The organism is Pseudomonas sp. C 49-2, assembly GCF_003970195.1.
Classification (GTDB): Bacteria; Pseudomonadota; Gammaproteobacteria; order Pseudomonadales; family Pseudomonadaceae; genus Aquipseudomonas; species Aquipseudomonas canadensis.
Window position 1 is genome coordinate 287,989 of sequence record NZ_RXYG01000002.1, and the last position, 57,671, is coordinate 345,659.

The following is a 57,671-nucleotide window of genomic DNA, read 5'->3' on the forward strand; positions in this document are numbered from 1 at the left end:
GACGGCAGCCTGCCGGCCTGGGTCGGCATCGAGTTGATGGCGCAAAGCGTCGCCGCCTACGCCGGTTGCCGCGCGCGCCAGAAAGGTGAAGCGGTGGAACTGGGCTTCCTGCTCGGCACACGCAAGTTCGAGTGCAATGTGGAACACTTCCCGGTCGGCGCCGAGCTGGCGATCCACGGCCTGCGCTCTTTGGAAGACGACAATGGCATGGGTGTGTTCGAATGCCACCTGACCGGCGACGGGATCCAGGCCAGCGCCCGCTTGAATGTATTTCGACCGCCCCAGGCGGCCAACTATTTAGATGAATCGAAGGACGTAACGCCATGACTGAATCCGTACTGGTCACCGGCTCCAGCCGTGGCATCGGCCGCGCCATCGCACTGCGCCTGGCTCAGGCCGGGCATGACATCGTGCTGCATTGCCGCAGTGGCCGTAGCGACGCCGATGCAGTGCAGGCCGAGGTTGAAGCCCTGGGCCGCAAGGCGCGGGTGCTGCAATTCGATGTGGCGGATCGTGCTGCGTGCAAGGAAATCCTCGAAGCTGACGTTGAGCAACACGGCGCCTATTACGGCGTGGTGCTCAACGCCGGCCTGACCCGAGACGGCGCCTTCCCGGCCTTGTCGGACGACGACTGGGACGTGGTGATGCGCACCAACCTCGACGGTTTCTACAACGTGTTGCACCCGGTGATGATGCCGATGATTCGTCGTCGCGCGGCCGGCCGCATCGTATGCATCACCTCGGTTTCCGGGCTGATCGGCAACCGCGGCCAGGTCAATTACAGCGCCTCGAAAGCCGGCCTGATTGGCGCGGCCAAGGCCCTGGCAATCGAGCTGGGCAAGCGCAAGATCACCGTCAATTGCGTCGCTCCGGGCTTGATCGACACCGCCATGCTGGATGAAAACGTGCCGGTGGAAGAATTGATGAAGATGATCCCGGCGCAACGCATGGGCACGCCGGAAGAAGTGGCCGGCGCGGTGAATTTCCTGATGTCGGCCGAGGCAGGCTACATCACGCGCCAGGTCCTGGCCGTGAATGGAGGCCTGTGCTGATGAAACGCGTCGTCGTCACCGGCATGGCCGGCATGACCTCCCTGGGCAGCGATTGGGAAACCATCGCCGCCAACTTCCGCGCCAACCGCAGCGGCATCCGGCGCATGGATGAGTGGGACCGCTTTACCGAACTGAACACGCGCCTGGCCGGGCCGATCGACGATTTTGTCGTGCCCGCACACTGGACGCGCAAACAACTGCGCAGCATGGGCCGGGTGTCGCGCCTTGCGGTGTGGGCGGCAGAGCAGGCGTTGCAGGACGCGGGCTTGCTCGGCGATGAGTCAATCAAGGACGGGCGCATGGGCGTGGCCTGTGGCTCGTCCACCGGCAGCACCGACGAGATCAAGGCGTTCGGCAATATGCTGCTGAACTCGGTCGCGGAGGGGCTGAATGCCAACTCCTACGTGCGCATGATGCCCCACACCACGGCGGCGAATATCAGCATCTTCTTTGGCCTGACCGGGCGGCTGATCCCCACGTCCAGCGCTTGCACCAGCGGCAGCCAAGGCATCGGCTATGCCTATGAAGCAATCAAGTTCGGCCGCCTGCCGTTGATGCTCGCCGGCGGCGCCGAGGAGCTGTGCCCCACTGAGGCCATGGTATTCGATGCGCTCTACGCCACCAGCCTCAAGAACGATGCGCCTCAGACCAGTCCACGTCCCTATGACAGTGGTCGTGACGGTCTGGTGATTGGTGAAGGCGGCGGCATGCTGGTGTTGGAGGAACTGGAACACGCGTTGGCACGCGGTGCGCATATCCACGCCGAGCTGGTGGGCTTCGGCAGCAACGCCGACGGCCAGCACACTACCCGCCCCGAGCAGAAAACCATGCGCCGCGCGATGGAACTGGCCCTGGAAGATGCCGGGCTTGAGCCATCTGCAATCGGCTACGTGAACGGTCACGGCACCGCCACCGACCAGGGCGATATCGCCGAAACACTGGCGACCAGCAGCCTGTTCGGCAGCCGCATGCCCATCAGCTCACAAAAGAGCTTCCTCGGCCACACCTTGGGCGCGTGCGGCGCGCTGGAGTCGTGGTTCAGCATCGAGATGATGAACCGCGACCAATACGTGCACACCTTCAACCTGGATTCGGTCGACCCGCAATGCGGCGAGCTGGATTACCTGCAAGGTGAATTCCGCGAGATGCACCACGACTACGTGATGAACAACAACTTTGCCTTTGGCGGCGTCAACACCTCGCTGATCTTCCGCCGCTGGTCCTGACTTTCAAATCGATTGGAGAATACGGAATGTCTTCCTTGCTACGCGTCACCCTGATCACCCTGGCCCTGTTGGTCACCGCCGGTTGCACCAGCAAACCGATCCTCAACACCCAGCACAACCTGCCGGCCGACACCCAGGTCAGCGAAGAAAAAATGAAAACGGTGATCGTCAACGCCCTGCAAAAACGCGAGTGGACGGTACAACGCCTGAGCCCGCAACTGGTACAGGCCGAGATCAACGTGCGTAACCAGTATTACGCAGCCATCGACATCCGCTACACCCGCAACAGCTACGCCATCACCTACCGCGACAGCCGCGACCTGGGCTACAAGGACGGCAAGATCCATCGCAACTACAACCGTTGGGTGAACAATCTGGACAGCGACATCATGGCGGGGTTGCGCAGCAATGGCGTGAATGAGGCGGGGACGGCGGCGCAGTTGTTTGAACAGACGGGGACGTCGAAGTAAGACCAGCGTCAGGCACACCCCCTCTGTGGTGAGCGGGCTTGTCCCGCGCTGGAGTGCGTAGCGCTCCCAAGATCTTTGGGGCCGCTGCGCAGCCCAGCGCGGGGCAAGCCCGCTCACCACAACAAGCGCGCTCACCACAAAGCGTTATTGGGCAACCTTGCGCGTCAACAGCTCCACAAACGCCTCTGCCATCGGCGTCTGCGCGCCCTTGCGTTGCACCAGCCACACCGCCGTCATCGCCTCCTGATCCAGCAGCGTGCGATACACCACGCCATCGATCCGAATGCGCTGGTAGGACGCCGGCAGCACCGACACGCCCAAGCCCGCCGCCACTAGGCCGATGATGGTCATCGCCTCCCCGGCCTCCTGGGCAAAGTGCGGGCTGAAGCCGGCATCACGCGCCAGGTTGAGCAACTGGGCATAGAGGCCGCTGCCGTAAGTGCGCGGGAAAAACACAAACGGTTCCTGTGCCAATTGCGCCAGGTGCAAGCCGCGCTCACTGCCCTCCACCAACGGATGACCGGCGTTCAGCACGGCTACCAGCGGCTCACGCATCAGCTCGACCACACCCAGCGAATCCGGCAATGGCAGCGGCCGCATCAGGCCCACTTGGATCGACTCATCCACCAGCGACTCGGCCACTTCGGTGCTGCTCATCTCCTGCAGGTTCAGATGCACCGCCGGGAACGCCTGACGAAACGCAAAGATCGCCTGGGGAATGCTGGAATTGAACGGCGCCGACGAGGTGAAGCCAATCTTCAGTTCGCCCAGCTCACCCAACTGCGCCCGACGCGCTACGTCCGCCGCCTTGTCGACCTGTGCCAACACCAATCGCGCCTCTTGCAGGAACAACCGCCCCGCTTCACTCAGTTCGACCCGACGATTGGTACGCTCAAACAACCGCGCCCCCACTTCCTGCTCCAGCGCCTGGATCTGCTGGCTCAGCGGCGGTTGCGAGATGCCCAGCACCTGCGCGGCCCGGCCGAAATGCAGTTCTTCGGCGACGGCGATGAAGTACCGCAAGTGACGCAATTCCATGGGAGCCTCATTAGGTCGTTAAAGCTATCAAACAGGTCGAACAATATATTGGAAAGAATCATTAGGGAGCTATATTCTTTTTTGCATTGCCTGTCCTGGCACGCTCTTCCTCCCCGAGGTCCCCGTGAAAGCTGCTGTTGCTCCACTCGCTCAAGACGTACCGCCCACCGCCCTGGATGAGGTGGTAGCCCAGCTCAATGACGCGTACATCGAAAAAGGCACGCCGATGTTTATGCGCACGGTGCTGGCGCTGTTCTCCGGCGGGTTCGCCACCTTTGCGTTGTTGTATTGCGTGCAGCCGATGATGCCGGCGCTGTCCCATGAGTTTTCCATCAATGCGGCGCAAAGCAGCCTGATCCTGTCGGTGGCCACGGCGATGCTGGCGTGCGGTTTGTTGGTCACCGGACCGATTTCCGACCGCCTGGGGCGCAAGCCGGTGATGGTCTCCGCGCTGTTCTGCGCCGCGCTGGCGACCATCGCCAGCGGCCTTATGCCGACCTGGGAAGGCATCCTGCTGATGCGTGCATTGGTGGGCCTGTCGCTCAGCGGCCTGGCCGCCGTAGCCATGACCTACCTGAGCGAAGAAATCCACCCGCAGCACATCGGCCTGGCCATGGGCTTGTACATCGGCGGCAACGCGATTGGCGGCATGAGCGGGCGGCTGATCATCGGCGTGTTGATCGACTTCGTCAGTTGGCACACCGCCATGCTGATTATCGGCGCCCTGGCGCTGATCGCCGCCACGGTGTTCTGGAAAATCCTCCCAGAATCGCGCAACTTCCGCGCCACGAGCCTCAAGCCGCGCAGCCTGGTGGATGGCTTCGTCATGCACTTCAAGGACGCAGGCCTGCCCTGGCTGTTCCTCGAAGCGTTCCTGCTGATGGGCGCGTTCGTGACGATGTTCAACTACATCGGCTATCGCCTGCTGGCCGATCCCTACGACCTCAGCCAAGCGGTGGTCGGCCTGCTGTCGCTGGTGTACCTCTCGGGCATCTACAGCTCGGCGAAAATCGGCTCCCTGGCTGACCGCCTCGGCCGCCGTCGCGTGCTGTGGGGCACCATCGTGCTGATGCTGGCCGGCATGGCCCTGACCCTGTTCACCCCCCTGTGGCTGGTGGTGCCGGGCATGCTGATCTTCACCTTCGGCTTCTTCGGCGCCCACTCGGTGGCCAGCAGCTGGATCGGCCGCCGCGCGGTAAAAGCCAAGGGGCAAGCGTCGTCGCTGTACCTGTTCTGCTACTACGTAGGGTCGAGTATTGCCGGGACGGCGGGCGGGTTCTTCTGGCACTTTGCCGGGTGGAATGGGATCGGGGCGTTTATCGTGGCGCTGCTGATCGGCGCGTTGCTGGTGGCGTTGAAGCTGGCGAAGTTACCGCCGTTGGTGCAAGCGAAGGCCTGAGTTTCTCTGGCTTTTAATGTGGGAGGGCGCAAGCCCCCTCCCACATTTGTTTTGCGTGTTATTCGTGATACTGCGCCGACAACTCATGCACCGCGCGCAGGAACGCGCCGGCATGCTCCGGGTTCACTTCCGGGGTGATGCCATGGCCGAGGTTGAACACATGCCCAGTGCCTTTGCCATAGCTGGCGAGGATGCGGCCAACTTCGGTGCGGATGGCTTCCGGCTTGGCGTACAGCACGGTCGGGTCCATGTTGCCTTGCAGCGCGACGCGGTTGCCCACGCGCTGGCGAGCTTCGCCAATGTCGCAGGTCCAGTCCAGGCCCAGGGCGTCGGCACCGGCGTCGGCAATGCTTTCCAGCCACAGGCCGCCACCCTTGGTGAACATGATTACCGGCACTTTGCGGCCTTCGTGTTCGCGGATCAGGCCGCTGACGATTTTGCGCATGTAGGCCAGGGAGAACTCCTGGTACGCCGCCGCCGACAGGTTGCCGCCCCAGGTGTCGAAGATCTGCACGGCTTGCGCGCCGGCCATGATCTGGCCGTTGAGGTAGGACGTGACCGACTGCGCCAGCTTATCCAGCAGCAGGTGCATGGCCTGTGGGTTGTCGTAGAGCATGGCCTTGGTCTTGCGGAAGTCTTTCGACGAGCCGCCTTCGACCATGTAGGTGGCCAGGGTCCATGGGCTGCCGGAGAAGCCGATCAGCGGCACGCGGCCGTTAAGCTCGCGGCGGATGGTGCTGACGGCGTCCATCACGTAGCCGAGGTCTTTGTGCGGGTCGGGGATCGGCAAGGCTTCGATATCGGCCAGGGTGCTGACGACTTTCTTGAAACGCGGGCCTTCGCCGGTCTCGAAGTACAGGCCTTGGCCCATGGCGTCAGGGATGGTGAGGATATCGGAGAAGAGGATAGCCGCGTCCAGTTGTGGGTAGCGGTCCAGCGGCTGCATCGTGACTTCGCAGGCGAACTCCGGGTTCATGCACAGGCTCATGAAGTCGCCGGCGTTGGCGCGACTGGCGCGGTATTCCGGCAGGTAGCGACCGGCTTGGCGCATCATCCACACAGGGGTGACGTCCACAGGTTGCTTGAGCAGGGCACGAAGGAAACGGTCGTTCTTGAGGGCAGTCATGTCGGCATCCGCAAAAAAAGTGCGGGCATTTTCTCAGAGCCAGACGCAAAAGGCACGGAATGCGCCGTGCCTTTTGTCTATCGGGTCAATTTGTCGCGGACATGAAAGCGCTACAAATCAAATGTGGGAGGGGGCTTGCCCCCGATTGCAGTGTGTCAGTCCCAGTATCTTTGACTGATACACCGCTATCGGGGGCAAGCCCCCTCCCACAGTTTGATCCCATTCCAATCCAGGATCAGGATCGGGATCAGACTTGCAGGTAATCCAGGATGCCTTCGGCGGCATTGCGGCCTTCGAAGATCGCGGTTACCACCAGGTCGGAACCGCGCACCATGTCGCCACCGGCGAAGATCTTCGGGTTGCTGGTCTGATGCTTGTACTGGCCTTGTTCCGGGGCCACGACGCGGCCCTGGCTGTCGGTCTGGATCTGGAACTGTTCGAACCACGGCGCCGGGCTTGGGCGGAAGCCGAAGGCGATGACCACGGCGTCAGCCGGGATGATCTCTTCGGAACCCGGGATCGGCTCGGGGCTGCGACGACCACGGGCGTCCGGTTCGCCGAGACGGGTCTCGACCACCTTCACGCCTTCGACGCGGTCTTCACCGACAATCGCAATCGGCTGGCGGTTGTAGAGGAATTTCACACCTTCTTCCTTGGCGTTCTTCACCTCTTTGCGCGAGCCGGGCATGTTGGCTTCGTCACGACGATAGGCACAAGTCACCGATTTGGCGCCCTGGCGGATCGAGGTGCGGTTGCAGTCCATCGCGGTGTCACCACCGCCCAGCACCACGACCTTCTTGCCTTTCATGTCGACGAAATCTTCCGGCGACTTTTCAAAGCCCAGGTTGCGATTCACGTTGGCGATCAGGAAATCCAACGCGTCGTAAACGCCCGGTAGATCCTCACCGGCAAAACCGCCCTTCATGTAGGTGTAGGTGCCCATGCCCATGAACACGGCATCGTATTCTTCGAGCAGTTGCTCCATGGTCACGTCTTTGCCGATCTCGGTGTTCAGGCGGAACTCGATGCCCATGCCGGTGAACACTTCACGACGGTTGCTCAGGACGGTCTTTTCCAGCTTGAACTCGGGGATACCGAAGGTCAGCAGGCCGCCGATTTCCGGGTTCTTGTCGAACACCACCGGGGTCACGCCGCCGCGCACCAATACGTCGGCGCAGCCCAGGCCGGCAGGACCGGCGCCGATGATGGCGACGCGCTTGCCAGTCGGCTTGACCTTGGACATGTCGGGACGCCAGCCCATGGCGAACGCGGTGTCAGTGATGTACTTCTCCACCGAACCGATGGTCACCGCGCCAAAGCCGTCGTTAAGGGTGCAGGCACCCTCGCACAGACGGTCTTGCGGGCACACCCGGCCGCACACTTCCGGCAGGGTGTTGGTCTGGTGCGACAGTTCGGCGGCGGCGAGGATGTTGCCCTCGGCTACCAGCTTCAGCCAGTTGGGAATGAAGTTGTGCACCGGGCACTTCCATTCGCAATACGGGTTACCGCACCCCAGGCAACGGTGGGCCTGGTCGGCCGAGTGCTGGGGTTTGAAGGGTTCGTAGATTTCCACGAACTCTTTCTTGCGTTGACGCAACAGTTTCTTCTTCGGATCTTTGCGCCCGACATCGATGAACTGGAAGTCGTTATTCAGACGTTCAGCCATGTTAAAACCTCATCAAACTCTTCAGGCGCATATCACTGCGGGTTGGCACGGATGCTGGAAAGCAACGATTTCAGGTTGGCAGCCTTGGGCTTGACCAGCCAGAAACGACGCAGGTAATCATCGAGGTTTTCGGCGAGGTTACGACCCCATTCGCTGCCGGTCTCCTCGACGTACTCGTCCAGCACGTGCTGCAAGTGGTTCCGGTAGGACTCCATGGCTTCGCCGCTGATCCGCTGGATCTCGACCAACTCATGGTTGACCTTGTCGACAAAGGTGTTGTCCTGGTCGAGCACGTAGGCGAAACCGCCGGTCATGCCCGAACCGAAGTTGTAACCGGTCTTGCCCAGTACCGCGACAAAGCCCCCGGTCATGTACTCACAGCAGTGATCGCCAGTGCCTTCCACCACGGTGTGGGCACCGGAGTTGCGCACGGCGAAACGCTCACCGGCAGTACCGGCGGCGAACAGCTTGCCACCGGTGGCGCCGTACAAGCAGGTGTTGCCGATGATGGCACTGTCCTGGGTCTTGTAGACGCTGCCTTTAGGCGGAACGATCACCAGCTTGCCGCCGGTCATGCCCTTGCCCACGTAGTCGTTGGCGTCGCCTTCCAGGTACATGTGCAGGCCACCAGCGTTCCACACGCCGAAGCTCTGGCCCGCAGTGCCCTTGAAGCGGAAGGTGATTGGCGCTTTCGCCATGCCTTGGTTGCCGTGCTTGCGCGCGATTTCGCCGGAGATGCGGGCGCCAATCGAACGGTCGCAGTTGCAGATATCCAGGGCGAATTCGCCACCGCTGGCATCGTTGATCGACGAACCGGCGATTTTCACCATCTTCTCGGCCAGCAGGCCTTTGTCGAAGGGCGGGTTGCGCTCGACGCCGCAGAACTGCGGTTTGTCGGCCGGAATGTGATCGCTGCCCAACAGCGGCGTCAGGTCCAAGTGATGTTGCTTGGCGGTCTGTCCTTCGAGGATTTCCAACAGGTCGGTGCGACCGATCAGCTCTTCAAGAGAACGCACGCCCAGCTTGGCCAGCCACTCACGGGTTTCTTCGGCGACGTAGGTGAAGAAGTTCACCACCATGTCGACGGTGCCGATGTAGTGATCTTTGCGCAGCTTCTCGTTCTGAGTGGCGACGCCGGTGGCGCAGTTGTTCAGGTGGCAGATGCGCAGGTATTTGCAGCCCAGGGCGATCATTGGCGCGGTGCCGAAGCCGAAACTTTCGGCGCCGAGGATCGCGGCCTTGATCACATCGAGGCCGGTTTTCAGGCCGCCGTCGGTCTGCACCCGTACTTTGCCGCGCAGGTCGTTGCCACGCAGGGTCTGGTGGGTCTCGGCCAGGCCGAGCTCCCACGGTGCGCCCGCGTACTTGATGGAGGTCAGCGGCGAAGCGCCGGTGCCACCGTCATAGCCGGAGATGGTGATCAGGTCGGCATAGGCCTTGGCCACACCGGCGGCGATGGTGCCCACGCCGGCTTCTGCTACCAGTTTCACCGAGACCAGCGCCTGCGGGTTGACTTGTTTCAGGTCGAAAATCAGCTGCGACAAGTCTTCAATCGAGTAGATGTCGTGGTGCGGCGGTGGCGAAATCAGCGTGACGCCCGGCACTGCGTAACGCAGCTTGGCGATCAAACCATTGACCTTACCACCTGGCAGTTGGCCGCCCTCACCGGGCTTGGCGCCCTGGGCCACCTTGATCTGCAGCACTTCGGCGTTGACCAGGTATTCCGGGGTTACACCGAAACGGCCCGTCGCCACCTGCTTGATTTTCGAGCTCTTGATGGTGCCGTAGCGCGCCGGGTCTTCACCGCCTTCGCCGGAGTTGGAACGCGCACCCAGGCGGTTCATGGCTTCGGCCAGGGCTTCGTGAGCCTCAGGCGACAAGGCGCCCAGGGAAATACCGGCGGAGTCGAAGCGCTTGAGGATCGACTCCAGCGGCTCGATTTCGCTGATGTCCAACGCCGTGTCCAGGGTCTTCACCTTGAACAGGTCGCGGATCATCGACACCGGGCGGTTGTCCACCAGCGAGGTGTATTCCTTGAACTTGGCGTAGTCGCCCTGCTGCACGGCGGCTTGCAGGGTGCTGACCACGTCCGGGTTGTACGCGTGGTATTCGCCACCGTGCACGAACTTGAGCAGGCCGCCTTGCTGGATTGGCTTGCGCGCACTCCAGGCTTCGGCTGCCAGGGCTTTCTGCTCGGCTTCGATGTCGACGAAACGCGCGCCCTTGATACGGCTTGGCACGCCACGGAAGCTCAGGTCGCACACCTCTTCGGACAGACCGATGGCTTCGAACAACTGTGCGCCGCGGTACGAGGTGACGGTGGAAATACCCATCTTCGACAGGATCTTCAACAGACCCTTGGTGATGCCTTTACGGTAGTTCTTGAACACCTCATAGAGGTCGCCCAGCACTTCACCGGTGCGGATCAGGTCGCCCAGCACTTCGTATGCGAGGAACGGGTACACCGCCGAGGCGCCGAAACCGATCAGCACCGCAAAGTGATGCGGGTCGCGGGCGGTGGCGGTTTCCACGAGGATGTTGGAGTCGCAGCGCAGGCCTTTTTCGGTCAGGCGGTGATGCACTGCGCCGGTGGCCAGCGAAGCGTGGATCGGCAGCTTGCCAGGCGCGATGTGACGGTCGGTCAGCACGATCTGGGTGCGACCGGCGCGCACGGCTTCTTCGGCCTGGTCGGCGACGTTGCGCACAGCGGCTTCAAGGCCGAGGCTCTCGTCGTAGTTCAGGTCGATGATCTGGCGGTCGAAGCCTGGGCGATCCAGGGTCATCAACGAGCGCCACTTGGCCGGGGAAATGACCGGCGAGCTGAGGATCACGCGGGAGGCGTGCTCAGGCGATTCCTGGAAGATGTTGCGCTCGGCACCGAGGCACACTTCCAGGGACATCACGATGGCTTCGCGCAGCGGGTCGATCGGTGGGTTGGTCACCTGGGCGAACTGCTGGCGGAAGTAGTCGTACGGCGTGCGCACGCGCTGGGACAGCACGGCCATCGGCGTGTCATCGCCCATGGAACCGACCGCCTCGTAGCCTTGCTCGCCGAGCGGACGCAGCACCTGGTCGCGCTCTTCGAACGTGACCTGGTACATCTTCATGTATTGCTTGAGCTGGTCGACGTCGTAGAACGCCGAACCGTGGTCGTTGTCTTCCATGGTCGCCTGGATGCGCAGGGCGTTCTTGCGCAGCCATTGCTTGTACGGGTGACGTGACTTCAAGCGGTTGTCGATGGCGTCGGTGTCGAGGATCTGCCCGGTTTCGGTGTCGACGGCGAGGATCTGGCCAGGACCGACACGACCTTTGGCAATCACGTCTTCGGGCTTGTAGTTCCACACGCCGATTTCCGACGCGAGGGTGATGAAGCCATTGGTGGTGGTGACCCAACGCGCCGGGCGCAGACCGTTACGGTCGAGCAGGCATACAGCGTAGCGACCGTCAGTCATGACCACGCCGGCCGGGCCGTCCCACGGCTCCATGTGCATCGAGTTGTACTCGTAGAACGCACGCAGATCCGGGTCCATGGTTTCGACGTTCTGCCACGCTGGCGGAATGATCATGCGCACGCCACGGAACAGGTCGATGCCGCCGGTGACCATCAGTTCGAGCATGTTGTCCATGCTGGAAGAGTCGGAACCCACACGGTTGACCAGCGGGCCGAGCTCTTCCAGGTCCATCAAGTCGTTGGCGAACTTGGTGCGACGGGCCACGGCCCAGTTGCGGTTGCCAGTGATGGTGTTGATCTCGCCGTTGTGGGCGAGGAAGCGGAATGGCTGGGCCAGCGGCCATTTCGGCAGGGTGTTGGTGGAGAAGCGCTGGTGGAACACGCAGATTGCGGTTTGCAGGCGCTCATCGCTCAGGTCTGGATAGAAGGCGGTGAGGTCCGCCGGCATCATCAGGCCTTTATAAATGATGGTCTTGTGGGAAAAGCTGCAGATGTAGTGGTCGGTGTCGGCAGCATTGGAAACCGACGAACGACGACGCGAGGTGAACAGCTTGATCGCCATGTCCTGGTCGCTCAGGCCCTCGCCTGCGATGAACACTTGCTCGATCTGCGGCAGGCGCTCGTTGGCCAGGCGGCCAAGTACGCTGGTGTCGATCGGCACTTTGCGCCAGCCGACAAGTTGCAGGCCGGCGGCCAGGATCTCGCGGTTCATGTTCTCGCGAGCGGCTTCGGCTTTGACCGGGTCCTGGTTAAAAAACACCATGCCCACGGCGTACTGCTTGGGCAGGTCGACCGCAAATTGCTCTTTTGCGACAGCGCGCAGGAACTGGTCGGGCTTTTGAATCAGCAAGCCGCAACCGTCACCGGTCTTGCCGTCGGCGTTGATCCCACCGCGGTGGGTCATGCAGGTCAGGGCCTCGATGGCCGTTTGCAAAAGGGTATGACTGGGTTCGCCCTGCATATGGGCTATCAGGCCGAAACCGCAGTTATCCTTGAATTCATCGGGTTGGTACAGACCTGCTTTCATAGACACTTTCTCACCAGGCTGCCTCTTATATCGAGGCAAATTTCTTTTCAATTCAACCGGTTACCTTCCACGCCGAACGTACGCCGGCTTAGCGGGGGCAAAAGGGAGGTCATTGTACACACCGACACAGACGCTCACAAATTTAGCGACGAAATGTCGCAAATCTATGTCGCATTTATGAAAGGTTTAAAGCGATATGCTGTGCTAGTCAAAACTTTTTTAATTCTGACCGCTACGACTCAAAAGCTACTGTGACGCAGACACCACAAAGCGCGCGGTCTCTAGAGACTGCACGCACTTGCGGTTATTTTTTGAGGTGCCGGGAGGGCGGCCTGGGTAAGGCCGCCGGATCTTCAGCGAGTTGTTGCGAGTTCTTGTTGAACGCTGGCAACAGTGCGAGGCCAAGGTTTACCAGCCTGGACCTTCGCTGGCAAGGTTTTGATCGCAGAATCGGCGGCTGCACGGCTGGAGAAGTTGCCGTAGGTGATCACGTAGAGAGGCTTGCCGTTGAGCACTTTCTTGAAATAACGGTACTCGCCGCCCTGCTCTTTCACGAACGCCTGGGCGTTGGCTTCGGAGCTGGTGCCGAGAATCTGCACCACGAAGTTGCCGGTCGGCTGGCTGGCGTACCAGCTGCTGCCAGCGGCGCCGGCTTTGGCAACGGTGGCGGCCGGCTTTTCAGCAGGCTTGGCAGCCGGAGCCGGGGCTGGCTTGGCGACTGGCGCAGGCGCGACCGGCTTGGTCACAGGCGCAGGCGCAGGTTTGGCGGTGGCAACGGTCGGCGCCGGGGTCGGGGTCGGCTTGGCAACCGCAGCCGGCTGACCGGCTGGCACGCCCGCAGGCGGCGCAGTGGTGGTCACGGTTGGTGGAGTGGCGCTGGAGCCTTCCACCGGCACGCCGTCGTCGCCTTCGGAGATGCCACCGGCTTCTTCGGCAAGCGGACCACGCATCACCGGTTGGCCGACCATCGGCAGATTGGTCGGTTGGCCGGAGTTGGCGAATTCGACGTTTGGCGTGGGTTTGCCCAGTGGCAACTGCGCCTGTTCGGTTGGCGCGCCGGCAGTCGTCGGTGCCTTGCTGCGGCCTGGGATCAACCAGGCGGCGGCAACAGCGACCACGACAACGGCGGAAATAGCCAATACGTGTTTCTTAGGCATAGTGAACCCCATCTTTGGACGCTTGACCGCAGTGCGGCTGGCAATCATGGCTTCGATCATGGCATCGCGGGCAACCTGGTTGATGGTGCCAGGCCAGCCGTCGGAGCTTTCGTGAATATCAGAGATCTGCTGAGCGGAGAAAAGTTCGATACCGGCCCCTGCGCCCTCAAGGCGTTGAGCCAGGTATTCGCGGGTTTCTTCCTCTTCGTACGGCTGCAGCTCGATGACGTGGAACAGCTCCTGGTCACCGCTGATCTGCTCGAGCTCGGCGATCAGCGACGACTCACCAAACAGGAACACATGAGGGCGACCTTCCGGCGTACCGGCTGCCAGCGCCAGCAGCGCTTCCAGGGCGGATTCGTCAAGCTGCTCAGCGTCATCCACCAGCAGGTAGACTTCCTGGCCGGTCAGGCCCAGTTGCACCACTTGCTTGAGGATCGCATTCGGCTCGGCAGTGGCCACGTCCAGCGCCTGGGCGACCTGGCGCAACACGCCTGCAGCATCACCGGCACCACGGGCCGATACCACCACACTCTGTACCGACTGCTTGTTGGTGCTGGCCACCAGGGCCTGGCGCAGCAAGGTCTTGCCGCTGCCCAGCGGACCGGTCACGACCAGCAGCAGTTGGCTGTAGCGCGCGAGGTGGTGCAGTTGGCCAAGCACAGGCTTGCGCTGGGCCGGGAAAAATTTGAAGCCAGGCACCCGTGGAGCAAAAGGGTCGTGGCTTAACTGGTAATGGCCGAGGAACGCCTCGTCGGCATGCAAACTAGTCATCGGGATCTTATTAACCTTTAAGCTGGGCCAGGGCGCGGTAATCCGCTCCCAGCGTGGCCTGTAAAATCTCTTTCGGATAATCGTCGGTCACCACCGCTTCACCCATATGGCGCAGCAGCACCAGTCGCAGTCGACCGTCGATCACTTTCTTGTCTATTGCCATATGTTCGAGGAAATCCGCCTCGGTCATCTCATCCGGCGGAATGACCGGCAAACCGGCGCGCTGGAACAAGCGGATGCCACGATCACGCTCCTGGGCGCTGATCCAGCCCAGGCGCTGCGACATCTCCAGTGCCATCACCGTGCCAGCCGCTACGGCCTCCCCATGCAACCACACACCATAGCCCATGTGGGTTTCGATCGCATGGCCGAAGGTGTGACCCAGGTTCAGGGTAGCCCGTACACCGGACTCCCGTTCGTCGGCATTCACCACCAGCGCCTTGGCGGCGCAGGAGCGCGAAATCGCTTCGGTGAGTGCCGCCTGGTCAAGGTTGCGCAGGGCATCCACGTGTTCTTCCAGCCAGGTCAGGAACGGCTCGTCGCAGATCAACCCGTATTTGATGACTTCCGCCAGGCCCGCCGACAGCTCGCGCGGCGGCAAGGTGTTGAGGGTCGCAGTGTCGATCAGCACGGCTTGAGGCTGGTAGAACGCGCCCACCATGTTCTTGCCCAGCGGGTGGTTGATGCCGGTCTTGCCGCCCACCGACGAATCGACCTGGGAAAGCAAGGTGGTCGGCACTTGGATAAAGTCCACGCCACGCTGGTAGCAGGCCGCTGCAAAGCCGGCCATGTCGCCGATCACACCGCCGCCCAAGGCGATCACGGTGGTGCGGCGGTCATGACGTGCGGTCAGCAGGCCATCAAAGATCAGTTGCAAGGTTTCCCAGTTCTTGTGGGCTTCGCCGTCGGGCAGGATCACGGAGATCACCGAATAAGCCGACAGACTGCGGCTCAGACGCTCAAGATACAGCGGCGCGACCGTTTCGTTGGAGATGATCGCCACTTGCCGCCCGGCAATATGCGGTGCGAGCAACTCGGGCTGGTCCAACAGACCTTCGCCAATATGGATCGGGTAGCTGCGCTCGCCTAGATCGACCTTAAGTGTCTGCATGTGTCCCCGCGTTAGAGATGGAGTGACGACCGATGACATCACGTTCTGACGTCACCTGATGGCTCTACGCCACACCCCACAGGGTGATAGCGCGCCGCCGAGAATAGCGCATTTCGAGCCTGGCTTTAACGGGGTGGCAGCCGATGCAGGCGCTCAAGAATGTCGAGAACCACCATCCGCGGTGGCCGCTCATCGGTTTCTACCACCAGATCGGCGATTTCCCGATACAGCGGATCGCGCAGCGTGAGCAGGTCCCGCAGGGTTTTCTCCGGGTTGGCTGTGCGCAGCAACGGGCGATTGCGATCGCGGGCGGTGCGGCCCACCTGCTGCTCGACCGAGGCATGCAGATAGACCACCCGACCACCGGCATGCAACGCGCGGCGGTTTTCATCACGCATCACTGCGCCGCCGCCTGTCGCCAATACCACGCCATCGCAGCCGCACAGCTCGGCGATCATCGCCTGCTCGCGGTCACGAAAGCCCAGTTCGCCTTCCTTATCGAAGATCCATGGGATATTGGCACCCGTGCGCAATTCAATTTCCTTGTCGGAATCTTTGAACGGCAGGCGCAGCTCTTTGGCCAGCAAACGGCCGATGGTGCTTTTTCCAGCCCCCATCGGTCCTACAAGAATCAAATTTCGCACAGAATCAACGACTCACAGCAATCGCCTGGTTATTCATAATACGCGGAGTCAGGAATACCAGCAGCTCGGATTTTTTCTCCGCCAGCACATCGCGCCGGAAAAGGCGGCCAAGATACGGCACATCGCCTAAAAATGGCACTTTATCTACCACTTTGCTTTGGGTATTGGAGAAAACCCCGCCGATGACGATGGTCTCACCATCCCTGACCAACACCTTGGCGTTGACCTCGTTCTTCTTGATCGGCGGCACGTCGTTGAGTTTGTTCAGGTAGTCGGGCTCATCCTTGGTGACCTTGACCTCCATGATCACGCGGTCATCCGGGGTGATTTGCGGGGTGACTTCCAGCGACAGCGAGGCCTCCTTGAATGAAACCGACGTGGCACCACTGGAGCTGGATTCCTGATAAGGAATCTCGGTGCCCTTGAGGATGCGTGCGGTTTCCTTGTCGGACGTGACCACCTTGGGTTGCGAGACGATTTCGCCGTTACCGGTTTTCTCCATGGCGGTGAGCTCCAGGTCCAGCAGCAGGTTATCGGTGATAAAGGCGATGCCCAGGCCCGAGGTACCGGTGAGTGATCCCAAGTCCACAAAGGGTGAACTGGGTGGGTTTTCCGGCGGTTCGGCGCCTTCAGGCTGAGGTTTCGGAATGCCCCCCGCGCCCCAGTTGCCCCGATTGAGCCGCCCACCCCAACGCGCGCCCAGGCTTTTGTCGTAATCGACATTGGCCTCGACAATCCGCGCCTCGATCATCACCTGGCGTACCGGAATATCCAGCTGCGCCACGATCCGGCGCAGCTCCTCCAGCCGCTCAACGGTCTGGTAGGCGATGATGTTGTTGGTGCGATCATCCACCGCCACCGAACCCCGCTCATCGGTCACACCCTCAAGGCCGGTGACCGACTGGAACAACTTGGCCAGGTCCGCCGCCTTGGCGTAATTGACTTGCAGCAGTTCCCGGCGCAACGGTGCCAATTCGGCCATCTGCTTGCGCGATTCCAGCGTGAGCAGTTCACGCGCAGCCAGCTCCTCGGCCGGCGCCACCAGCAACACACCGGCCTTCACCCGCTTGTCCAGGCCCTTGGCTTGCAGCACCAGGTCCAGCGCCTGGTCCCAGGGCACCTCCTTGAGACGCAGGGTGATCGAGCCTTGTACGTCGTCACTGGCAACCAGATTGAGGCCCGCCACATCAGCAATTTGTTGCAACGCCGTGCGCAACTCGATGCTCTGGAAGTTGAGGGTCAGCTTGTCGCCTGTGTAGGCGCTCAGTGTGGCGACGCCGGGAGGCGGCAAGTGGATCAGATCCACACGATTGGGCACAGCAGCAGCCATCGGTGCCGTGAACGCTATCCATAGCGCCACACCGAAGGACGAGAAAGTCCTTTTCATTGTTTGATTCCGTTATGAGTTGATGTTTAACAACAAGGTTCGCGGGCGCTCCAGCCATGCCCCCTGACCATCGGGAAACAGTTCGACCAGTTCTATAGCGCGCTCATGGATGGCCGTGACCCGCCCATGGTCCGGCCCCAGGTAGTCCCCGACCGCCAGGCGGTGCACCTTGGAGGCCGCACGTAGCAAGGCAAAAACCTGCACCCCACGGGACAGCGTGCCGACCATTTCAAACTGGTCCACCGCAAGGCTTTCCAGCGCGCCACGTGGCCGGGCAAGGTCCGGCGCCCGGACCAGTAGCCCTTTCAGAGGGTCGACCTGCACCGCGAGCAGTTGAAATGGATCACGCAACCCGGACGAGTCGTAGACAAAGAGCTGTCGCTGTACAAGCTCCCCACCACCCTGCGCATGCCAGTAAGTCTTGGCCAGCAGGTCGAGGCGCAACAGCCTGCCATCACGTCGCAGGGCCAGATCGTGCACCGTAGCGATTCGCGACAAGCCACCCAAGCCCGTCAGGAACATTGCCAGGTCGTGGTAAGCCCCCGCGACGCCGATTTGCACAGGCTGCTCGTGAAAGAACGGCTGAGACTGCTCATCCAACGGCGTGACGCTCTCGACCAGCAACCCGTTGGCCAACGCCAGACGCGCGATATCTTCCAATAAACCAGGCATTTCGGACTCGCCAGGCAACGCCTGCAAAAGCTCATCGACCTTCGCTTGCATCCGTTGGAGCTGCTGCGCGCGCGCTTCAAGGCTGGCGGCCAGGCAAGTCTTTTGTGCGATTTGCTGTTTCAGGGCCACTTCCCGCGCCTCGACCTGGAGCAACCGTTCCCGCGAGGGGCTCAGGTACACAAGGTCGCCCACCACAAACACCACGCCCGCCAGCGCACAGCCCAACAGGGCCTTGCCAGGTAGGGGCCATTTTGCGGCGTTGTGAGTGAGTGCGGAAAGATTGAGCCTTGGCAGGCTCAAGGTTGAGCCTCGGAGGACTCTCCCTGACGCACCATCAGCTGGAATTCATTGTTGCCGCGCGCGCCATCCGTTCGCACATGTTGCAACCGCGTGGAATGGGCACCTTCCGCCGCTTCCAGGCGGCGCATCAATTGGGCGATGTCCTGGCTGGACTCAGCGCTGCCGCTGATACTCACCGTATCGCCCTTGGCCACCACTTCATGCAGGTGCACGCCGTCGGGTACCGCCCGTGCCAGTTGGTCCAATAGTTGCGCACCTGGCGAGCGGGCATCATGCAGGTCCTGCACGACCTTCATGCGTTGCGCCAGTTGCTGGCTTTGCTCCTGCAGATCATCAATGGTCTTGATACGTGAATCCAGGCCGACGACCTCCTTGCCCAGATGGTCATTGCGGGTTACTTGACGATCGATGGCCTGGTCGATCACCTGGTCCGCCAGCCACACGGCCGCGAGCGCGGCACAGGCGAACACCAGCAAGCACGCCAGTAGATACTTGCGTCGCCGCTCTGCCAGCGCCTGACGCCAAGGCAGTAGGTTGATTCGTGTCTTCAAGCGAAACTCCTCAGGGCCAACCCGCAAGCAATTCCCATCCCCTGGGCATCCACGGCCCATTGTGCACCATCGACGCGATGGCTCGGCGTGAAGCTGGCGAAATCCTGACGGCAAGCGCGCGCCAATGCAAACGCTTCGATATCGATCACCTTCGGCACCAACCCCGCCAGGGCCAAAACTGCCTCGCGGGCTTCTACGTGCTCCTTCAAGCATGCGGCCAGCAATACCTCGACCCGATTCGGATCCAGGGCCGTTGGCCCGCGCACTTGAAAGTCGATAGCGACGTCATCCAGCGGATAGGGAATGTACTGGTCTGCCTCCATCTGGATCATCCAGGTCATCTCATCATCTGAGAGCCCAGCGTCCATCTCGATCATTCGTGTGATCACTGAGGGCCCGGACACAGCGGCGACAGCACCACGAACCGATGTCGACAACCGCGACCACGCACTGCGCAGGGCGCGCCCTATGCCGTCGAGATCAAGAAGTGTGCCGTCGACTACCGCCTGCGCCGGCAGTGCCTGTGTGACGTAGCCTTGAACGTTGTAGCCTGAAGGTGAACGGCCCAGCTCGATCAAGCGGATGGCCGTGTCATTGATGTCGACACCCAGCAAGGTGCCGGCTTTTCCCGTGAAAAATCCCTTTCCCATAAAACTCCCTAAAGCTTTGCCTGTCATACCGCCTGATTGCCGCTGGGCGCCATGCATTCGGTCGACTTGTTGAACAGGTGCGAATGACGTCCCAAGTCGAAAAATGCTTTAATGCCCAGCGTTTTTTTCCGCTTTTTATCTGCTGCTCGGGTCGATCCATCGTTTGCCATGCATGCCCCGACGCCTAACTCATTCTTTTCTCTGGAAATCCAAAAGCCTTGATTCGTCTGCTGAAGTTTTTCGGGTACTCCATTGTCGCCATCGTTTGCGGGCTGCTGCTCGTGCTCAGCGGGGCCTACCTCTACCTTAGTCCGGGTTTGCCCTCCGTAGAGGCCCTCAGAAGTATCCAGTTGCAGATTCCTTTGCGGGTCTACAGCAGCGATGAAAAACTGATCGCGGAGTTCGGCGAAATGCGCCGCACACCGATCCGTTTTGCCGATATTCCGCCCAATTTCATCAGCGCCCTGCTGTCGGCCGAAGACGATAATTTTGCCAACCACTATGGCGTCGACCCCAGCAGCCTGGTGCGTGCGGCGACACAACTGGTAAAAAGCGGACACATTCAGTCCGGCGGCAGCACCATCACCATGCAGGTGGCGAAGAACTTCTTCCTCACCAGTGAGCGCAGCTTTTCGCGTAAAGCCACCGAGATCCTCCTGGCGCTGCAGATCGAACGCCAGCTGACCAAGGACGAGATCCTTGAGCTGTACGTCAACAAGATCTACCTGGGCAACCGTGCCTACGGGATCGAGGCGGCGTCCCAGGTCTACTACGGCAAGTCCATCCGTGACGCCAGCCTGGCGCAGATGGCCATGATTGCCGGCCTGCCCAAAGCCCCTTCACGCTTCAACCCACTGGCCAACCCGGCGCGCAGCAAAGAACGTCGCGACTGGATCCTGGGCCGCATGTACAAGCTGGGCAAGATCGACCAGGCTGCTTACGAAAGCGCCATCGCCGAACCGCTGAACGCCAGCTACCACGTGCCGACGCCGGAGGTGAACGCGCCTTATATCGCCGAAATGGCGCGCGCCGAGATGGTCGGCCGCTATGGCAGCGAGGCCTATACCGAAGGTTTCCGGGTGACCACCACGGTGCCGAGCAACCTGCAGGAAATCGCCAATGACTCGGTGCACTCCGGCCTGATCACCTACGACCAGCGCCACGGCTACCGCGGCCCTGAGTCGCGCCTGCCGGGCAAGACCCTGAGCGCCTGGGCCACCGAGCTGGGCAAGCAACGCGCAATCAGTGGCCTTGAGCCGGCCATCGTCACCCAGGTGAAGAAAGATGGCGTGCAGGTGCTGACCCGCACCGGCGAAGCCCATGTGGCATGGGACAGCATGAAATGGGCACGCCCGTTCCTGAACACCAACAGCATGGGCGCGCTGCCCAAGCAGCCGTCTGACGTGGCCCAGGTGGGTGATTTGATCCGCGTGCAACGCCAGAAGGACGACAGCCTCAAGTTCAGCCAAGTGCCGCTGGCCCAAGGCGCCCTGGTGTCCCTGGACCCGCAGAACGGTGCGATCCGCGCGCTGGTCGGCGGCTTCGCCTTTGAGCAGAGCAATTACAACCGCGCCACCCAGGCCAAGCGCCAGCCGGGTTCGAGCTTCAAGCCGTTCATCTACAGCGCTGCCTTGGATAACGGCTACACCGCCGCCAGCCTGGTCAACGATGCGCCGATCGTGTTTGTCGACGAGTACCTGGACAAGGTGTGGCGCCCGAAGAACGACACCAACACCTTCCTCGGCCCGATCCGTATCCGCGAGGCGCTGTACAAGTCGCGTAACCTGGTATCGATCCGCTTGCTGCAGGCCATGGGCGTCGGCAAGACCATCGACTACATGACTCGCTTTGGCTTCAACAAGTCGGACCTGCCGCCAAACCTGTCCCTGGCCCTGGGCACCGCGACCCTCACACCGATGGAAATCGCCACCGGCTGGAGCACCTTTGCCAACGGCGGCTACAAGATCGCGCCGTACCTGATCGACAAGATTGAAAGCCGTAACGGCGACACCCTGTTCACCGCCAACCCGCCGCGAGTGCCGGGTGATGTGGTCAACGGCGTGGCGGCGACGGATGGACTGGCGGCTCCGAGCAATGGCGGCATCACCATTGAGCCGACTCCAGGCGCCGCACCTGCCGGCAACGCTGCCGCAACCGAACCGCAGGCGCCCGCCGTGGCCGAGCGCATCGTGGATGGCCGTACCACCTACATCCTCAACAGCATCCTGGAAGACGTGATCAAGAAGGGCACCGGCCGCCGCGCCCTGGCCCTGGGCCGTCCGGATATTGCGGGCAAGACCGGTACCACCAACGAATCCAAGGATGCCTGGTTCTCCGGCTACAACGCCGATTACGTGACCACCGTGTGGACCGGCTATGACCAGCCGGAAAGCCTGGGTCGCCGCGAGTTTGGTGGCACTGTCGCGCTGCCGATCTGGATGAGCTACATGGGCGCGGCACTGAAGGACAAGCCGCCGCACACCCAGCCGGAGCCTGAAGGCATCCTTAGCTTGCGTATCGACCCGGTGAGTGGCCGCGCAGCCTCGCCAAGCACGCCGAATGCGTACTTCGAACTGTTCAAGAGCGAAGACACGCCGCCGTCGGTCAACGAGCTGGGCAATGGTGTTGCGCCGGGCAGCCCGCTGCCGGCGGATGAAGCGGCGCCGATCGATCTGTTCTGAGGTTGGAACCAGGGCTTATCGTGGTGAACGGGCTTTTGTGGTGAGCGGGCTTGCCCCGCGCTGGGGCGCGAAGCGGACCTAATGCAGGTATCGCATTCATCCAGTTAAAACGCGTTGGCAGGTTTTAGGGCTGCTTCGCAGCCCAGCGCGGGGCAAGCCCGCTCACCACAACAAGCCCACTCAGCACAAAGGCCTGCTCACCACAGCAAGCCTGCCCTGCACAAAGAGATCCGCCACAAAAAAGCCCCGACTCGCGAGAGCCGGGGCTTTTTTGTGGGTGCGCTACAACGGCTTAGCCGTTGAACACATCATCCACGCTTTGCAGCGGGTAGTGCTTCGGATACGGCAGGGTAGCAACGCCGGTCTCGATAGCGGCTTTGGCCACGGCATCGGAGATCAGGGTGATCAGGCGCTTGTCCATTGGTTTCGGAATGATGTACTCACGACCGAATTCCAGCTTGATACCGCCGTAGGCGTCGCACACTTCCTGAGGGACCGGCAGCTTGGCCAGTTCACGCAGGGCGTTGGCGGCAGCCACTTTCATCTCTTCGTTGATGCGCTTGGCGCGAACGTCCAGGGCACCACGGAAGATGAACGGGAAGCCCAGTACGTTGTTGACCTGGTTCGGGTAGTCCGAACGGCCGGTCGCCATGATCACGTCGCTACGGGTGGCGTGAGCCAGTTCCGGAGAGATTTCTGGATCAGGGTTGGAGCAGGCGAACACGATCGGGTTGGCCGCCATGGATTTGAGGCCTTCAGCGCTCAGCAGGTTCGGGCCGGACAGGCCGACGAACACGTCTGCACCGTCGAGGGCGTCAGCCAGGGTGCGCTTGTCGGTCGCGTGGGCAAACATCGCCTTGTATTGGTTCAAGTCAGTACGCTCGGACTGGACCACGCCTTTGCTGTCGACCATGAAGATGTTTTCCAGCTTGGCGCCCATGCTCACCAGCAACTTCATGCAGGAGATGGCCGCAGCGCCAGCGCCCAGGCAGACGATCTGTGCGTCAGCCAGAGTTTTGCCAGCGATTTCCAAGGCGTTGATCATGCCGGCCGCAGTAACGATCGCGGTGCCGTGCTGGTCATCGTGGAATACCGGAATGTCGCACTGTTCGATCAGGGCCTTTTCGATCTCGAAGCACTCAGGCGCCTTGATGTCTTCCAGGTTGATGCCACCGAAGGTGATGGAAATGCGCTTGACCGTGTCGATGAAAGCCTGCGGGCTTTCGGAATCGACTTCGATGTCGAAAACGTCGATGCCGGCAAAGCGCTTGAACAGCACGCCTTTACCTTCCATGACTGGCTTGGAAGCCAATGGGCCGAGGTTGCCCAGGCCCAGAATCGCGGTGCCATCGGAAATCACTGCAACCAGGTTGCCTTTGCCGGTGTACTTGTACGCCAGTTCAGGGTCGCGGGCGATTTCACGTACGGGCTCGGCAACACCAGGGCTGTAGGCCAGCGACAGGTCGCGAGCGGTGGCAGTGGCTTTGGTGAGCTCTACACTCAGCTTTCCTGGACGAGGATGGGCATGATATTCGAGAGCGGCAGTTTTCAAATCAGACATATCGGCATTCCGCTTTTACTGTTGGTCGACGGACCGCCGAGGATACGCGTGTCGCAAAGTCCCTACAAGACTGGGCAGTCACAGGTGTCAAGGGCCCTGCGCTACGACTTTCGGCCAAGAGCCGCGGGATACAAGGGCTCAACTGTTCACAATCGATTAAAAAAATGTCTACAATTTTTTCCTAATCCGTCGATTTGAGCATGCCGGGGTCGGTCAATGACAGCATCCAGCGTGCCTGGCCGTTTTTCAGGCCGCCGCGCTTGGCGCGATCCTGCACCCAGCCACGGGCCTCGATTGTCTTGCCTTGCAGACCACTGAGCACAGCGGTGTCGAATTGTTTGACGAGGTCGGGCGCAATGCGTAATACCACTGCCCCCTGAACTTCGATCCAGATTCCGCCGCGATTGCGTTCGATCTTGCTCACCTGGCCACTGACCAAAGCAAAGCCAGACTGCTTGAGCTGCGCCACGTTTTGTACCGGCGATTGCCGCCAAAGGCCCAACCGCGCATCACGTGCGCTGTTTTCAGCGGCCTGCTGACAGGCGACAAGATCGGTATTGGGCGCAACTCCAATCTGAAATCCCAGGCCGTCAGCCAGCAATTGCGCCTCAAGGTTCTCGCCGTCTGCGCCGTAGAGGTGGGCCAACGTGCGGCCGTAGTGGTCCTTGCTCTCGCGCCCAGGCACCAAGCCGACGCGGCCGTCGCTCGCGTCGACCAATGTCTGTAAACGCTGGCGGGCGGCAACCGCGTAAGGCTCGTCGGGACGGCCCTTCTTACCGGTTTCCGGGGCATTGAGGCCGATCATCCGCACACTGCGGCCGTCCTTGAGGCGCACCGTGTCGCCATCCACCACGCGCTGCACCTCCACGTGGACCAGAGAGTCCGGCGAGGGACAGAACACCTGGGCCTGCGCGACTGAGAGCCAAATCCCAGGCACAAAAAAGGCGCCCACAAGGGACGCCTTTTTCAACAGCTGGCAAAAGCCCATAAGGCTTTTGAGCCTTACTCTGCTGGAGTAGCAGCAGGCTTCTTGCCGAAAGCACCAAAGCGATCTGCGAAGCGCTGTACACGGCCGCCGGTGTCCAGAGTTTTCTGCTTACCGGTGTAGAACGGGTGGCACTCGTTGCATACGTCAGTACCCAGTGGCTTGCACAGGTTCGAACGGGTCTGGAACTTGTTGCCGCAGCTGCAAGTTACGTCGATGACTTCGTATGCTGGATGGATATCGGCTTTCATGGCACTTCCTCGGGCTAGCGTGCCGCCACTCGACACTATTGTCGAATACCGCACGTAATTAGGCCGCGGATTCTACCAGACCTTTTTAATCGCGCAAGCCGCGTATCAGGCTGAAAACCGCCTTTCATCAGAAAACCGTGGCATACCCAAGCCCTCCCCTGTCTGCTAGGCTCCCGCCCCTGCGCCACCGCCTGCCTTTATATGAGACCCCCCGCGTGCCCGACGCCATTTTGCGCCTAGCCCTGCCCTCGCCCCTGCGCCGCCTGTTCGATTACCGGGCCCCGGCCGGTGTGCTGCGGGAACAGTTGCAGCCGGGTATGCGCGTGCGCGTGCCGTTTGGTCGGCGGGAAATGATCGGCATATTGGTAGAGGTCGCGGATCACAGCGAAGTGCCTGCGGAAAAACTCAAGCCCGCGCTGGCCATGCTTGACGCCACCCCGCCACTGCCGCCGGCGTTGTTCAAACTGTGCCTGTGGACCGCCCAGTACTATCAGCACAGCCTTGGCGATACGTTGAGCTGGGCGCTGCCGGTGCTGTTGCGCCAGGGCGAACTGGCTGAAGCGCGCCAGGAACGTTTCTGGTCGATGACACCCGGCGCGCGTCTCGACGACCCGCGTATCGCCCGCGCCCCGCGCCAGCGTGAAGCCCTGGCGACACTGGCCCAGCATCCCCATGGCGTGGCGCATCAGCTATTAAGCAAGCTGATGCTGAGCAAAGACAGCCTCGACCTGTTGCTCGCCAAGGGCCTGGTGCAGGTGGAAATCCGCAAGCACGCCCCCGATGCCCGCCACGAACACTGGCTGGCCCAACCGGAATTGCCGCTGAACCCCGAGCAACGCGCTGCTTATGAAGCGATTCGTGCAGGCTTCGACAGTTTCCATGCGTTCCTGCTGGCTGGCGTCACTGGCAGCGGCAAGACCGAAGTCTATCTGCAGTTGATCCGCGAGACCCTGCAAGCCGGCAAACAGGCGCTGGTACTGATCCCCGAGATCAATCTGGGCCCGCAGACCCTGGCGCGCTTCGAACAGCGCTTCAATGCGCGCATCGCCCTGGTGCACTCCGCCGTCAACGACCGTGAGCGCCTGGAATCCTGGCTGGCCGCACGGGATGGCGAGGCCGACATTATTATCGGCACCCGCTCGGCGCTGTTCACCCCGATGAAGAATCCCGGGCTGATCATCATCGACGAGGAGCACGACGGCTCCTATAAACAGCAGGAAGGCTTGCGTTACCACGCCCGCGACCTGGCACTGGTGCGTGCGCGCCAGGAAGACATTCCGATTGTGCTGGGCTCGGCCACGCCATCACTCGAGAGCTTGCACAATGCCTACACGGGGCGTTATGGCCTCCTACGCCTCAACGAGCGTGCGGGCGGCGCCAAACAGCCAAAATTCCTGCGTTTGGACGTCAAAAGCCGTCCATTGGACAGCGGTATTTCCGGGCCGATGCAACAAGCCATCGGCCAGACCCTCGCCGCTGGCCAACAGGTCTTGGTGTTTCTCAACCGCCGCGGCTTTGCACCGACACTGCTGTGCCATGACTGCGGCTGGATGTCCGAGTGCGAGCGTTGCGATGCACGCATGACCGTGCACCAGCGCTACGGCGAGCTGCGCTGCCATCACTGTGGCCATGTAGAACGTGTACCGCGCCACTGCCCGCAGTGCGGCAAAGTCGACCTGCGACCGGTGGGCGCTGGCACCGAACGGGCCGAAGAGCGTCTGGGTATTCTGTTCCCGGATTACCCGGTGCTGCGAGTCGACCGCGACAGCACCTCGCGCAAAGACGCGATGAACCAGCTGTTCGCCACCATCCAGAAAGGCCACCCGTGCATTCTGATCGGCACGCAGATGCTTGCCAAAGGACACCATTTCCCACGGGTGACCCTGGTGTCGATCCTGGATGCCGACGGCGGGCTGTTCTCCGGGGATTTCCGCGCCAGCGAGCGCATGGCGCAGTTGATCGTGCAGGTCGCTGGCCGCGCAGGGCGTGCCGAAGAGCCGGGCCGGGTGATCATCCAGACCCACTTGGCCGACCATCCGCTGCTGATCCAGCTGACCGAACAAGGCTACTTCGCCTTCGCCGAGCAGGCGCTGAGCGAACGTCGCGCCGCGGGCCTGCCGCCTTTTTCCCATTTGGCCCTGTTGCGCGCCGAAGCCCATAAACCGGGGCAGGCCGAAGGTTTCCTGGATGAGGCATGCAGCGCCGCCGAACGTTTACTCGGCGAACTGGGCCTGAACGGCATCGAATTGCTCGGCCCGGTGCCCGCCCCCATGGAGCGCCGCGCCGGGCGTTATCGTGCTCAGCTACTCTTGCAGGCAACCTCGCGCGCACCGCTGCATCGGCTATTAAGTAGCTGGTTGCTTGCCCTGGAGCAAATGCCCAGCGGTCGCCAAGTGCGATGGTCGCTGGATGTAGACCCGGTAGATTTGTATTAAGCCTGGCCATAGGTCCCGCGAAGGTTGGCAAGCCCGCCCTCGCCACGGATAATGCCCAGTTTTTCCACCTGCGCATCGCGCGCCACCGCTTGCGGTCGAAAGAGAACACCATGAAAGACACCATTCGCCAGCTGATCCAACAAGCCCTCACCCAACTCGTCAACGAAGGTGTGTTGCCTGAAGGCCTGACGCCGGCGATCCAGGTGGAAAACACCCGCGACAAAACCCACGGTGACTTCGCCAGCAACATCGCGATGATGCTGTCCAAACCCGCGGGCATGAAGCCACGCGACCTGGCAGAGAAAATCATCGCCGCGCTGCCTGCCGACGAGAGCGTCACCAAGGCTGAAATCGCCGGCCCTGGCTTCATCAACTTCTTCCAGAACACCCAGGCCCTGGCTTCGCGCCTGGATGCCGCCCTGGCCGACGCCAAGATCGGCGTGCGCAAGGCCGGCCCGCTGCAGCGCGTGGTCGTCGACCTATCGGCGCCGAACCTGGCCAAAGAGATGCACGTCGGCCACCTGCGCTCAACCATCATTGGCGACGGCGCGGCGCGGGTCCTGGAGTTCCTCGGCGACGACGTGATCCGTCAGAATCACGTGGGTGACTGGGGTACCCAGTTCGGCATGTTGATGGCCTACCTGCAGGAAAACCCGATCACCAGCAACGAGCTGTCGGACCTGGAAAACTTCTACCGCGCCGCCAAGAAGCGCTTCGACGAATCCGAAGAATTCGCCGACCGCGCCCGTGGCCTGGTGGTCAAGCTACAAGCCGGTGACGCCGAGTGCCTGGCACTGTGGAACCGTTTCCGTGACATTTCCCTGTCTCACTGCCAGGAAATCTACGAACTGCTCAACGTCAAATTGACCATGGCCGACGTGATGGGCGAAAGCGCTTACAACGACGACCTGATCAATGTGGTCAACGACCTCAAGGCCAAGGGCCTGCTGGTGGAGAGCAACGGCGCGCAGTGCGTGTTCCTCGAAGAATTCAAGACCGCCGATGGCGAGCCGCTGCCGGTGATCATCGTCAAGGCCGATGGCGGCTACCTCTACGCCACCACCGACCTGGCCGCCGTGCGGTACCGCAGCGGCGTGCTCAAGGCTGATCGCGCCCTGTATTTTGTCGATCAGCGCCAGGCCCTGCACTTCCAGCAGGTGTTCGAAGTGGCGCGCCGCGCCGGTTTCGTCACCCACCCGATGCACATGGAGCACATGGGCTTCGGCACCATGAACGGCGCCGATGGCCGCCCGTTCAAGACCCGCGACGGCGGCACGGTGAAGCTGATCGACCTGCTCACCGAAGCGCAGGAACGTGCCTACACCCTGGTGAAGGAAAAGAACCCGGAGCTGGCCGAGGCCGACCTGCGCAACATCGCTCGCGTGGTGGGCATTGGTGCGGTGAAATACGCCGACCTGTCCAAGCACCGCACCAGCGACTACAGCTTCAACTTCGAGCTGATGCTCAACTTCGAAGGCAACACCGCGCCGTACCTGCTGTACGCCTACACCCGTGTGGCTGGCGTGTTCCGCAAGCTGGGCAAGGACTTCAGCGAAGTTGAAGGCCAGATCGTGCTGGACGCCCCGCACGAACAGGAACTGGCCGCCAAATTGGCGCAGTTCGGCGAAGTGCTGAACAGCGTCGGCGAGAAAGGCACGCCGCACATCCTGTGCACCTACCTGTACGAAGTCGCCGGCCTGTTCTCTAGCTTCTACGAGAACTGCCCGATCCTGACCGCCGACGACGAAGCCCAGAAGCAAAGCCGCCTGCGCTTGGCTGCACTGGCTGGACGGACCCTCAAGCAAGGCCTAGAGCTGTTGGGCCTGGAAACTCTGGAGCGTATGTAAGTTGGCTGCCAAGAAAAAACCTGCACCCAAGCGCGGCGCCAGCCGCTACCAGGCCCCGGCGAAGAAACCAATCCCGGGCTGGTTGTGGATGGCGATCGGCCTCACCGTCGGCGCGTTTATCGTGTTCCTGATGAAGCTGGATCCCGGCAAAGGCGATGACGTCAAACGGGTCAAGCAGGAACAGCAGAAGGCCACGAAAATGGCCGAAGCCAACAAGACGGCGCCGAGCCCAACCGCGCCCGTGAAGCCGAAGTACGACTTCTACACGCTGCTGCCGGAATCGGAAGTGATCGTGCCGCCTGACGCCGTGCCGGAGAAAACCCTGCCGACGCCACAGGTGCCGACCACGCCAGTCACTCCGGCGGAAGCGGCGAAGATCGACACGGCACGTGCCCAGGCCGCGCTGGCCGGCATTACGCCGCCGCCAGCGCCGCCGGTTGCCGAAACCAAGGCCGCGCCGGTGACCAAGTTCTTCCTGCAAGCGGGCTCGTTCCCGAAACAGGCGGATGCGGATCGCGTGCGAGCGCAGATCATTCTGCTGGGCCAGTCGGTGACGGTTGAGTCAGGGACGGTGAAGGATGCGACCTGGTATCGCGTGCTGGTAGGGCCGTTCAGCAACCGAGAACAGCTGACTGTGGCGCAGAAACAACTGGCTGGTGCGGGCTTTAGCAACCTGTTGTTACAACAACGCCAGAGTCGCTGACCTTCAGCCAACTTGGATCAAATGTGGGAGGGGGCTTGCCCCCGATGCAGTGTGTCAGTCAGTACATCTGTTACTGATGCACCGCCATCGGGGGCAAGCCCCCTCCCACATTTGGTCTTGCCGCGCTCTGAAGTGTGTGTCGGACCATTGAACACCACTCGTCCGCCATAACCCCCTACGGTTGAAATCCCCCCCGCCACCCCCATATGAGTTTCCATCAGGGCATTTTCGCCCCGCTGCGTGGAGACTCTCCCCTTGACCACCATCGTTTCAGTACGTCGCCACGGCAAAGTCGTCATGGGCGGCGACGGCCAGGTTTCCCTGGGTAATACCGTGATGAAAGGCAACGCCAAGAAAGTGCGCCGCCTGTACCACGGCCAGGTTCTCGCGGGCTTTGCCGGCGCTACCGCCGACGCCTTCACCCTTTTCGAGCGCTTCGAAGGCCAACTTGAGAAACATCAGGGCCACCTGGTGCGCGCTGCGGTTGAACTCGCCAAAGAATGGCGCACCGACCGCTCCCTCAGCCGCCTGGAAGCCATGCTGGCCGTCGCCAACAAAGACGCTTCCCTGATCATCACCGGCAACGGCGATGTGGTTGAGCCTGAGCATGGCCTGATCGCCATGGGTTCCGGCGGTGGCTACGCCCAAGCGGCCGCCAGCGCACTGTTGAAGAAAACCGACCTGTCGGCTCGCGAAATCGTCGAGACCGCCCTGGGTATCGCCGGTGATATCTGCGTGTTCACCAACCACAACCAGACCATTGAGGAGCAGGACCTCGCCGAGTAAGCCGTAGGCTTATTCCGCTTGAGGCCGCCAAACACTATGTCCATGACTCCCCGCGAAATCGTCCATGAACTCAACCGCCATATCATCGGCCAGGACGATGCCAAGCGCGCCGTAGCCATTGCGCTGCGTAACCGCTGGCGCCGGATGCAACTGCCCGAAGAACTGCGCGTTGAAGTAACGCCGAAGAACATCCTGATGATCGGTCCTACCGGCGTCGGTAAAACCGAAATCGCCCGTCGCCTGGCCAAGCTGGCCAATGCACCGTTTATCAAGGTCGAAGCCACTAAGTTCACCGAAGTGGGCTACGTGGGCCGCGACGTCGAGTCGATCATCCGCGACCTGGCCGACGCCGCCCTGAAAATGCTGCGCGAACAGGAAGTGACCAAGGTCAGCCACCGCGCCGAAGACGCCGCCGAAGAACGTATCCTCGATGCCCTGCTGCCACCGGCACGCATGGGTTTCAACGAAGACGCCGCGCCGGCTTCGGACTCCAACACCCGCCAGCTGTTCCGCAAGCGCCTGCGTGAAGGCCAGTTGGACGACAAGGAAATCGAGATCGAAGTCGCTGAAGTCTCCGGCGTCGATATCTCCGCCCCGCCTGGCATGGAAGAAATGACCAGCCAGTTGCAGAACCTGTTCGCCAACATGGGCAAGGGCAAGAAGAAAAGCCGCAAGCTCAAGGTGAAGGAAGCCTTGAAACTGGTGCGCGACGAAGAAGCCGGGCGCCTGGTGAATGAGGAAGAACTCAAGGCCAAGGCCCTGGAAGCGGTCGAGCAGCACGGCATCGTGTTTATCGACGAAATCGACAAGGTGGCCAAGCGCGGCAACTCCGGCGGCGTCGATGTATCCCGCGAAGGCGTACAGCGCGACCTGCTACCGCTGATCGAAGGCTGCACCGTGAACACCAAGTTGGGCATGGTCAAGACCGACCACATCCTGTTTATCGCCTCCGGTGCGTTCCACCTGAGCAAGCCAAGCGACCTGGTGCCGGAGCTGCAAGGCCGCCTGCCGATCCGCGTGGAACTCAAGGCGCTGACCCCAGGCGACTTCGAACGCATCCTCAGCGAGCCACACGCGTCGCTCACAGAGCAATACCGTGAGCTGCTGAAAACCGAAGGCCTGGGCATCGAGTTCCAGCCGGACGGCATCAAGCGCCTGGCGGAGATCGCCTGGCAGGTCAACGAGAAGACCGAGAACATCGGAGCCCGTCGTTTGCACACCTTGCTGGAGCGTCTGCTGGAGGAGGTGTCCTTCAGTGCTGGCGATTTGGCTGGCGCGCAGAATGGCGAAGTGATCAAGATCGACGCTGAATACGTCAACAGCCACTTGGGCGAATTGGCGCAGAACGAAGACTTGTCTCGTTATATTCTGTAAGCCTCACACAGAATCGCTTCGCCTCAATGTGGGAGGGGGCTTGCCCCCCGATGGCGGTGTATCAGTCAGCACACCTGACACTGACACACCACCATCGGGGGCAAGCCCCCTCCCACATTTTGAAGCCGGTTTCTTCAGGATCATTATCAATGTCCAAATTCCCTACGGCTGTAAACCTGCACAAAACCTCCAACACCCTCGGCCTCACCTACGGGCCCGACGAGGCGTACCAACTCCCCGCCGAACTGCTGCGCACCCACTCGCCTTCCGCCGAGGTCCAGGGGCATGGCAAACCCATCCTGCAATTCGGCAAGCTCAACGTGAAGTTGATCAAGGTAGAACCCGCCGGCCAGTACGCACTGAAATTGACCTTCGACGACGGCCATGACAGCGGACTGTTCACCTGGGACTACCTCTACCAACTGGCCGTGCGTCAGGACGCGTTGTGGGCCGATTATCTGGCTGAACTCAAAGCAGCCGGCAAAACCCGCGACCCGGATCAGTCGGTCGTACGGCTGATGCTCTAGCCCAGGCCTCTTGCTCTTTAGAGGGCATTTTCTAATTTCATCTGCTTGAATGCCCTGTCGCGTGACCAACGACTGGTCCGCTTGCGAAAAAAATTAAACTCGGGTAACCAATGGAATTGGCAAGTTCCCTGCATTTGACGATGCGGTATCAACGGTCACCCGAGTCGCAGTACCAGGCTTGTGTTGTGTATCGAAACTGGGTGCGCAGCGGTCCCCGGTACTCGTCTTTCGGACAATGGAGCGTCGTAGATGAGTAATAAGAACAACGATGACTTGAAACGCCAGGCCTCGGAAAACACCCTGGGGCTCAACCCGATCATCGCGTTACGTAAAAAGGATTTACTCGCCTCGGCGAAGATGGTGCTGACCCAAGCCATCAAACAACCGCTGCACAGCGTCAAGCACGTCGCGCATTTTGGCGTCGAGTTGAAGAACGTGATGTTCGGCAAATCAGCGCTGGCGCCCGAAAGCGACGACCGTCGTTTCCAGGACCCGGCCTGGAGCCAGAACCCGCTCTACAAACGCTATCTGCAAACCTACCTGGCGTGGCGCAAGGAACTGCACGACTGGATCGGCGACAGCAACCTGTCGGAACACGACATCAGCCGCGGCCACTTCGTGATCAACCTGATGACCGAAGCCATGGCCCCCACCAACAGCGCGGCCAACCCGGCGGCGGTCAAACGCTTCTTCGAGACCGGCGGCAAGAGCCTGCTCGATGGCTTGTCCCACCTGGCCAAGGACATGGTGCACAACGGCGGTATGCCGAGCCAGGTCAACATGGGCGCCTTTGAAGTGGGCAAGACCCTGGGCACGACCGAAGGCGCGGTGGTGTTTCGCAACGATGTGCTGGAGCTGATCCAGTACAAGCCTATCACCGAACAGGTGCACGAACGCCCGCTGCTGGTGGTGCCGCCGCAGATCAACAAATTCTATGTATTCGACCTGAGCCCGGAGAAGAGCCTGGCGCGCTTCTGCCTGCGCAATAACCAGCAAACTTTTATCGTCAGCTGGCGCAACCCGACCAAGGCTCAGCGCGAGTGGGGCCTGTCGACCTATATCGAGGCGCTCAAGGAAGCGGTGGATGTGGTCACGGCAATTACCGGCAGCAAAGATGTGAATATGCTCGGCGCCTGTTCTGGCGGCATCACCTGCACCGCACTGCTCGGCCACTACGCGGCGCTGGGGGAGAAGAAGGTCAACGCCCTGACCCTGCTGGTGAGCGTGCTCGACACGACGCTGGACACCCAAGTAGCGCTGTTCGTCGACGAACAGACCCTGGAAGCGGCCAAGCGCCATTCCTACCAGGCCGGCGTGCTGGAAGGCCGCGACATGGCCAAGGTGTTCGCCTGGATGCGCCCCAATGACCTGATCTGGAACTACTGGGTCAATAACTACCTGCTGGGTAACGAACCGCCGGTGTTCGACATCCTGTTCTGGAACAACGACACCACACGTTTGCCGGCGGCCTTCCACGGCGATCTGATCGAGCTGTTCAAGAACAACCCGTTGGTGCGAGCCAACGCCCTGGAAGTGTGCGGCACGCCCATCGACCTCAAGCAGGTCACCGCCGATATCTACTCACTGGCCGGCACCAATGACCACATCACACCGTGGCAGTCGTGCTACAAGTCGGCGCAGTTGTTTGGTGGCAAGGTGGAGTTCGTGTTGTCCAGCAGCGGACATATCCAAAGCATCCTCAATCCGCCGGGCAACCCCAAGGCGCGTTACCAGACCAGCGACAGCCTGACGGCGAAACCGCTGGACTGGCAGGAGAATGCCACCAAGCACACCGATTCGTGGTGGCTGCATTGGCAGGCCTGGCAAGCGGAACGGGCGGGTAAGTTGAAGAAGGCGCCGACAAGTTTGGGCAATAAGACCTACGCAGCAGCGGAAGCTGCGCCGGGCACTTATGTACATGAACGTTAAGCAGATGTTTGGTTGAAATGCAGTCACTGTGGGAGCTGGCTTGCCTGCGATAGCGGCGGGTCAGTTGTTGATGGGCTGGCGGAAAGAATGCCATCGCAGGCAAGCCAGCTCCCACATGGATCGCATCGCCCATAAGACTTACGCACCACCTGACAGGGCTTTCCCATGCCGCAACCGTTCATCTTCCGCACCATCGACCTGGATGGCCAGGCCATCCGCACGGCGGTGCGCCCGGGCAAGCCTCACTTGACGCCGTTGCTGATCTTCAATGGCATCGGCGCCAACCTTGAGTTGGTGTTTCCGTTCGTCCAGGCGCTGGACCCGGACCTGGAAGTGATCGCGTTCGATGTGCCCGGAGTCGGCGGTTCATCCACGCCCAATCGGCCATACCGCTTTCCCGGTCTGGCCAAGCTCACTGCACGCATGCTCGATTACCTGGACTATGGCCAAGTGAACGCGGTGGGCGTGTCCTGGGGCGGCGCGCTGGCGCAGCAGTTTGCCTACGACTACCCGGAACGCTGCAAGAAGCTGATCCTGGCGGCCACGGCGGCAGGTGCGGTGATGGTGCCGGGCAAACCGAAAGTGTTGTGGCTGATGGCAAGTCCGCGCCGTTACATTCAACCGTCCCATGTGGTGCGCATTGCACCGATGATCTACGGGGGGTCGTTCCGCCGCGACTCAAAACTGGCTGCCGAACACGCGAGCAAAGTGCGTTCGGCTGGCAAGCTCGGTTATTACTGGCAGCTATTCGCCGGGCTAGGCTGGACCAGCATCCACTGGCTGCACAAGATCCGCCAACCCACCCTGGTGCTGGCGGGGGACGACGACCCACTGATCCCGCTGATCAACATGCGCATGCTGGCCTGGCGCATTCCCAACGCACAGTTGCACATCATCGATGACGGCCACCTGTTCCTGATCACCCGGGCGGAGGCCGTGGCACCGATCATCATGAAGTTTCTAGAAGAGGAGCGCATGCGCGCGGTGATCCATCCGCGACCGGCCGTGTAAGGACCACACCGCCGCGCAACTTGCCAGGAACCGGCTATGGTTCTGAATTGGCGTGCCTGTTTGATGGCTTGACGAAGGAGTGTTGGCTCATGCGAGAAAGACCCGTGACAAACCCGGCGCCAACCCCTGCCGCGTTCATCAATGCGCAAAATGCGATCACCGGCCTGCGCGGCCGAGACCTGCTGTCGACCCTGCGCAGCGTGGCCGCCCATGGCTTGCGCAACCCGGTGCATACCGTTCGGCATGCCTGGGCGTTGAGCGGTCAACTGGGTCGCGTGCTGCTCGGTGAAACCGTGCACGAACCCAACCCCAACGACGGCCGCTTCACCGACCCCACCTGGAAGCTCAACCCACTGTACCGACGCAGCCTGCAAGCCTATCTGAGCTGGCAGAAGCAGACCCGTCACTGGATCGATGACAGCAACCTGAGCGCCGATGACCGCGCCCGTGCGCATTTTGCTTTCTCGTTGATCAACGATGCGGTCTCCCCTTCCAACACCCTGCTCAACCCGCTGGCGATCAAGGAGCTGCTCAACTCCGGCGGCAACAGCGTGGTGCGCGGTGTGACCAACCTGTTCGAAGACCTGCTGCACAACAATGGCCTGCCGCGCCAGGTGAGCAAGCACGCCTTCGAAGTCGGCAAGACGGTCGCCACCACCCCCGGCTCCGTGGTGTTTCGCAATGAGCTGCTGGAGCTGATCCAGTACAAGCCCATGAGCGAAAAGCAATACGCCAAGCCGCTGCTGATCGTGCCGCCGCAAATCAACAAGTACTACATTTTCGACTTGAGCCCCGCTAATAGCTTTGTGCAGTACGCCCTGAAAAACGGCCTGCAGACCTTCATGGTCAGTTGGCGCAACCCGGATGTGCGGCATCGCGAATGGGGCTTGTCCACCTACGTCGCTGCGTTGGAGGAAGCACTCAACGTGTGCCGCGCGATCACCGGTGCCCGCGAGGTCAACCTGATGGGCGCCTGCGCAGGCGGCCTGACCATCGCCGCGCTGCAAGGCCACCTGCAAGCCAAGCGCCAGCTGCGCCGCATCTCCAGTGCCAGTTACCTGGTGAGCCTGCTGGACAGCCAGATCGACAGCCCCGCCACCCTGTTCGCCGACGAGCAGACCCTGGAAGCCGCCAAGCGCCGGTCCTATCAACAAGGCGTGCTGGACGGTCGCGACATGGCCAAGGTGTTCGCGTGGATGCGGCCCAATGACCTGATCTGGAACTACTGGATCAACAACTACCTGCTGGGCAAGGAACCGCCGGCCTTCGACATCCTGTACTGGAACAACGACAACACGCGACTGCCGGCAGCGCTGCATGGCGACCTGCTGGACTTCTTCAAACACAACCCGCTGAGCCATCCCGGTGGCCTGGAAGTGTGCGGCACGCCGATCGATTTGCAGAAGGTCACGGTAGACAGCTTCAGCGTGGCGGGCATCAACGACCACATCACGCCGTGGGATGCGGTGTATCGCTCCACCCAATTGCTGGGCGGCGAGCGGCGCTTCGTGCTGTCCAACAGCGGGCATATCCAGAGCATCCTCAACCCGCCGGACAACCCCAAGGCCAACTACGTCGAAAACCCCAAGCTGAGCAGCGACCCGCGCGCCTGGTACTACGACGCCAATCACGTCGACGGCAGTTGGTGGCCGCTGTGGCTGGCGTGGATCCAGCAGCGCTCGGGCGTGCAAAGGGAAACCCTCACTGCCCTGGGCAACCAGAACTACCCACCGATGGAAGCGGCACCCGGCACCTACGTGCGCGCGCGCTGAGCTCAACGATCACATTAAGAAGACTGGATGAAGACCCGCGACCGTATCCTTGAATGTGCCCTGCAGTTGTTCAACCAGAAGGGCGAGCCGAACGTGTCGACCATGGAGGTGGCCAATGAAATGGGGATCAGCCCCGGCAACCTCTACTACCACTTTCATGGCAAGGAGCCGCTGGTGCTCGGGTTGTTCGAGCGTTTCCAGAATGAGCTGGCGCCCCTGCTCGACCCACCAGCGGACGCGCAACTGGAAGCCGAGGATTACTGGCTGTTCCTGCACCTGATCGTCGAGCGCATGGCGCATTACCGGTTCTTGTTCCAGGACTTGTCGAACCTGGCGGGACGTTTGCCGAAGCTGGCCAAGGGCATTCGCAACTTGCTGACGGCGCTCAAGCGGACACTGGCGTCTTTGCTGGCGCGACTGAAGGCGGCGGGTCAGTTGGCCAGCAGCACCCAGGCCCTGGGGCAACTCGTGGAGCACATCACCATGACGCTGCTGTTTTCGTTGGATTACCAGCGAATTCTTGATCGTGAAGGCGAGGTGCAGGTGGTGGTCTACCAGATCATGATGCTGGTGGCGCCGCATTTGCTGCCGCCGGCGCGGCAGGCGACTGAGCGGTTTGCGCTCAAGTACGTTGATCACACCCCATAAAAAATGCCCGACCTTTGCAGGCCGGGCATTTTTTGTATCCTGAGAAAAATCAGGACTGACTGGATGACGTCGGGGTTGCCGGCGTTGCAGTCGGGGTCACAGCAGGGGTCGGTGCGGACACCGAATTGGCTGTGGAAGCGGTTGGCGCAGTAGCAGGCTTGGCGGCAGCAGCAGGCTTGGGTGCTGCTGGTTTTTTTGCTACAGCAGGCTTCTTCGCGGCGGCGGGTTTTGCCGCTGACTTGGCTGCAGCAGGTTTGGCTGCTGGTTTCGCGGCGGCAGGTTTGGCAGCGGGTTTTGCTGCAGCGGTTTTGGCGGCAGGCTTGGCGGCTGGTTTGGCAGCGGCCTTGGCTGCAGGTTTTGCGGCTGGCTTAGCGGCAGGCTTGGCAGCAGCTTTAGCAGCCACTGGTTTAGCAGCCGGTTTGGCGGCCGGTTTGGCTGCTGCGGTTTTGGCCGCTGGCTTGGCGGCTGGTTTAGCAGCAGCCTTGGCAGCGGGTTTTGCAGCCGGCTTGGCGGCAGCTTTCACCAGAGGCTTGGCCGCAGGTTTCGCAGCCGGTTTGGCCGCTGCGGTTTTAGCCGCTGGCTTGGCCGCCGGTTTTGCAGCAGCCGCTTTCGCGGGTGCCACTTTAGCGCCGGTGAGTTTTTCGATTTGCTTGGTCAAGGTATCGACCTTGCTGTGCAGCGTCTTCAACTCTGCCTTACTCGGCACACCCAGTCGCGAAATGGCACTGTTGAGGCGTTTGTCGAAAGTTTCTTCCAACTTGCCCCACGTGTCAGAAATGCTCGACTTGGCGGAGCCGGCAGTTGCCTTGGCGGCTTCAACTTTTTTACCAACCGTGGTTTTGGTCAACTTCTCGGCTTTCTCGCCGTCCTTGACCAAAGTCTCGAAGTATTTGCCGCCGTCACTGCTAACCTTCGAGTACACGCCTAAACCAGCAAGCCAGATCTTACGGGAATATTTTTCAACTTCCCCGACCCACGAGCTGCCTTCTTTCTGAGTAGTCTTTTTAACAGCCATCCCGATGTCTCCTTAGTGTTTACGCGCGACACGTTCTAGCAATGTCGTCAGCTCTTCGAGCTTAGCAGAGAGTGTCTCAACGTCATGTTTAGACGCAATGCCGATTCGATTCAAGGCACTGGCAACACGAGTGTCAAAAGCTTTTTCAACTTTATCAAGCTGAACTTCTACCAGACCTTTGACGGCGGAGACATTACTCTTTACTTGGTCAATCTGACTGTTGGCGGCTTCAAGTTGTTCAACTGCAACTTTTTTACCTTTACTTTCAACATGTTGACCGGTCTTAACCAGCTCTTTGAAGTACTCGCCGCCCTCGCTTCCGACCTTGGCATAAGCACCAAGTCCTGCCAGCCAGATCTTACGAGCGTAGGATTTAACCTCACTCAGGGTCGTGGTCTGGGCGTCGATTTTTTTCTTCAGGATAACTTTGGCCATGGTGCACCTCACGCAGAATAGGGTGGAGGAACGGCCCACAGGAGTTGAGGGCTTGGGCACAAAGTAGGCTGTAAAATTAGAATCGGCACCCTAAGAACAGACGGATCACACCAAGGCTTTATCCAGGGCTTTTTCGATTTCGGACTTGATGGTGCCACTCATGGCCGACATCAACAGGCCCAGTTCCACATCGATGCGCAACGAATTTTCAGTGACTAATACCGCGCCCTTAACCCCCGAACGCTTGAGGTTCAAGGTATCGCCGGACCATGACGGCTCCAGGCCATATTGCTCTTTGAGTTTGAGCGCCAACTTGTCGGCCTTTGCCCGCGCGCCTTCTTTACCCAGGGAATGTGCGCGCTCAACGGTTATACGGGCCATTGCAATGACTCCTCTTTATAGGGACGTGAATACCTTCGATGCGGCAAAAGGTCTCGGTGACCACCCATCTTACCTGCAGCCTTGCCAAGACAAAGCAGGCCTTGGGGATTATCATGTCCCGCATTCTCTTTTGGTGACAGCGATATGACTGATCAGCGCAAAGGCAGCGATGCCGAACCCACCACTCACTTCGGCTTCAAGAACGTCCCGGAAAGCCAGAAAGCGGAAAAAGTCGCTGAGGTGTTCCACTCCGTAGCGGCCAAGTACGACCTGATGAACGACGTGCTGTCGGGCGGCATGCACCGCCTGTGGAAGCGCTTCACCATCGAGTTGTCGGGTGTTCGCCCTGGCAACCGTGTGCTGGACATCGCCGGCGGCACAGGTGACCTGGCGGCCAAGTTTTCCAAGCTGGTTGGCCCGACTGGCCAAGTAGTATTGGCCGACATCAACAGTTCGATGCTCAAGGTCGGTCGCGATCGCCTGCTGGATAAAGGCGTGGCCGGCAATATCGAGTTCGTCCAGGCCGACGCCGAAAAGCTGCCGTTCCCGGACAACCACTTCGACTGCGTGACCATCGCCTTCGGCTTGCGCAACGTCACCCACAAGGAAGACGCGATCCGCTCGATGCTGCGCGTGCTCAAGCCGGGTGGTCGCCTGTTGGTGCTGGAGTTCTCCAAGCCGACCAACGCGGTGATGTCCAAGGTCTACGACACGTACTCGTTTGCCTTCATGCCACTGGTAGGCAAACTGGTGCTCAACGACCCGGACAGCTATCGCTACCTGGCCGAATCGATCCGCATGCACCCCGACCAGGAAACCCTGAAGTCGATGATGGTAGAAGCCGGTTTCGACCGCGTGACCTACCACAACATGACCTCGGGTATCGTCGCCCTGCACCGCGGCATCAAGCCCTGATGCTGCTCGCCAGCCTTCTCGCCAGCGTTGAACACGGTCTCAACCGTGTGCTGCGCCTGGACAGCACCGCCCTGGCGCGGCTTGCGCACCTCAACGGCAAGGTGATTGCCGTCGACTGCCGCAGCCCTGCCTTGCAGCTGTTTATCCTGCCCAGCGATGAAGGCCTGATGCTCGCGGCCCAATGGGCCGCCGACGCCGATTGCACCCTGCGTGCGCCGGCGTCGAGCTTGTTGCACCTGGCCCTGAGCCGCAACAAGACCGCCATCCTGCACAGCGCCGAAGTGGAGCTGGAAGGCGACAGCTCGGTGCTGATGGACCTGGCTGCCGTGCTGCAGGACCTGGAACTGGACTGGGAATACGAGCTGTCACGCTGGATCGGCCCCGTCGCCACCCAGTTGATCAGCGGGCACCTGCGCAGCCGTTCGCGCTGGTACCAGCAGGGGTTTGCCAGCCTCAACCAGAACCTCGCCGAATACCTGAGCGAAGAATCGCGCACCCTGGTCGGAGAACGGGAAGCGCAAGCGCGCTTCCGTGAACTCGACAAGGCCAAAATCGACCTGGAACGCCTAGAGGCCCGCTTCGAGCGCCTGAGCCGTTCCCTTGATCCAAGCGATAACGCATGAAGCTGCTCGCCGTCCGCCGTTTGTTTCGTATCCAGCGCGTCGTAATCCGCTACCAACTCGATGACCTGCTGTTCGCCCTGCCCCTGCCGTGGTTCCTGCTCGCGGTGCGCTATGTGCTGCCGTGGCGCTGGTTGCCGCGCAAGAAACTGGAGCTGAGCCGTGGCGCGCGCCTGCGCCTGGCGTTGCAGGACCTGGGGCCAATCTTCATCAAGTTCGGGCAGATCCTCTCGACCCGCCGCGACTTGTTGCCTGAAGACATCGCCGACGAGCTGATGCTGCTGCAGGACCGCGTGCCGCCGTTCGACTCCCAACAGTCGATGGCGCTGATCGAAGAACAATTGGGCAAGAAAATCAGCGAAGTCTTCAGCCGCTTCGACGTTGAGCCCCTGGCGTCGGCCTCTGTGGCCCAGGTCCACGCGGCACAACTCAAGACCGGCGAAGAAGTGGTGGTGAAGGTGATTCGCCCGGGTCTCAAGCCGATCATCGGCCAGGACCTGGCATGGCTGTTCATCCTCGCCCGTGCCGCCGAGCGTTTCTCGGCCGATGCGCGGCTGCTGCACCCGGTGGACGTGGTCGCCGACTACGAAAAGACCATCTACGACGAACTCGACCTGCTGCGCGAAGCCGCCAACGCCAGCCAGCTCAAGCGCAACTTTGAAGGCTCGCCGCTGCTGTACGTACCCCAAGTTTACTGGGACTGGTGCCGCCCCAAAGTGCTGGTGATGGAGCGCATCTACGGCGTGCAGGTCACCGACCTCGCGACCCTGGCCGACCAGCGCACCGACATGAAGATGCTCGCCGAGCGAGGCGTGGAGATCTTCTTCACCCAGGTGTTCCGCGACAGTTTCTTCCACGCCGACATGCACCCCGGCAACATCTTTGTCAGCACCGTGAACCCGTGGAGCCCGCAGTACATTGCGATCGACTGCGGCATCGTCGGCAGCCTGACCCCGGAAGACCAGGACTACCTGGCCCGCAACCTGTTCGCCTTCTTCAAGCGCGACTATCGCCGTGTGGCGCAGTTGCACATTGATTCAGGCTGGGTGCCGGCGGAAACCAAGCTCAACGAATTCGAAGCGGCGATCCGTACCGTGTGCGAGCCGATCTTTGAAAAACCGTTAAAAGATATTTCCTTCGGCCAGGTGCTGATGCGCCTGTTTCAGACCGCGCGACGCTTCAACATGGAAGTGCAGCCACAGCTGGTATTGCTGCAAAAAACCCTGTTGAACATCGAAGGACTGGGCCGCCAGCTGTACCCGGACCTGGACCTGTGGAACACCGCCCAGCCGTTCCTCGAACGCTGGATGCGCGAACGCATGAGCCCGAAAACCGTGCTGGGCAACCTGCATAGCCAGATGGAACAACTGCCGCACCTGGCCAACATGACCCGCGACCTGCTGGAGCGCATGTCCCAGCCCCACGCCAAGGACCCGGCGCCGCCCTGGAAGCAGCGCAAGGACGACTGGTTTCTGCGCCTGCTGGGTGCTGCGCACCTGGTCGGCGGGGTGATGCTGGCCATCGGTGGCCCGCTGAACCAACTGGGCCACTGGCCGGCTGGCATCATGGTCGCGGTGGGTGTTTATCTGATCGTGCGTCGATAGCCAATCCGGTTATACACTGTCGCAAATTGCCGGAGCCGAACATGAAAGACTGGCTGGACGAGATCAAATGGGACAGTGACGGCCTGGTGCCGGCCATTGCCCAGGACTACAAGACCGGGCGCGTGCTGATGATGGCCTGGATGAACCGCGAGGCCCTGAGCCTCACCGCCACTGAGCAGCGCGCCATCTATTGGTCACGCTCGCGTGGCAAACTGTGGCGCAAGGGCGAAGAGTCCGGGCACGTGCAGACCCTGCACGAGATGCGCATCGACTGCGACGCCGACGTGGTGATCCTCAAGGTCGAGCAGATCGGCGACATCGCCTGCCACACCGGCCGTCACAGCTGCTTCTATCGCGTGTTCGAGAACGGCGAATGGAAAGTTGTGGAGCCGGTGCTCAAAGACCCGCACGCCATCTACTCGGCAGGACACTAGACATGAGCGATACCCTGAACCGCGTGGCCCAGGTGCTGGAAGACCGCAAAGGCGCGGATGCCGACAGTTCCTACGTCGCCAGCCTGTACCACAAGGGTTTGAACAAGATCCTGGAGAAACTCGGCGAAGAATCCGTCGAGACCATCATTGCGGCCAAGGACGCGCAAATCAGCGGTGATTACAGCGATGTAATCTACGAGACCGCTGACTTGTGGTTCCATAGCCTGGTCATGCTCGCCCAACTGGGGCAGCATCCGCAGGCTGTGCTGGATGAACTGGACCGACGCTTCGGCTTGTCCGGGCATGCCGAGAAAGCCTCGCGCCCGTCGGCCTGAATAACCAAGACTAGAGGATTTGCAGCATGGGCATTTTTGACTGGAAACACTGGATCGTCATTCTGGTGGTGGTGGTACTGGTGTTCGGCACCAAGAAACTCAAGAACCTGGGCACCGACGTGGGCGAATCGATCAAGGGCTTCCGTAAAGCCATGAACGACGACGAGAAACCGGCCGACCCGGCTGTAAATCCGGTGCCTCCGGCGCAGCCTGTGCACCCGCAGGCCACCCAGCCGATCACCGAGCGCCGTACGTTCGACGTTCAGGCTGAGAAAGTCGAAGAGCCGACCCGCAAAGACTCGTGAGCACTGACTAATGTTTGGTATCAGCTTCTCTGAACTGCTGCTCGTCGGCCTCGTAGCCTTGCTGGTACTGGGGCCGGAACGCCTGCCCGGTGCAGCACGTACGGCCGGCCTGTGGATCGGGCGCCTGAAACGCAGTTTCAACGCCATCAAACAGGAAGTTGAACGGGAAATCGGCGCCGACGAGATCCGCCGGCAACTGCACAACGAGCACATCCTTTCGTTGGAACAGGAAGCCCGCAAGATTCTGTCACCGGTGCAGGAGCCCGCCAAACCGGCAGAGCCTGTGGCCCAAAACAGCATCGCGCCTGTTGCCGAAGCCGCCCCCGTGGCACCGATCGCGCCCACCGAGCCTGCGCCGACGCCCACCGCGTCGCCCGCGCCCCATGACCCTACATTGCCGCCGCGAGCCCCATGAGCGCTGATAAACCGGAAAACGACCAGCATATGCCGCTGGTCTCGCACCTCACCGAGCTGCGAACCCGCCTGCTGCGTTGCGTAGCGGCCATCTTCATCATCTTTGCCGGGTTGTTCGCCTTTACCCAGCAGATCTACACCTTCGTCTCCACGCCGCTGCGCCAGTACCTGCCGGCCGGTGCGACAATGATCGCCACCGATGTGTCATCGCCGTTCCTCACGCCGCTGAAGCTGACCATGATGGTGTCGTTGTTCCTGGCGATCCCGGTGATCCTGCACCAGATCTGGGGCTTTATCGCGCCGGGCCTGTACAAGCATGAGAAGCGCATCGCCGTGCCGCTGCTGGTGTCGAGCATCCTGCTGTTCTACACCGGCATGGCATTCGCCTACTTCCTGGTGTTCCCGCTGATCTTCAAATTCTTCGCCGCCGCCACCCCGGCCGGCGTGGAAATGATGACCGACATCACCAGCTACCTCGACTTTGTGATGACGCTGTTCTTCGCCTTCGGCGTGGCCTTCGAAATCCCGGTAGCCGTGGTGCTGCTGGTATGGATCGGCGTGGTCAACGTGGCGTACCTGAAGAAGATCCGCCCGTACGTGATCATCGGCTGCTTCGTGGTCGGCATGATCCTTACGCCACCGGACATCTTCTCCCAGACCCTGCTGGCCGTGCCGATGTGGATGCTGTTCGAAATCGGCATCCTGTTCAGCGGTTTGATCAGCAAGCGCGGCGAACACCCGGATGACCAGCCCGACGACGACCAGCCGCCAGCGACCCAGCCGTGAACCTGCTGCTCCTTGAAGAGGCCGACTTCATCGCGGCCGACCGTGTGGTGCTGCGTGATCGACGCCTGGTGCACATGCAGGAAGTCCACCGCGCCGCCGTCGGCGACAGCCTGCGTGTTGGCCGCATCGGTGGGCTGATGGGCAATGCGCAACTGCTGCGCCTGGAAGCCACCGAAGCCGAGCTGCAAGTCAGCTTCGACCAGCCGCCACCGGCCAAGCTGCCACTGACCCTGCTGCTGGCCCTGCCACGCCCGAAGATGCTGCGTCGAGTGTTGCAGACCGTAGCCGCCATGGGCGTGCCCAAGGTGGTGCTGCTCAACAGCTACCGCGTCGAAAAGAGCTTCTGGCAAACCCCGTTCCTGGAACCCGAAGCGATTCGCGAGCAATTGATCCTCGGCCTGGAACAGGCGCGGGACACGGTGTTGCCCGAGATCATTATCGAAAAACGCTTCAAACCCTTCGTCGAAGACCGCCTGCCGGCACTGGTTGAAGGCACCCTGGGCCTGGTCGGTCATCCTGGCGACTATCCAGACTGCCCCCGCGGCCTCGACGAGCCAGTGACCCTGGCGATTGGTCCCGAGGGCGGCTGGATTCCCTACGAAGTGGACCTGCTGGCCAAGGCCGGCTTGCAGCCGGTACAACTCGGCGCCCGCATCCTGCGCGTCGAAACCGCCGTCACCGCCCTGCTCGCCCGCTTGTTCTAACCCCGCTTACTCCGGATGGATGGGCTTTTTGTGGTGAGCGGGCTTGCCCCGCGCTGGGTGGCGGGGCCGCCCTAAACCCAGGCATCGCGGTCTTGCTGATACACTGCGGCGTCCTTGTTGGGGCCGCTGCGCAGCCCAGCGCGGGGCAAGCCCGCTCACCACAAAAAGCCTCTCCGACATTCGACCTTGTTGCTACAGAACTCACCTACGCTGCCGATAAGCTCTTAATAAGTCCAAGCCTTGTTCCAGGGGAGTTCGCAGCATGTATCGTTGGTTAGCCGAAAAGCTGGGGAATGTCAGCGTCAAAACCAAACTCGGCGTGGGCTTCGGCCTGGTATTGCTGCTCACGTTGATGATCACCTTCACCGGCTGGACCGGCCTAGGCGACGTGATCAGTCGCGGTGACAAACTGGGCTATATCTCCAGCCTCAACGGCCTGACCAAGGACTTGCGCCTGGCGCGCCTGGACTTCGAAATGCGGCGCGGCGAACAAGGCACCGACGCGGTCAATAGCCTGATCGCCAAGCTGGACAGTGGCCTCAAAACCGCCGCCGACCTGATCGAGCAACCCGGCGACAAGGCCCTTGTGGAACAGCAACAAGACGCCTTGAACCAATACAAAAAGGCCTTTGCCGCCATGGTCCAGGCCGGGCTCAAACGCGAAGGTGCGCGCAGCAAACTGGGCGACACCGCCGACAACGCCGTGGCGAAGGTCAGCGAGGTCGAGAAAAGCCTGCTGCAAGGTGACAGCGTCACGCAGTTCAACAGCGTGGTCGACCTGAGCAAACTGATTCAGCAAGCGCGCTTCCAAGTGCGCGGCTATACCTACAGCGCCAAAGTCGAGGCTGAACAACCGGCCCTCGACGCCATTGATAACGCGGTGAAGAAGATCACCGAGCTGGAAGGCCAACTGCCCGCGCAGTACCAGGCCAATCTGCAGGAGGCCAGCACCTCGTTGCAAGCCTACCGCGCGGCCGTCAGCCAGTACCGTGACTCCCAGACCGCTGCCGCCGAGGCGCTGAAAATCATGAGCGCCCAGGGCGACATCCTGCTAGCTCACAGCGAAAAACTCACCACCTCGCAAACGGTGGTGCGCGATACCGACGCCGCGCAGGCCAAACAACTCTTGCTGCTGGCGACCGTGCTGGCGCTGATCTTCGGCTTGGTGGCCGCCTGGGCGATCACGCGCCAGATCGTCATCCCGCTGAACCAGACCCTCAAGGTGGCCGAGCGCGTCGCCTCCGGCGACCTGAGCCACAACCTGACCTCCACACGCCAGGACGAACTGGGCCAACTGCAACGGGCCATGCAAAGCATGACCGTCGGCCTGCGCGAGCTGATAGGCGGTATCAGCGACGGCGTCACTCAGATCGCCAGCGCTGCCGAGCAATTGTCGGCCGTGACCGAACAGACCAGCGCCGGGGTCAATAGCCAGAAGGTCGAGACCGACCAGGTCGCCACCGCCATGAACGAAATGGCCGCCACTGTGCAGGAAGTCGCGCGCAACGCCGAGGAAGCCTCTGAAGCCGCCGTAGCGGCTGACCAACAGGCCCGAGAAGGCGACAAGGTCGTCGGCGAAGCCATCGCCCAGATCGAACGCCTGGCCACCGAGGTGGGTAACTCCACGGTCGCCATGGGCGACCTGAAGCGCGAAAGCGACAAGATCGGCAGCGTGCTCGATGTGATCAAGTCCGTAGCCCAGCAAACCAACCTGCTGGCCCTCAACGCCGCGATTGAAGCTGCGCGCGCCGGGGAAGCCGGGCGTGGCTTCGCCGTGGTGGCGGACGAGGTGCGTAGCCTGGCCCAACGCACGCAGAAGTCCACCGAAGAGATCGAAGAGCTGATCGTCGGCCTGCAAAGCGGCACCCAGCAAGTAGCGACCATCATGGACAACAGCCGCGGCCTGACCGACAGCAGCGTCGAACTGACCCGTCGTGCCGGCAGCGCCCTGGCGAACATCACCCGCACGGTCTCGACCATCCAGGCGATGAACTCGCAGATCGCCACCGCCGCCGAGCAGCAAAGCGCGGTGGCTGAAGAGATCAACCGCAGCGTGTTGAACGTGCGTGATGTGTCGGAGCAGACCTCGTCAGCCAGTGAAGAAACCGCCGCGTCCAGTGCAGAACTGGCCCGCCTGGGGATTTATCTGCAAACGCTGGTGGGCCGCTTCCGGATCTGAGCCACACTTTATGAAACGTCCTACGTAGTGATCAGCCCAGCATTGTGCCGAATCGAATTAGCGTTTCATTAGTTGCGAAACGCTTCTTCAGATTCGGAGGTCACCATGTTTTCTCGGCTGACCCGCTTGCTGGTCAATGCCAGCGTCCGCCTCAAGCCCGCACAGGAACAGACTATAAGACCTGACGCAGGAAGGCCTGGGCCCGTGGGTCCTTCGGCGCATCGAAGAACGCGGCCGGGGCAGCGTCTTCCAACAGTTTGCCATGGTCGAAGAACAGCACCCGGTCAGCCACTTCACGGGCAAAGCCCATTTCGTGGGTGACGCAGACCATGGTCATGCCTTCCAGGGCCAGGGTCTTCATCACGTCCAGCACTTCGCCGACCATTTCCGGGTCCAGCGCCGAGGTCGGCTCGTCGAACAGCATGACCTTGGGGTCCATCGCCAGAGCCCGGGCAATCGCGACGCGCTGCTGCTGCCCACCGGACAAGCGTGATGGAAACTCGTTGGCCTTCTGCGCAATTCCGACCTTTTCCAGCAACGCCAGGGCCTTGGCCTCGCGTTCCTTCTTGCTGCGCTTGCGCACGACTTTTTGCGCCAGGCACAGGTTTTCCAGCACCGTCATGTGGGGGAACAGGTTGAAATGCTGGAACACCATACCGACTTCGCGGCGATAGGCGTTCACGTCGGTTTTTGGATCAGCCAGTTGCAGGCCGTCGATGCTCACCGAACCCGAGTCGAATTCTTCCAGGCCATTGAGGCAGCGCAGGAAGGTGGACTTGCCGGAGCCGGACGGGCCAATCACCACCAGCACTTCGCCTTTGGCCACCTGAGTGCTCACGTTGTCGACCGCACGGACCACATGGCCACGGGTATCGAAGACTTTTACCAGATCGCGGACTTCAATCACTTTGCGCGAGCCTCCGCTCAAGCCGGCTGGCCATTTTCGACAGCGGCAGGTTGATCAGCAGGTACAGGCCTGCGACACAGAACAGAATTTCAAACGGCGAGAACGAGGTGGTGATCACTTCGCGGCCGCTTTTGAGCAGTTCGGTAATCGCAATCACCGAGACCAGCGAAGTGTCTTTTACCAGGCTGATAAATTGCCCGGCCAATGGCGGCAACACGCGCTTGAAGGCTTGCGGCAGTACCACATGGCGCATCGACTGGCTCGCGCTCAGGCCCAAGGACCGCGCAGCTTCATTCTGGCCGCGGGTGATGGACTGCACACCAGCGCGCACGATTTCCGCTACATAGGCGCCGGTGAACAGCGACAGCGCGGCGATCCCGGCAAATTCCCGGGACAGGTTGAGCACCGTGCCGATAAAGAAATAGAAAATGAAGATCTGCACCAATAGCGGCGTACCGCGCACCAGCTCGACGTAGATCGTCGACAGATCTCGCAAGGTCGGGTTGCTGGACAACCGGCACAAGCCAGTCGCCAAACCGATCGCCAGGCCCAGGATGCCCGACACCACCGACAGCCACAACGTGGTCCACAACCCCCACATCAGCGGGCCCAGCGCCCAATGGCGGGTCACGCCCACCACGTCGCCTTCGGCCACATCGTCGCCACGCGCCACTTGCAGGCTGTTGTCGGCAACGGTCAGCTTCTGCTCGGCGCCTGCGTCGTTGCGCAGGGTCACTTCGGCGACATCGCCTTTGCGTACCAACTCGACAACGGTGGAGATATCAGCGGCGCGCTGGGACGTTTCAGCCTGGTAGGCGAAGTACTGCGGCACGCGGTTCCAGCGCCACTCGTAGGACATCAACGAGGTGGCGTAGTACAAGGCGCCAGCCAGACCGACCAGCACGACCACCGTCAGCAGGTGCCAGGGCCATTGGGCTTTTTTCTGTTTCATTACTCAACATCCAAAAAAGTCTAAGGCAAGCCCGCTCACTACAAACCAGCCTTATTCCATGTCCTTGAGCCACTCGGAGCTCTTGAACCACTTGTCATGGATGCGATCGTAGGTGCCGTCGTTACGGATCTGGTGCAGGAAGTTGTTGATGAAGTTGATGCTGTCGTAGTCGCCTTTTTTCAGGCCGAACGCCAGGGGTTCGAAGGTGAAGGGTTCTTCGAGGTATACCAGCTTGCCGTTACCGACTTTCTTCTCGGCAACCACGTTGTACGGCGCGTCATACACAAAGGCATCGGCCTTGCCGTTGACCACGTCCAGCACGCCTTCCTGCTCGTTGTCGTAGCCGTGGTACTTGGCCTTGGAGATCAGCTTCTTGGCGACCATCTCACCGGTGGTGCCGAGCTTGGAGGTCAGGCGGTACTTCTCGTCGTTCAGGTCTTTGTAGGACTTGATTGTGCCTTCCAGTTCCTTGCGGATCAGCAGGGTCTGGCCGACCACGATGAAGGGTTCGCTGAAGTTCAGGCGCAGGTTGCGTTCCTGGGTCAGGGTCATGCCGCTGCCGATCATGTCGAACTTGTTGGTCAGCAGCGCCGGGATGATGCCGTCGTAGCCGGTGGAGATCGGTTCGAACTTGACGCCCATGGACTTGGCCATGGCCTTGAGGATGTCCACTTCGAAACCGATGATTTCGCCGCGCTTGTTGGTCATCTGGAACGGCATGTAGGTCGGGTCCATGCCGACTTTCAGCGTACCGCGCTTGACCGCATCATCGATGGCGCCGGCCTGGGCCGCATTGACCGCGACCAGCGCGGTGACGCCTAGCAGCAGCATCGAAAGATACTTTTTCATCATCAAGTCCCCTGAACGATTCTTATAAGGTCGGCGCGCAAACGGGCTGCACCATTTCGGGGTGCGATCCTAACCCACTCGTCTGCTGTCACAAAGGTTTCACGGCTATTTGTTATCGGCGTATGTCGGAAAAGCCCCACAACAGGACAGCAAAGGGCAGGCGTAGACACGTGCAGGGGCGATCGAAGCAACGGTTTGATGTGTAAGCAGTTATGACTTTCAGTCGATCTCTGCCAGCCAGGCGGTGTCTTTAAACCACTTATCGTGAAGATGATCGTAGGTGCCGTCCTGGGCAATCTGGTTGAGGAAATGGTTGATCCAATTGAGGCTGTCGAAATCACCCTTTTTCAAGCCAAACGCCAGGGGTTCAAACGTGAAAGGTTGCTCAAGCGCCAGTAGGGTTCCGTTCTCCGCGCGACTCAGGGCGATCAGGTTGTAGGGCGCGTCATGAATAAAGGCATCGGCCTTGCCTTGTACCACCTGGCGTACCCCTTCCTCCGGTGTTGAGAAACTGCTGAGTCGGGCCGCCCCTAGAAACCGTCGCGCGGCCGCCTCGCCGGTAGTGCCTTCGGTAGCGGCGATCCGGTAGCTGGCGTCATCCAGGTCTTCCACACTGCTGACCTTGCCCGCCAGGCGTGGGTGCAACAACGCGGACTGGCCGACCACAATGAACGAGTCGCTGAAGTTCAGCTTGAGGTTGCGCTCTTGAGTGATGGTCATACCGCTGCCGATCAGGTCGAACTTCTTCGCCTGCAACCCCGCTACCAGTTCGGTGTAAGGCACCGCGACCAGCTCAAGCTCCACACCCAGCGCTTGGCTCATGACGTTGAGCAGGTCGATTTCAAAGCCGACGATGCGGCCCTGTTTGTCGGTCATTTCGAAGGGCACGTAGGTGGGCGTAGTGCCGACCTTCAGTACGCCGCGTCGAACGGCGTCGTCAATCGCGCCGGCCTGTGCCAACCCCGTGTGAATCAATGCAGCAGCGCTTAGCAGCAGTGCCAAACAATAGCCTTTGCTCATAAATACCCCTGTGGCAAGTCCAAATCCGGGGCGATGCTAACTCAGTCACAGGCACGGCAATACGCCTCGAACAAGGGTCTTTTGTTTCGAAAAAACAAGGGCTTGGCGTAAGGGAGGAAGAAGGGGGAAACGCTGTAGGACCAGCGCGTCGAACACCCCCGAGGAGAACCCTCGGGGGCGTCTGAATCAGGCCGGTTGGGCCTGGGACGACAACGGTTGCAGCGGCAGCAACGGCGCGTGCGGATCAGCCTTGATCGAGTCACGCCAGGCGGCGAGCCACTCGGCATGGCCTTCGCTCCAGACGTGCTCATGCAGGCGCGCCAGGGCGACCGGGTCGCTCAGCAGGGCCAGGCGTTCGCCGTTGTTGAGGCCAGCGGGGCCGACTTTTAACGCATGACGCACACGTTCGGTACGCAGGTACTCGATCGGCTCGGCCTCACGGTGACGCGACGTCGCCAGGGCACAGGCAAGGGCGTTCTGCTGTGGGTCGACCACCGAACGCACGAAGCCGTCGTTCAGCGCGTGCCAACGGTTTTCGTGGGTGTACAACTCGGTCGACAGCAAGGCCTGTGGCGGATTGTATTCCTCGGGGATCAGGAACAGGCTCTCGTCGCGGGACTTGAGGCCCAGCCCGACACGGCTGGAGATCACCGAGACCGGGATCGACAGCATCAGCGAACCCACGATCGGCACCAACCACCACAGGAAGCTCGGGTTCAACCACACTACCAACAGGGCCCACAGGAAGCCCAGCACGGTTTGCGGACCGTGGCGCTTGACCGCTTCGCTCCATGGGGTGGAGTCGTCGTCACGCTGCGGTGAGTTCCAGGTTGCGGCCCAGCCGAGGAACGCGGCGAGCACGAAACGGGTGTGGAAAATCATCCGCACCGGCGCCAGCAGCATGGAGAACAGCATCTCCAGCAGCATCGACAAGGTCACCTTGAACTTGCCGCCGAACTCTTTCGCGCCCTTGGCCCAGATCAGGATGATGCTCAGCAGTTTCGGCAGGAACAGCAGCACGATGGTGGTAGAGAACAGCGCCACCGCCTTGTCCGGATGCCATTGCGGCCACAGCGGGTACAACTGGCGTGGTGCCATGAAGTACTGCGGCTCCATCAGGGTATTCACCGCCAGCAGCGCCGTGGACAGCACCAGGAACAGGAACCACAACGGCGCCGACAGGTAGGACATCACGCCGGTCAGGAACACCGCACGGTGCACCGGGTGCATGCCCTTGACCAGGAACAGGCGGAAGTTCATCAGGTTACCGTGGCACCAACGACGGTCACGCTTGAGTTCGTCCAACAGGTTCGGCGGCAGCTCTTCGTAGCTGCCCGGCAGGTCGTAGGCAATCCACACGCCCCAGCCGGCACGGCGCATCAGCGCAGCTTCAACGAAGTCGTGGGACAGAATGGAACCGGCGAACGCGCCTTTGCCCGGCAACGGCGCCAGGGCGCAGTGCTCGATGAACGGCTTCATGCGGATGATTGCGTTGTGACCCCAGTAGTGGGATTCACCCAGCTGCCAGAAGTGCAGGCCGGCGGTGAACAGCGGGCCATACACGCGGGTAGCGAACTGCTGCATGCGCGCATACAGGGTGTCCATGCCCGACGCACGCGGCGCGGTCTGGATGATCCCTGCATCCGGCGTGGCTTCCATCAAACGTACCAGGCTGGTCAGGCATTCGCCGCTCATCACGCTGTCCGCGTCGAGCACAACCATGTACTTGTAGTCACCGCCCCAGCGACGGCAGAAGTCGTCGAGGTTGCCGCTCTTGCGCTTTACGCGACGGCGGCGACGGCGATAGAAGATCTTGCCGAAACCACCGGCCTCGCGGCACACGTCGAGCCAGGCTTGCTGTTCGGCGATGCAGATATCGGCATCATTACTGTCGCTGAGCACGAAGAAATCGAAGCGATCCAGATCACCCGTGGCGGCGACCGACTCGAACGTGGCACGCAAACCGGCAAATACCCGAGGCACGTCTTCGTTGCAGATCGGCATCACCAACGCGGTACGGGCATCTTTCGGAATCGGCTCGTCACCGGCACTTTTACCGGAGATGCGGTATTTATCGTGGCCGGTCAGCAGTTCCAGGAAGCCCATCAACGCGGTCCAGAAACCGGCTGACACCCAGCAGAACAAGATCCCGAACATAATCAGGATGCTGGTTTGCAGGGCGTAAGGCAGTACCTGGGTAGCAGTTTGCAGCAGGGTCTGGTTACGGATTTCGTCGAAGTCGACCAGCGACCAACCCTGGTACGGCATGATGCCTTTCATGTACCAACCGGCAACGATGGTCTGGCCGAGCATCAGCACCAGCAGGATGTAACGACGGATCGAACCGACCGTACGCCAGCGCGCAGCCGGCAATACACGCTCATCCTTCGGCGGCGCCGGAGGATTGCTGCGCCCGGTGATACGGCGCCAGCCGCGCACCAGGATATTGGTGCGCCACGGCTCCGGCACCACGCGGGTACGACGGATCGGCGGCGTGGCCTTCAAGCACACGCGACCGGCGGCGTCGACCGCCAGCATTTCGGCGTCTTGCAGCTCTTCGGCGGTGTTGAGGGTCAATCGGCGGCCAACCGACGCCTGGGCGGCATCGACCGGCGCATCGAAGGTCGACGACGACAAGCGTTCGTGCAACTCGGTGAAGGATGTGCAACCCGCCAGTTCGGCGCGCTGCTCAGCGGTCATCGGTAGATGCGCCAGATACTCCTGCAGAGTTTCTGGCTGGACTTGAGAATTACTCATCGGCAGGCAACTGGTAGCTCCAGGTTTCGGTCAGGACTTGTTCGGTCTTGATCGGCTCCGGTGTGGCTGGGGCAGCTTCTGGCTGCTTGGCTTCCTTGTCTTTCGCGTCTTTCTTGGCCTGTTTCTCGTGCTGCTTGGCCAGGACCTTGTCAGCCTTGAGCACGTGGCTGGAATCCTGCTCAGGAGCCGGCGGCGGAACGTCCTGCACCAGCGCAGCGCGCATTTCGGTCGGCTTGCCTGCGTCCTTGATCTTCATGCGCAGGGTCAGGCGCCAGCCTTTCGTGTGTTCGTTGTAGCGCACACTGTTTTCAACCAGTTCGGCGTTGTCGCTGACGCTCACTTGGCTGCGCACCGGGGCATCCGATGGCAGGGCCTTGAGGGATGGGCCCTCGAAGTCCACCAGGTAGGCCACGCTGCCGTCAGGCTGGCGGATCAGGTTGGATTGCTTCACGTCACCGGTAGAACGTAGGGTTTGCTTGACCCACGCGCTGTCGCTCGGGTGCAGGGACTTTTCGTCCATGGTCCAGTGCAGGCGGTAGGAAACATCCAGTGGCTTGCCGACTTCAGGCAGCTCGGCCGGGCTCCAGAACGCAACGATGTTGTCGTTGGTTTCGTCGGCGGTTGGGATTTCCACCAGGTTGACGGTGCCTTTGCCCCAGTCGCCCTCAGGCTCGATCCAGGCGCTTGGGCGCTTGTCGTAGTTGTCGTCGAGGTCTTCGTAGTGGCTGAAGTCGCGACCGCGTTGCAGCAGGCCGAAACCTTTCGGGTTCTCTACGGTGAAGTTGCTGACCGACAGGTGTTTCGGGTTGTTCAGTGGGCGCCAGATCCACTCGCCGTTGCCGGCATGGATCGACAGACCGCTGGAGTCGTGCAGTTCACGACGGTAGTTCAGCACTTTGGAAGGCTGGTTCGCGCCGAACAGGTACATGCTGGTCAACGGGGCAACGCCCAGCTTGCTGACCTTGTCACGCAGGAACATCTGGGATTTCACGTCGACAATGGTGTCGGTGCCCGGACGCAGGATCAGGCGATAAGCGCCAGTAGCCCGCGGGGAGTCCAGCAAGGCAAAGATCACCAATTGTTTCTCACCCGGCTTTGGACGCTCGATCCAGAATTCGGTGAACCGCGGGAACTCTTCCCCGGACGGCAATGCGGTGTCGATCGCCATGCCACGGGCAGACAGGCCATACGCCTGGCCCTTGCCGACCACGCGGAAGTAGCTCGCGCCCAGCATGGTCATGATTTCGTCTTGCTTGTCGGCCTTGTTGATCGGGTACAGCACACGGAAGCCGGCATAACCCAGCTGTTCGGTGGCTTTAGGATCAAACTTCACGTCGCCAAAATCGAAGCGCGTCGGGTCGTATTTGATTTCCTGGACGCTGTCGGCGGTGACTTCGTTGATTTTCACCGGTGTATCGAAGTGCATACCCTGGTGATAGAAGGACAGCTTGAACGGGGTGTTCTGATCGGCCCACTCGGCTTTTTCGTTGCGGAAACGAATCTTCTGGTAGTCCGCGAACTTCATTTCACGGAATTCGTTCGGCAGATTGCTGCGCGGAGCTTCGTATTTCTGCCCGGCCAGCTCTTTTGCCTTGGCCGACACATCATCCAGACTGAATGCCCACAGTTGACCCGCGCCGAACAGGCAAAACAGGGCGGAGCCCGTCACCAGTGCGTTTCGTAACCGTTTGGCAGACAATTTTGGTGCATTACAGGGACTAACAATCACGAGCAACCCTCGCCGAAAACAGATCAAAAAACCAACGGCCAGCTATCTATATGCCAGGTTGGCGAGCATTGTTCCGACTCCCCTGGGGCGAAATGATTCCCCATTGGCGATCGGACAAGTCTCTACCTAAGTCAAAAATGGACCAAACAACGCTGATCCCCGTAGCGCGCGATTATCTAGTAGCCCGCGATACAACGCATCAGGGATAACGAAGTATTTGTAGCGAAACCCTGCGTTTTTAGGCATTAAAAGTCGTTTTTAATACATTCACGTCTGCAAGAGGAAGGTCACAGGGCCATCATTGACCAAATGCACCTGCATATCGGCGCCAAAACGCCCTGACGCCACCTTGCCATGCAATTGTTGCGCTTGTAACAGCAAGTGATCAAAAAGCGCTGCTCCCAGGGCCGGCGGGGCCGCTGTGGAGAAGCTCGGCCGCAGCCCGCTCTTGGTATCGGCCGCCAGGGTGAACTGCGACACCAGCAGCAAACCGCCGTCGATATCCTTCAACGACAGGTTCATCTTGCCTTCGTCGTCACTGAACACCCGATAGTTCAACAGCTTGTGTAACAGCTTATCGGCACTCTCCGGCGTATCCGTAGGCTCGACGGCCACCAGCACCAGCAAACCCTGGTCGATGGCGCCGACGATTTTGCCCGCCACCTCGACCCGGGCGCCGCGCACCCGTTGCAGCAGGCCCTTCATGCTTCTTCAGGCGGCAGGTCGAGCAAGCGACGTGCCATTTCACTGGTCGCACGCACCAAGGCATCGGTGATGCCGGGTTCGGACGCCGCATGGCCGGCCTCGCGAATCACCTGCAACTCACTGTTGGGCCACGCCTGGTGCAACTCCCAAGCGTTATCCAAAGGGCAAATCATATCGTAGCGCCCGTGGATGATTACGCCAGGCAGATGGGCGATCTTGTGCATATCGCGGATCAGCTGGTTAGGCTCCAGAAACGAGTTGTTGGTGAAGTAGTGGCACTCGATCCGCGCGATGGACAGGGCGCGTTGCGGCTCGGAAAACCGCTCCACATGCTGTGGGCTCGGGCACAGGCCGAGCATGCGCCCTTCCCAGCCGGACCAGGCTTTGGCCGCGTGCATCTGGGCGATCTGATCG

At 61.1% G+C, this 57,671-nt stretch carries 50 protein-coding genes and 2 pseudogenes (2 of these 52 only partly in view); 27 read left to right on the forward strand and 25 right to left on the reverse strand.

Features of this window, described 5'->3' with window-relative positions; translation table 11 throughout:
* The 4 genes in view from EJ576_RS04830 to EJ576_RS04845 are tightly spaced (at most 26 nt apart) and all read left to right on the forward strand, a layout consistent with a single transcriptional unit that may run on beyond the window.
* Positions 1-327, forward strand: the 3' portion of a protein-coding gene (locus EJ576_RS04830) for a hotdog family protein (RefSeq protein WP_028615433.1). The gene continues 135 nt to the left of window position 1, outside the view; only the last 327 of its 462 coding nucleotides appear in the window; the start codon falls outside the window, past its left edge; it ends in the stop codon at positions 325-327.
* Complete coding sequence (locus EJ576_RS04835; protein WP_126569668.1) at positions 324-1,052, forward strand: 3-ketoacyl-ACP reductase FabG2; 729 nt, start codon at positions 324-326, stop codon at positions 1,050-1,052. The genes EJ576_RS04830 and EJ576_RS04835 overlap by 4 nt, the downstream gene beginning before the upstream one ends.
* Positions 1,052-2,278 carry a beta-ketoacyl-ACP synthase gene (locus EJ576_RS04840; protein ID WP_126569669.1) on the forward strand — a complete coding sequence of 409 codons (1,227 nt, stop codon included), beginning with the start codon at positions 1,052-1,054 and terminating at the stop codon, positions 2,276-2,278. The genes EJ576_RS04835 and EJ576_RS04840 overlap by 1 nt, the downstream gene beginning before the upstream one ends.
* A 26-nt stretch (positions 2,279-2,304) precedes the next feature.
* Positions 2,305-2,748, forward strand: coding sequence for a hypothetical protein (locus EJ576_RS04845; protein WP_122730485.1), 444 nt, complete (start codon positions 2,305-2,307; stop codon positions 2,746-2,748).
* Positions 2,749-2,892: 144 nt separating this feature from the next.
* Here EJ576_RS04845 and EJ576_RS04850 read toward each other — a convergent pair whose 3' ends face one another.
* Positions 2,893-3,786 (reverse strand): LysR family transcriptional regulator, encoded by an 894-nt coding sequence (locus tag EJ576_RS04850; protein ID WP_123475191.1) that lies wholly within the window; start codon positions 3,784-3,786, stop codon positions 2,893-2,895.
* Positions 3,787-3,958: 172 nt separating this feature from the next.
* Here EJ576_RS04850 and EJ576_RS04855 point away from each other — a divergent pair, with 172 nt between their 5' ends.
* Entirely contained in the window at positions 3,959-5,185 is a 1,227-nt protein-coding gene (locus EJ576_RS04855; RefSeq protein WP_371923931.1) for an MFS transporter, read from the forward strand.
* A 58-nt stretch (positions 5,186-5,243) separates the two neighbouring features.
* Here EJ576_RS04855 and hemE read toward each other — a convergent pair whose 3' ends face one another.
* The 10 genes and pseudogenes from hemE to pilM form a co-directional block, all read right to left on the reverse strand.
* Positions 5,244-6,311 (reverse strand): uroporphyrinogen decarboxylase, encoded by a 1,068-nt coding sequence (gene hemE, locus EJ576_RS04860; protein ID WP_071492361.1) that lies wholly within the window; start codon positions 6,309-6,311, stop codon positions 5,244-5,246.
* 247 nt (positions 6,312-6,558) lie between these two features.
* Positions 6,559-7,977 carry an FAD-dependent oxidoreductase gene (locus tag EJ576_RS04865; RefSeq protein ID WP_010213750.1) on the reverse strand — a complete coding sequence of 473 codons (1,419 nt, stop codon included), beginning with the start codon at positions 7,975-7,977 and terminating at the stop codon, positions 6,559-6,561.
* A gap of 32 nt (positions 7,978-8,009) precedes the next feature.
* The gene (gene gltB, locus EJ576_RS04870) at positions 8,010-12,455 is read right to left on the reverse strand and encodes a glutamate synthase large subunit (protein WP_126569671.1); all 4,446 of its coding nucleotides are present in this window, start codon (positions 12,453-12,455) and stop codon (positions 8,010-8,012) included.
* Positions 12,456-12,808: 353 nt separating this feature from the next.
* Positions 12,809-14,386 (reverse strand): SPOR domain-containing protein, encoded by a 1,578-nt coding sequence (locus EJ576_RS04880; RefSeq protein WP_028615424.1) that lies wholly within the window; start codon positions 14,384-14,386, stop codon positions 12,809-12,811.
* A gap of 10 nt (positions 14,387-14,396) precedes the next feature.
* On the reverse strand, positions 14,397-15,497 hold the full coding sequence (gene aroB / locus EJ576_RS04885; RefSeq protein ID WP_126569672.1) for a 3-dehydroquinate synthase: 1,101 nt from the start codon (positions 15,495-15,497) through the stop codon (positions 14,397-14,399).
* Between the two features lie 125 nt (positions 15,498-15,622).
* On the reverse strand, positions 15,623-16,141 hold the full coding sequence (gene aroK, locus EJ576_RS04890; protein WP_028615422.1) for a shikimate kinase AroK: 519 nt from the start codon (positions 16,139-16,141) through the stop codon (positions 15,623-15,625).
* A 4-nt stretch (positions 16,142-16,145) separates the two neighbouring features.
* Positions 16,146-17,402 (reverse strand): annotated as a pseudogene (locus tag EJ576_RS04895) (type IV pilus secretin PilQ); the annotation flags it as partial.
* 138 nt (positions 17,403-17,540) lie between these two features.
* Positions 17,541-18,500 carry a pilus assembly protein PilP gene (locus EJ576_RS04900; RefSeq protein WP_126569673.1) on the reverse strand — a complete coding sequence of 320 codons (960 nt, stop codon included), beginning with the start codon at positions 18,498-18,500 and terminating at the stop codon, positions 17,541-17,543.
* Complete coding sequence (locus tag EJ576_RS04905; RefSeq protein ID WP_126569674.1) at positions 18,497-19,051, reverse strand: PilN domain-containing protein; 555 nt, start codon at positions 19,049-19,051, stop codon at positions 18,497-18,499. The genes EJ576_RS04900 and EJ576_RS04905 overlap by 4 nt, the downstream gene beginning before the upstream one ends.
* Positions 19,048-19,701, reverse strand: a complete 654-nt coding sequence (pilM, locus tag EJ576_RS04910; protein ID WP_126569675.1) for a type IV pilus biogenesis protein PilM — start codon at positions 19,699-19,701, stop codon at positions 19,048-19,050. Before pilM ends, EJ576_RS04905 begins: the two co-directional genes overlap by 4 nt.
* A gap of 221 nt (positions 19,702-19,922) precedes the next feature.
* On the opposite strand from pilM, the gene EJ576_RS04915 reads away from it, so the two are divergent.
* Positions 19,923-22,382: a penicillin-binding protein 1A gene (locus tag EJ576_RS04915; RefSeq protein WP_371923932.1), complete on the forward strand. Its 2,460-nt coding sequence runs from the start codon at positions 19,923-19,925 to the stop codon at positions 22,380-22,382.
* A 292-nt stretch (positions 22,383-22,674) separates the two neighbouring features.
* Here EJ576_RS04915 and EJ576_RS04920 read toward each other — a convergent pair whose 3' ends face one another.
* The 3 genes from EJ576_RS04920 to rpmE form a co-directional block, all read right to left on the reverse strand.
* Entirely contained in the window at positions 22,675-23,943 is a 1,269-nt protein-coding gene (locus EJ576_RS04920; protein WP_016979185.1) for a malic enzyme-like NAD(P)-binding protein, read from the reverse strand.
* Positions 23,944-24,124: 181 nt separating this feature from the next.
* Positions 24,125-24,931 (reverse strand): thermonuclease family protein, encoded by an 807-nt coding sequence (locus EJ576_RS04925; protein WP_126569677.1) that lies wholly within the window; start codon positions 24,929-24,931, stop codon positions 24,125-24,127.
* A gap of 14 nt (positions 24,932-24,945) precedes the next feature.
* Positions 24,946-25,179 (reverse strand): 50S ribosomal protein L31, encoded by a 234-nt coding sequence (gene rpmE / locus EJ576_RS04930; RefSeq protein WP_122730465.1) that lies wholly within the window; start codon positions 25,177-25,179, stop codon positions 24,946-24,948.
* A gap of 215 nt (positions 25,180-25,394) precedes the next feature.
* Here rpmE and EJ576_RS04935 point away from each other — a divergent pair, with 215 nt between their 5' ends.
* The 10 genes from EJ576_RS04935 to EJ576_RS04980 all read left to right on the forward strand — a co-directional run bounded on the left by EJ576_RS04935 (position 25,395) and on the right by EJ576_RS04980 (position 38,211).
* On the forward strand, positions 25,395-27,614 hold the full coding sequence (locus EJ576_RS04935; RefSeq protein WP_122730464.1) for a primosomal protein N': 2,220 nt from the start codon (positions 25,395-25,397) through the stop codon (positions 27,612-27,614).
* A 110-nt stretch (positions 27,615-27,724) separates the two neighbouring features.
* Positions 27,725-29,461 (forward strand): arginine--tRNA ligase, encoded by a 1,737-nt coding sequence (gene argS / locus EJ576_RS04940; protein ID WP_122730461.1) that lies wholly within the window; start codon positions 27,725-27,727, stop codon positions 29,459-29,461.
* 1 nt (position 29,462) lies between these two features.
* The gene (locus tag EJ576_RS04945; RefSeq protein ID WP_025858692.1) at positions 29,463-30,164 is read left to right on the forward strand and encodes an SPOR domain-containing protein; all 702 of its coding nucleotides are present in this window, start codon (positions 29,463-29,465) and stop codon (positions 30,162-30,164) included.
* 255 nt (positions 30,165-30,419) lie between these two features.
* Positions 30,420-30,950, forward strand: coding sequence for an ATP-dependent protease subunit HslV (gene hslV, locus EJ576_RS04950; RefSeq protein ID WP_003171209.1), 531 nt, complete (start codon positions 30,420-30,422; stop codon positions 30,948-30,950).
* A 36-nt stretch (positions 30,951-30,986) separates the two neighbouring features.
* Positions 30,987-32,324: an ATP-dependent protease ATPase subunit HslU gene (gene hslU, locus EJ576_RS04955; protein ID WP_123475213.1), complete on the forward strand. Its 1,338-nt coding sequence runs from the start codon at positions 30,987-30,989 to the stop codon at positions 32,322-32,324.
* Between the two features lie 149 nt (positions 32,325-32,473).
* Positions 32,474-32,851: a gamma-butyrobetaine hydroxylase-like domain-containing protein gene (locus EJ576_RS04960; protein ID WP_126569678.1), complete on the forward strand. Its 378-nt coding sequence runs from the start codon at positions 32,474-32,476 to the stop codon at positions 32,849-32,851.
* A gap of 249 nt (positions 32,852-33,100) precedes the next feature.
* Positions 33,101-34,780 (forward strand): class II poly(R)-hydroxyalkanoic acid synthase, encoded by a 1,680-nt coding sequence (phaC, locus tag EJ576_RS04965; protein WP_126569679.1) that lies wholly within the window; start codon positions 33,101-33,103, stop codon positions 34,778-34,780.
* 165 nt (positions 34,781-34,945) lie between these two features.
* On the forward strand, positions 34,946-35,791 hold the full coding sequence (phaZ, locus tag EJ576_RS04970; RefSeq protein ID WP_049710417.1) for a poly(3-hydroxyalkanoate) depolymerase: 846 nt from the start codon (positions 34,946-34,948) through the stop codon (positions 35,789-35,791).
* An 89-nt stretch (positions 35,792-35,880) separates the two neighbouring features.
* The gene (phaC, locus tag EJ576_RS04975) at positions 35,881-37,563 is read left to right on the forward strand and encodes a class II poly(R)-hydroxyalkanoic acid synthase (RefSeq protein WP_122730453.1); all 1,683 of its coding nucleotides are present in this window, start codon (positions 35,881-35,883) and stop codon (positions 37,561-37,563) included.
* Positions 37,564-37,590: 27 nt separating this feature from the next.
* Positions 37,591-38,211 (forward strand): TetR/AcrR family transcriptional regulator, encoded by a 621-nt coding sequence (locus EJ576_RS04980; protein WP_126569680.1) that lies wholly within the window; start codon positions 37,591-37,593, stop codon positions 38,209-38,211.
* A 49-nt stretch (positions 38,212-38,260) separates the two neighbouring features.
* Here EJ576_RS04980 and EJ576_RS04985 read toward each other — a convergent pair whose 3' ends face one another.
* The 3 genes from EJ576_RS04985 to EJ576_RS04995 form a co-directional block, all read right to left on the reverse strand.
* Positions 38,261-39,226 (reverse strand): phasin family protein, encoded by a 966-nt coding sequence (locus EJ576_RS04985; RefSeq protein ID WP_122730449.1) that lies wholly within the window; start codon positions 39,224-39,226, stop codon positions 38,261-38,263.
* Positions 39,227-39,238: 12 nt separating this feature from the next.
* Positions 39,239-39,661 (reverse strand): phasin family protein, encoded by a 423-nt coding sequence (locus EJ576_RS04990; protein ID WP_028615406.1) that lies wholly within the window; start codon positions 39,659-39,661, stop codon positions 39,239-39,241.
* Positions 39,662-39,766: 105 nt separating this feature from the next.
* Complete coding sequence (locus EJ576_RS04995) at positions 39,767-40,042, reverse strand: polyhydroxyalkanoic acid system family protein (protein ID WP_122730447.1); 276 nt, start codon at positions 40,040-40,042, stop codon at positions 39,767-39,769.
* Positions 40,043-40,186: 144 nt separating this feature from the next.
* Between EJ576_RS04995 and ubiE the strand changes: the two genes are divergently transcribed.
* From ubiE to EJ576_RS30170, 11 genes and pseudogenes are all read left to right on the forward strand, one after another.
* Complete coding sequence (gene ubiE / locus EJ576_RS05000; protein WP_016972732.1) at positions 40,187-40,957, forward strand: bifunctional demethylmenaquinone methyltransferase/2-methoxy-6-polyprenyl-1,4-benzoquinol methylase UbiE; 771 nt, start codon at positions 40,187-40,189, stop codon at positions 40,955-40,957.
* Entirely contained in the window at positions 40,957-41,580 is a 624-nt protein-coding gene (locus EJ576_RS05005; RefSeq protein WP_028615404.1) for an SCP2 domain-containing protein, read from the forward strand. The genes ubiE and EJ576_RS05005 overlap by 1 nt, the downstream gene beginning before the upstream one ends.
* The gene (gene ubiB / locus EJ576_RS05010; protein WP_122730446.1) at positions 41,577-43,181 is read left to right on the forward strand and encodes a ubiquinone biosynthesis regulatory protein kinase UbiB; all 1,605 of its coding nucleotides are present in this window, start codon (positions 41,577-41,579) and stop codon (positions 43,179-43,181) included. Before EJ576_RS05005 ends, ubiB begins: the two co-directional genes overlap by 4 nt.
* 41 nt (positions 43,182-43,222) lie before the next feature.
* Complete coding sequence (gene hisI / locus EJ576_RS05015) at positions 43,223-43,615, forward strand: phosphoribosyl-AMP cyclohydrolase (RefSeq protein ID WP_012721796.1); 393 nt, start codon at positions 43,223-43,225, stop codon at positions 43,613-43,615.
* Positions 43,616-43,617: 2 nt separating this feature from the next.
* The gene (locus EJ576_RS05020) at positions 43,618-43,950 is read left to right on the forward strand and encodes a phosphoribosyl-ATP diphosphatase (RefSeq protein ID WP_003187881.1); all 333 of its coding nucleotides are present in this window, start codon (positions 43,618-43,620) and stop codon (positions 43,948-43,950) included.
* Between the two features lie 26 nt (positions 43,951-43,976).
* The gene (locus EJ576_RS05025) at positions 43,977-44,255 is read left to right on the forward strand and encodes a twin-arginine translocase TatA/TatE family subunit (protein ID WP_016979166.1); all 279 of its coding nucleotides are present in this window, start codon (positions 43,977-43,979) and stop codon (positions 44,253-44,255) included.
* 10 nt (positions 44,256-44,265) lie between these two features.
* Positions 44,266-44,670, forward strand: a complete 405-nt coding sequence (tatB, locus tag EJ576_RS05030; protein WP_028615402.1) for a Sec-independent protein translocase protein TatB — start codon at positions 44,266-44,268, stop codon at positions 44,668-44,670.
* Positions 44,667-45,455, forward strand: a complete 789-nt coding sequence (gene tatC, locus EJ576_RS05035; RefSeq protein ID WP_010213805.1) for a twin-arginine translocase subunit TatC — start codon at positions 44,667-44,669, stop codon at positions 45,453-45,455. The genes tatB and tatC overlap by 4 nt, the downstream gene beginning before the upstream one ends.
* On the forward strand, positions 45,452-46,159 hold the full coding sequence (locus tag EJ576_RS05040) for a 16S rRNA (uracil(1498)-N(3))-methyltransferase (protein WP_028615401.1): 708 nt from the start codon (positions 45,452-45,454) through the stop codon (positions 46,157-46,159). The genes tatC and EJ576_RS05040 overlap by 4 nt, the downstream gene beginning before the upstream one ends.
* A 352-nt stretch (positions 46,160-46,511) precedes the next feature.
* A pseudogene (locus tag EJ576_RS30165) lies at positions 46,512-47,480 on the forward strand (methyl-accepting chemotaxis protein); the annotation flags it as partial.
* Positions 47,481-47,624: 144 nt separating this feature from the next.
* Complete coding sequence (locus tag EJ576_RS30170; RefSeq protein WP_371923933.1) at positions 47,625-48,338, forward strand: methyl-accepting chemotaxis protein; 714 nt, start codon at positions 47,625-47,627, stop codon at positions 48,336-48,338.
* A gap of 172 nt (positions 48,339-48,510) precedes the next feature.
* Here EJ576_RS30170 and EJ576_RS05050 read toward each other — a convergent pair whose 3' ends face one another.
* The 8 genes from EJ576_RS05050 to pip form a co-directional block, all read right to left on the reverse strand.
* Positions 48,511-49,245, reverse strand: coding sequence for an amino acid ABC transporter ATP-binding protein (locus EJ576_RS05050; protein ID WP_122730440.1), 735 nt, complete (start codon positions 49,243-49,245; stop codon positions 48,511-48,513).
* Positions 49,238-50,197: an amino acid ABC transporter permease gene (locus tag EJ576_RS05055; protein ID WP_028615398.1), complete on the reverse strand. Its 960-nt coding sequence runs from the start codon at positions 50,195-50,197 to the stop codon at positions 49,238-49,240. Before EJ576_RS05055 ends, EJ576_RS05050 begins: the two co-directional genes overlap by 8 nt.
* Before the next feature lie 51 nt (positions 50,198-50,248).
* Complete coding sequence (locus EJ576_RS05060; protein ID WP_025999974.1) at positions 50,249-51,046, reverse strand: transporter substrate-binding domain-containing protein; 798 nt, start codon at positions 51,044-51,046, stop codon at positions 50,249-50,251.
* 219 nt (positions 51,047-51,265) lie between these two features.
* Entirely contained in the window at positions 51,266-52,066 is an 801-nt protein-coding gene (locus tag EJ576_RS05065; protein WP_028615397.1) for a transporter substrate-binding domain-containing protein, read from the reverse strand.
* Between the two features lie 186 nt (positions 52,067-52,252).
* Entirely contained in the window at positions 52,253-54,823 is a 2,571-nt protein-coding gene (gene mdoH, locus EJ576_RS05070; protein ID WP_123475228.1) for a glucans biosynthesis glucosyltransferase MdoH, read from the reverse strand.
* Positions 54,816-56,552: a glucan biosynthesis protein G gene (locus tag EJ576_RS05075; RefSeq protein WP_028615395.1), complete on the reverse strand. Its 1,737-nt coding sequence runs from the start codon at positions 56,550-56,552 to the stop codon at positions 54,816-54,818. Before EJ576_RS05075 ends, mdoH begins: the two co-directional genes overlap by 8 nt.
* Positions 56,553-56,819: 267 nt before the next feature.
* Complete coding sequence (dtd, locus tag EJ576_RS05080) at positions 56,820-57,257, reverse strand: D-aminoacyl-tRNA deacylase (protein WP_122730434.1); 438 nt, start codon at positions 57,255-57,257, stop codon at positions 56,820-56,822.
* A protein-coding gene (gene pip, locus EJ576_RS05085) for a prolyl aminopeptidase (protein WP_123475232.1) crosses the window boundary here: on the reverse strand, positions 57,254-57,671 show its 3' end. The gene runs 554 nt beyond the window's last position; 418 of the gene's 972 nt are visible here — the last part of the coding sequence; its start codon lies beyond the right edge, outside the window — the gene reads right to left on this strand; it ends in the stop codon at positions 57,254-57,256. Before pip ends, dtd begins: the two co-directional genes overlap by 4 nt.

Bases quoted from the DNA above. Each gene is read 5' to 3' on its own strand.
- EJ576_RS04850 (WP_123475191.1), bottom strand. From the start codon at position 3,786: ATGGAATTGCGTCACTTGCGGTACTTCATCGCCGTCGCCGAAGAACTG.
- phaC (WP_122730453.1), top strand. From the start codon at position 35,881: ATGCGAGAAAGACCCGTGACAAACCCGGCGCCAACCCCTGCCGCGTTC.
- EJ576_RS04840 (WP_126569669.1), top strand. From the start codon at position 1,052: ATGAAACGCGTCGTCGTCACCGGCATGGCCGGCATGACCTCCCTGGGC.
- EJ576_RS05065 (WP_028615397.1), bottom strand. From the start codon at position 52,066: ATGAGCAAAGGCTATTGTTTGGCACTGCTGCTAAGCGCTGCTGCATTG.
- mdoH (WP_123475228.1), bottom strand. From the start codon at position 54,823: ATGAGTAATTCTCAAGTCCAGCCAGAAACTCTGCAGGAGTATCTGGCG.
- tatC (WP_010213805.1), top strand. From the start codon at position 44,667: ATGAGCGCTGATAAACCGGAAAACGACCAGCATATGCCGCTGGTCTCG.
- phaC (WP_126569679.1), top strand. From the start codon at position 33,101: ATGAGTAATAAGAACAACGATGACTTGAAACGCCAGGCCTCGGAAAAC.
- pilM (WP_126569675.1), bottom strand. From the start codon at position 19,701: ATGGGAAAGGGATTTTTCACGGGAAAAGCCGGCACCTTGCTGGGTGTC.
- EJ576_RS04845 (WP_122730485.1), top strand. From the start codon at position 2,305: ATGTCTTCCTTGCTACGCGTCACCCTGATCACCCTGGCCCTGTTGGTC.
- ubiB (WP_122730446.1), top strand. From the start codon at position 41,577: ATGAAGCTGCTCGCCGTCCGCCGTTTGTTTCGTATCCAGCGCGTCGTA.
- EJ576_RS04985 (WP_122730449.1), bottom strand. From the start codon at position 39,226: ATGGCTGTTAAAAAGACTACTCAGAAAGAAGGCAGCTCGTGGGTCGGG.
- dtd (WP_122730434.1), bottom strand. From the start codon at position 57,257: ATGAAGGGCCTGCTGCAACGGGTGCGCGGCGCCCGGGTCGAGGTGGCG.
- EJ576_RS05020 (WP_003187881.1), top strand. From the start codon at position 43,618: ATGAGCGATACCCTGAACCGCGTGGCCCAGGTGCTGGAAGACCGCAAA.
- EJ576_RS05060 (WP_025999974.1), bottom strand. From the start codon at position 51,046: ATGAAAAAGTATCTTTCGATGCTGCTGCTAGGCGTCACCGCGCTGGTC.
- EJ576_RS05005 (WP_028615404.1), top strand. From the start codon at position 40,957: ATGCTGCTCGCCAGCCTTCTCGCCAGCGTTGAACACGGTCTCAACCGT.
- EJ576_RS04880 (WP_028615424.1), bottom strand. From the start codon at position 14,386: ATGACTAGTTTGCATGCCGACGAGGCGTTCCTCGGCCATTACCAGTTA.
- hemE (WP_071492361.1), bottom strand. From the start codon at position 6,311: ATGACTGCCCTCAAGAACGACCGTTTCCTTCGTGCCCTGCTCAAGCAA.
- aroB (WP_126569672.1), bottom strand. From the start codon at position 15,497: ATGCAGACACTTAAGGTCGATCTAGGCGAGCGCAGCTACCCGATCCAT.
- EJ576_RS04960 (WP_126569678.1), top strand. From the start codon at position 32,474: ATGTCCAAATTCCCTACGGCTGTAAACCTGCACAAAACCTCCAACACC.
- hisI (WP_012721796.1), top strand. From the start codon at position 43,223: ATGAAAGACTGGCTGGACGAGATCAAATGGGACAGTGACGGCCTGGTG.
- EJ576_RS04990 (WP_028615406.1), bottom strand. From the start codon at position 39,661: ATGGCCAAAGTTATCCTGAAGAAAAAAATCGACGCCCAGACCACGACC.
- gltB (WP_126569671.1), bottom strand. From the start codon at position 12,455: ATGAAAGCAGGTCTGTACCAACCCGATGAATTCAAGGATAACTGCGGT.
- EJ576_RS04865 (WP_010213750.1), bottom strand. From the start codon at position 7,977: ATGGCTGAACGTCTGAATAACGACTTCCAGTTCATCGATGTCGGGCGC.
- phaZ (WP_049710417.1), top strand. From the start codon at position 34,946: ATGCCGCAACCGTTCATCTTCCGCACCATCGACCTGGATGGCCAGGCC.
- rpmE (WP_122730465.1), bottom strand. From the start codon at position 25,179: ATGAAAGCCGATATCCATCCAGCATACGAAGTCATCGACGTAACTTGC.
- ubiE (WP_016972732.1), top strand. From the start codon at position 40,187: ATGACTGATCAGCGCAAAGGCAGCGATGCCGAACCCACCACTCACTTC.
- hslU (WP_123475213.1), top strand. From the start codon at position 30,987: ATGTCCATGACTCCCCGCGAAATCGTCCATGAACTCAACCGCCATATC.
- EJ576_RS04995 (WP_122730447.1), bottom strand. From the start codon at position 40,042: ATGGCCCGTATAACCGTTGAGCGCGCACATTCCCTGGGTAAAGAAGGC.
- EJ576_RS05055 (WP_028615398.1), bottom strand. From the start codon at position 50,197: ATGAAACAGAAAAAAGCCCAATGGCCCTGGCACCTGCTGACGGTGGTC.
- argS (WP_122730461.1), top strand. From the start codon at position 27,725: ATGAAAGACACCATTCGCCAGCTGATCCAACAAGCCCTCACCCAACTC.
- EJ576_RS30170 (WP_371923933.1), top strand. From the start codon at position 47,625: ATGAACGAAATGGCCGCCACTGTGCAGGAAGTCGCGCGCAACGCCGAG.
- EJ576_RS04925 (WP_126569677.1), bottom strand. From the start codon at position 24,931: ATGGGCTTTTGCCAGCTGTTGAAAAAGGCGTCCCTTGTGGGCGCCTTT.
- EJ576_RS04835 (WP_126569668.1), top strand. From the start codon at position 324: ATGACTGAATCCGTACTGGTCACCGGCTCCAGCCGTGGCATCGGCCGC.
- EJ576_RS04980 (WP_126569680.1), top strand. From the start codon at position 37,591: ATGAAGACCCGCGACCGTATCCTTGAATGTGCCCTGCAGTTGTTCAAC.
- EJ576_RS05025 (WP_016979166.1), top strand. From the start codon at position 43,977: ATGGGCATTTTTGACTGGAAACACTGGATCGTCATTCTGGTGGTGGTG.
- tatB (WP_028615402.1), top strand. From the start codon at position 44,266: ATGTTTGGTATCAGCTTCTCTGAACTGCTGCTCGTCGGCCTCGTAGCC.
- EJ576_RS04920 (WP_016979185.1), bottom strand. From the start codon at position 23,943: ATGTCTGATTTGAAAACTGCCGCTCTCGAATATCATGCCCATCCTCGT.